General features: G+C 50.9%; 37 protein-coding genes. 24 read left to right on the top strand and 13 right to left on the bottom strand.

The window, feature by feature from the left end; all coding sequences use genetic code 11:
- Positions 1-225 precede the first annotated feature (225 nt).
- Positions 226-426 (top strand): DUF2788 domain-containing protein, encoded by a 201-nt coding sequence (locus ACXAFR_RS26010; RefSeq protein WP_475182763.1) that lies wholly within the window; start codon positions 226-228, stop codon positions 424-426.
- 60 nt (positions 427-486) lie between these two features.
- Positions 487-1,854 (top strand): sensor histidine kinase, encoded by a 1,368-nt coding sequence (locus tag ACXAFR_RS26005; RefSeq protein ID WP_475182760.1) that lies wholly within the window; start codon positions 487-489, stop codon positions 1,852-1,854.
- Positions 1,855-1,894: 40 nt separating this feature from the next.
- Here ACXAFR_RS26005 and xthA read toward each other — a convergent pair whose 3' ends face one another.
- The 3 genes from xthA to ACXAFR_RS25990 form a co-directional block, all read right to left on the bottom strand.
- Positions 1,895-2,710: an exodeoxyribonuclease III gene (xthA, locus tag ACXAFR_RS26000; RefSeq protein ID WP_475182765.1), complete on the bottom strand. Its 816-nt coding sequence runs from the start codon at positions 2,708-2,710 to the stop codon at positions 1,895-1,897.
- A gap of 8 nt (positions 2,711-2,718) precedes the next feature.
- A complete protein-coding gene (locus tag ACXAFR_RS25995) occupies positions 2,719-4,857 on the bottom strand; it encodes a carboxy terminal-processing peptidase (RefSeq protein ID WP_475182757.1) in 2,139 nt (712 codons plus the stop codon).
- 375 nt (positions 4,858-5,232) lie between these two features.
- Entirely contained in the window at positions 5,233-5,709 is a 477-nt protein-coding gene (locus ACXAFR_RS25990; protein ID WP_475182756.1) for a YbhB/YbcL family Raf kinase inhibitor-like protein, read from the bottom strand.
- 192 nt (positions 5,710-5,901) lie between these two features.
- On the opposite strand from ACXAFR_RS25990, the gene ACXAFR_RS25985 reads away from it, so the two are divergent.
- Positions 5,902-6,198 (top strand): FeoA family protein, encoded by a 297-nt coding sequence (locus ACXAFR_RS25985; RefSeq protein ID WP_475182754.1) that lies wholly within the window; start codon positions 5,902-5,904, stop codon positions 6,196-6,198.
- Positions 6,195-8,582 (top strand): Fe(2+) transporter permease subunit FeoB, encoded by a 2,388-nt coding sequence (gene feoB / locus ACXAFR_RS25980; protein ID WP_475182752.1) that lies wholly within the window; start codon positions 6,195-6,197, stop codon positions 8,580-8,582. Before ACXAFR_RS25985 ends, feoB begins: the two co-directional genes overlap by 4 nt.
- 107 nt (positions 8,583-8,689) lie before the next feature.
- On the opposite strand, the gene ACXAFR_RS25975 is transcribed toward feoB, so the two are convergent.
- Positions 8,690-9,859 carry a DUF6607 family protein gene (locus ACXAFR_RS25975; RefSeq protein ID WP_475182750.1) on the bottom strand — a complete coding sequence of 390 codons (1,170 nt, stop codon included), beginning with the start codon at positions 9,857-9,859 and terminating at the stop codon, positions 8,690-8,692.
- Between the two features lie 58 nt (positions 9,860-9,917).
- Positions 9,918-12,266: an ATP-dependent DNA helicase gene (locus tag ACXAFR_RS25970; RefSeq protein WP_475182748.1), complete on the bottom strand. Its 2,349-nt coding sequence runs from the start codon at positions 12,264-12,266 to the stop codon at positions 9,918-9,920.
- 90 nt (positions 12,267-12,356) lie between these two features.
- Here ACXAFR_RS25970 and ACXAFR_RS25965 point away from each other — a divergent pair, with 90 nt between their 5' ends.
- The 16 genes from ACXAFR_RS25965 to ACXAFR_RS25890 all read left to right on the top strand — a co-directional run bounded on the left by ACXAFR_RS25965 (position 12,357) and on the right by ACXAFR_RS25890 (position 29,596).
- Positions 12,357-12,836: a TA system antitoxin ParD family protein gene (locus ACXAFR_RS25965; protein WP_475182746.1), complete on the top strand. Its 480-nt coding sequence runs from the start codon at positions 12,357-12,359 to the stop codon at positions 12,834-12,836.
- Positions 12,833-13,399 (top strand): ATPase, encoded by a 567-nt coding sequence (locus ACXAFR_RS25960; protein ID WP_475182744.1) that lies wholly within the window; start codon positions 12,833-12,835, stop codon positions 13,397-13,399. The genes ACXAFR_RS25965 and ACXAFR_RS25960 overlap by 4 nt, the downstream gene beginning before the upstream one ends.
- 245 nt (positions 13,400-13,644) lie before the next feature.
- Positions 13,645-15,063 carry an aldehyde dehydrogenase family protein gene (locus tag ACXAFR_RS25955; RefSeq protein WP_475182742.1) on the top strand — a complete coding sequence of 473 codons (1,419 nt, stop codon included), beginning with the start codon at positions 13,645-13,647 and terminating at the stop codon, positions 15,061-15,063.
- Positions 15,064-15,867: 804 nt separating this feature from the next.
- Positions 15,868-17,037 carry a thiolase C-terminal domain-containing protein gene (locus ACXAFR_RS25950; protein WP_475182740.1) on the top strand — a complete coding sequence of 390 codons (1,170 nt, stop codon included), beginning with the start codon at positions 15,868-15,870 and terminating at the stop codon, positions 17,035-17,037.
- Positions 17,038-17,455: 418 nt separating this feature from the next.
- Positions 17,456-18,205 (top strand): SDR family oxidoreductase, encoded by a 750-nt coding sequence (locus ACXAFR_RS25945; protein ID WP_475182738.1) that lies wholly within the window; start codon positions 17,456-17,458, stop codon positions 18,203-18,205.
- Between the two features lie 41 nt (positions 18,206-18,246).
- Entirely contained in the window at positions 18,247-18,744 is a 498-nt protein-coding gene (locus ACXAFR_RS25940) for a nuclear transport factor 2 family protein (RefSeq protein WP_475182736.1), read from the top strand.
- Between the two features lie 198 nt (positions 18,745-18,942).
- Positions 18,943-20,520, top strand: a complete 1,578-nt coding sequence (locus ACXAFR_RS25935) for an FAD-binding oxidoreductase (RefSeq protein WP_475182735.1) — start codon at positions 18,943-18,945, stop codon at positions 20,518-20,520.
- 2 nt (positions 20,521-20,522) lie between these two features.
- Complete coding sequence (locus ACXAFR_RS25930; protein WP_475182733.1) at positions 20,523-20,951, top strand: c-type cytochrome; 429 nt, start codon at positions 20,523-20,525, stop codon at positions 20,949-20,951.
- The gene (locus tag ACXAFR_RS25925) at positions 20,948-21,343 is read left to right on the top strand and encodes a hypothetical protein (protein ID WP_475182731.1); all 396 of its coding nucleotides are present in this window, start codon (positions 20,948-20,950) and stop codon (positions 21,341-21,343) included. Before ACXAFR_RS25930 ends, ACXAFR_RS25925 begins: the two co-directional genes overlap by 4 nt.
- A 98-nt stretch (positions 21,344-21,441) precedes the next feature.
- A complete protein-coding gene (locus ACXAFR_RS25920; RefSeq protein WP_475182729.1) occupies positions 21,442-22,011 on the top strand; it encodes a MarR family winged helix-turn-helix transcriptional regulator in 570 nt (189 codons plus the stop codon).
- An 18-nt stretch (positions 22,012-22,029) separates the two neighbouring features.
- A complete protein-coding gene (locus ACXAFR_RS25915) occupies positions 22,030-23,484 on the top strand; it encodes an aldehyde dehydrogenase (protein ID WP_475182727.1) in 1,455 nt (484 codons plus the stop codon).
- Positions 23,485-23,691: 207 nt separating this feature from the next.
- A complete protein-coding gene (locus tag ACXAFR_RS25910) occupies positions 23,692-26,040 on the top strand; it encodes a TonB-dependent receptor (protein WP_475182726.1) in 2,349 nt (782 codons plus the stop codon).
- 18 nt (positions 26,041-26,058) lie between these two features.
- Positions 26,059-26,583, top strand: coding sequence for a DUF3237 domain-containing protein (locus ACXAFR_RS25905; RefSeq protein WP_475182724.1), 525 nt, complete (start codon positions 26,059-26,061; stop codon positions 26,581-26,583).
- 543 nt (positions 26,584-27,126) lie between these two features.
- Positions 27,127-27,840 carry a hypothetical protein gene (locus tag ACXAFR_RS25900; RefSeq protein ID WP_475182722.1) on the top strand — a complete coding sequence of 238 codons (714 nt, stop codon included), beginning with the start codon at positions 27,127-27,129 and terminating at the stop codon, positions 27,838-27,840.
- 444 nt (positions 27,841-28,284) lie between these two features.
- Entirely contained in the window at positions 28,285-28,803 is a 519-nt protein-coding gene (locus ACXAFR_RS25895) for a YiiD C-terminal domain-containing protein (RefSeq protein ID WP_475182721.1), read from the top strand.
- Between the two features lie 232 nt (positions 28,804-29,035).
- Complete coding sequence (locus ACXAFR_RS25890; protein WP_475182719.1) at positions 29,036-29,596, top strand: flavodoxin; 561 nt, start codon at positions 29,036-29,038, stop codon at positions 29,594-29,596.
- Here ACXAFR_RS25890 and ACXAFR_RS25885 read toward each other — a convergent pair whose 3' ends face one another.
- The 4 genes from ACXAFR_RS25885 to ACXAFR_RS25870 all read right to left on the bottom strand — a co-directional run bounded on the left by ACXAFR_RS25885 (position 29,597) and on the right by ACXAFR_RS25870 (position 34,852).
- Complete coding sequence (locus tag ACXAFR_RS25885) at positions 29,597-30,271, bottom strand: hypothetical protein (RefSeq protein ID WP_475182717.1); 675 nt, start codon at positions 30,269-30,271, stop codon at positions 29,597-29,599.
- 328 nt (positions 30,272-30,599) lie between these two features.
- Positions 30,600-32,039 carry an MFS transporter gene (locus tag ACXAFR_RS25880; protein WP_475182714.1) on the bottom strand — a complete coding sequence of 480 codons (1,440 nt, stop codon included), beginning with the start codon at positions 32,037-32,039 and terminating at the stop codon, positions 30,600-30,602.
- Between the two features lie 182 nt (positions 32,040-32,221).
- Complete coding sequence (locus tag ACXAFR_RS25875) at positions 32,222-32,905, bottom strand: glutathione S-transferase family protein (protein WP_475182713.1); 684 nt, start codon at positions 32,903-32,905, stop codon at positions 32,222-32,224.
- Between the two features lie 255 nt (positions 32,906-33,160).
- Entirely contained in the window at positions 33,161-34,852 is a 1,692-nt protein-coding gene (locus ACXAFR_RS25870) for a M28 family metallopeptidase (protein WP_475182711.1), read from the bottom strand.
- Between the two features lie 311 nt (positions 34,853-35,163).
- Between ACXAFR_RS25870 and ACXAFR_RS25865 the strand changes: the two genes are divergently transcribed.
- The 3 genes from ACXAFR_RS25865 (at position 35,164) to ACXAFR_RS25855 (ending at position 38,430) form a co-directional block, all read left to right on the top strand.
- Positions 35,164-36,138, top strand: coding sequence for an endonuclease/exonuclease/phosphatase family protein (locus tag ACXAFR_RS25865; protein ID WP_475182709.1), 975 nt, complete (start codon positions 35,164-35,166; stop codon positions 36,136-36,138).
- Positions 36,139-36,357: 219 nt separating this feature from the next.
- Positions 36,358-37,227 carry an AEC family transporter gene (locus ACXAFR_RS25860; protein ID WP_475182707.1) on the top strand — a complete coding sequence of 290 codons (870 nt, stop codon included), beginning with the start codon at positions 36,358-36,360 and terminating at the stop codon, positions 37,225-37,227.
- 54 nt (positions 37,228-37,281) lie between these two features.
- Positions 37,282-38,430 (top strand): MalY/PatB family protein, encoded by a 1,149-nt coding sequence (locus ACXAFR_RS25855; protein ID WP_475182706.1) that lies wholly within the window; start codon positions 37,282-37,284, stop codon positions 38,428-38,430.
- A 12-nt stretch (positions 38,431-38,442) separates the two neighbouring features.
- Here ACXAFR_RS25855 and ACXAFR_RS25850 read toward each other — a convergent pair whose 3' ends face one another.
- From ACXAFR_RS25850 to ACXAFR_RS25835, 4 genes are all read right to left on the bottom strand, one after another.
- Positions 38,443-39,216: an alpha/beta fold hydrolase gene (locus ACXAFR_RS25850; protein WP_475182703.1), complete on the bottom strand. Its 774-nt coding sequence runs from the start codon at positions 39,214-39,216 to the stop codon at positions 38,443-38,445.
- A 159-nt stretch (positions 39,217-39,375) separates the two neighbouring features.
- Positions 39,376-39,531 carry a hypothetical protein gene (locus ACXAFR_RS25845; RefSeq protein WP_475182702.1) on the bottom strand — a complete coding sequence of 52 codons (156 nt, stop codon included), beginning with the start codon at positions 39,529-39,531 and terminating at the stop codon, positions 39,376-39,378.
- Positions 39,532-39,784: 253 nt separating this feature from the next.
- Entirely contained in the window at positions 39,785-40,537 is a 753-nt protein-coding gene (map, locus tag ACXAFR_RS25840) for a type I methionyl aminopeptidase (protein ID WP_475182698.1), read from the bottom strand.
- A gap of 103 nt (positions 40,538-40,640) precedes the next feature.
- Positions 40,641-41,102: an Lrp/AsnC family transcriptional regulator gene (locus ACXAFR_RS25835; RefSeq protein ID WP_475182695.1), complete on the bottom strand. Its 462-nt coding sequence runs from the start codon at positions 41,100-41,102 to the stop codon at positions 40,641-40,643.
- A 252-nt stretch (positions 41,103-41,354) separates the two neighbouring features.
- Between ACXAFR_RS25835 and leuA the strand changes: the two genes are divergently transcribed.
- Positions 41,355-43,043, top strand: coding sequence for a 2-isopropylmalate synthase (gene leuA / locus ACXAFR_RS25830; RefSeq protein ID WP_475182694.1), 1,689 nt, complete (start codon positions 41,355-41,357; stop codon positions 43,041-43,043).
- Positions 43,044-43,188 lie beyond the last annotated feature (145 nt).

Here is a 43,188-nt window from a genome sequence, read left to right as displayed (position 1 = left end):
ATCCCTGAACTGGAAGGACAGCTGTAAGGACAGTGGTTGCAGTATGGTTAAAGCCGGCAAGTCGCCGGCTTTTTTCATGTCTGGACGTCGGGGGCTGAGTCCCATTGCTGCAGTATTGGTCGAATAAGTGAATGAATAAAGAACCTACGACTAGTATGAATAGTATAAGGCCTGCAGCCGTCGCCAATCTGGAGCGGGGCGGCAGCACCCTGGTTAGAGGTCGCTATGGATATTGATACATTTGAGCATTGGTCATTGATTCTTGGGGTCGGTGGGCTAATTGCCTTTATGGTTTTTATTATGTGGGATTTGGCGAAGCAGTCCAAAGCGGGCAAATTCGGCACATTTATCCTGTTTTTAGCTCTCGGACTGGGCTTGTTGGGGTTTATTATTAAAACCGTGCTGGTTGAAGTTGTTTCAAAATAGCGCGTATATGTAGCAGCAGGTTTCACGACATTCATGTGAAGCTCTGAGCGAGGATTCTCTATGCTGTTTTCTCCCGTCGGTAAGGTACAGAAAGACCGCGTTATCATGCGGGAAACTGACGCGCGCATGGCTAAATACAGCCGACGCGGCCTGGTGGTTAATTTTCTGGCTTATCTTTTATGCCTGTCCCTGGGGGATATGCACCTCGTGGCCCCAACGGCATCGGTGGTGCTTACCGCAGGCTTGATTGTCACAATGTTGATTCGCGCCTATTTTTTATTGCGTTTTGATGCGATCTATTCTGCCGGTCCCGCGCGCTGGCGTCGTTACTTTTTTATTTCCACGATGGCGGGTGCCGCTTGGTGGAGCATCATTCTTACGACATCCACCTTGATTCTGGGAATGGTCAGTGAAACGCCCATTCTCTGGCTCTACACAGTGATTTTTTTCGCGACGACGACGCAGGTTACGGCACCGTTTCGGCGATTTAGCCAGATCTATCAGGCAATAGCTCTTTTTCCTCCAGCAGTCGCGGCGATTTATACCGGTGGTTTCGACGGGTATATGTACGGGTTGATGATGTGTATTTACATGGCGACACTCTATCATCAAGCGGATTTATTATATTCAACTTACTGGAAGCGTCTCGAATCCAACTACGAATTGAAAATTAAAGCCAAGGCTTTGGAGACGGAAAAACGTAAGGTTGATGCCTCAGTCAATTTGAATACGCATTTCCTCAACAGTCTCTGGCAGCAGATGAGCGAGGCGGACCATAAGCTCAGCGGTCTTTTGTCGCTTCTCGGAGAAAAACGGCTCGATGATGATTTATCGGCCAGTTATACCGGAGCTCGTGAAGCGTTGGCGGCCCATCAAAAGCTGTTGCGTAACATCCGTTCCTTTGCGCTGATCAGCAACGGCGATGTGGAATTGAATACCAAGGTGTTTCACCTTCGTTCGACACTGGAGACTTGGGTTGATGACTTTAAAGTCGCCGCCGAGGCGAGAGACGTCGAATTGAGCTTTCGTATTTATCCCGAATGCCCGGACATGGCACAGGGAGATCCGAAGCTGATCGCGCGTATCTTTGAGAGCCTTATGGGAAGTGCTATTTCGACGGCCATCTCCGGAACGATATTCGTGGTGTTTGATTTTCGTGGTGGTAAAGATGAACAAGGGCATTTGGAAATTACCATTGTTGATCGTACCGAAAAAGAAGATATTGCCCGAACATCAAATTTGGAAGAAATGCTACGCCATAGCCACCTGAGTGGTCTCTGGTATCCCATCAGTAAATGTCTTGCGGAAAATCTGGGCGGTAGCGTGGAAATTGACAAGGATGGCAAAGAAGCCCACTACCTTTTCCACATTCCGCTGACGATGGTTGAAAAGGGGATGGAAACTGCCGTGGATTCAGAACCAACCTGACGTTACAGGTTGGTTTTGTTGTTTAACAGAGCGTTTCTGTTTACTTGAATTCCGCCCAAACAGGCGCGTGATCCGAAGGCTTTTCCATACCGCGAATGTCATAGTCTATGCTGCTTGCGACACAGCGTTGCAAAAGTGGTTTGGACGCCAAAATAAGATCAATCCTGAGTCCGCGACGAGGCGTTGCGTCAAAGCCTTTGCTGCGATAATCAAACCAGCTGAACAATTGGCTTTCGTCTGGGTGTAGCGTTCGAAAACAATCGCTCAGGCCCCAATCGAGGAGCTTTTCCAGCCACTCTCGCTCTTCCGGCTGAAAGCTACATTTACCGCTTCGAAGCCAGCGTTTGCGATTATCCTCGCCAATGCCGATATCCAGATCCTGAGGTGAGATATTCATATCCCCAACGATCAGTAGGTCATCCTTTGGATCGCATTGACTGTTGAGATAAGACATCAGATCCCCATAAAAACGCCTTTTATTGGGAAACTTGGTTTCGTGAGCGATATTTTCCCCTTGGGGGAAATAGCCATTAAACACGGTGAGAGCACGGCCATCGATCTGATGTTGAGTCGTTAACGCCCGCCGCTGGGCGTCCTCTTCATCGGTGGTAAAACCCTTGATGGTCGCGGTGAAGGGCGTTTTACTGAGCGTCGCCACACCATAGTGCGTTTTCTGTCCGTGAAACGCGACATGGTACCCAAGAGCTTCAACCGCAGCTTGAGGAAATTCAGGGTCGGAAACCTTGGTTTCCTGTAGGCAGATAACATCTGGTTGGTGGGTATCGATCAACGCCTCCAGTTGATGGAGGCGGGCTCGAATGCTGTTGATGTTGAACGAGACAATTTTCACTGGCAGTGACCCAATCAGAAATTCGCGACGCGATTGGTGTTGCTGTTTTGCTCGTCCATCAGATTGATCATATCGATCAAAATGTAGCCGGCTTCGGTCAGATAGGTATCGTCTTCCGTATTCAATTCGGAATCTGATTCACTGGCTGCTGCATTCGTTGCCTCTTCAGCAACGGTATCTCGTTCTTGTTCCCACTCATCAACAGATGCAAATGGATCCATTCCTTTGGCCATACGACGTTCGTTCTCGATTGCCAGAGACTGCAGTTTGAGTTCTTTCTGTTCCTTCTTGCGCTGCTCTTCGTTCAGAGATAGTAGGTGTTTCTCTTTCCGGGCTTTGACTTGGTCGACCTGTTTATTCAAGAAAACAAAATCCGGATCCGTTTTTTGCCTTGCTTCATGTCGACGGGTGATTTCACCGAGAATGGAATCGAAGTCGTAGTAAAGCTCGTGTGGAACCGGATGAATTTTGTCCCAAGGCAACGCCGTATCGTAGGTGCTTTCGCCGACTTCATCGGTGTCTACCAGAACCGGGAAGGAAACGTCGGGGATGACACCTCGATGCTGGGTGCTTTCACCGGAGACTCTATAGAACTTGGACTCGGTAATTTTTAGCTGCCCGCTATGTACCGGTGTTAGGGACTGCACCGTGCCTTTACCAAAGGATTGCGTTCCCACGATCAGCCCGCGGTGGTAATCCTGAATGGCGCCGGCAAAAATTTCCGAGGCTGAGGCGCTAAGACGGTTGGTTAAGACAACCAAAGGTCCCCGATAAAGCGCTTTACGGCGCGATCGATAGTTGCGAGAAATGGTTTCACTGGTCTGACGAATTTGGACTACCGGTCCTTGATCGATAAACAAATCAGTCAGCGTGGTTGCCTCGGGCAGTGAGCCGCCACCGTTGTTGCGCAGGTCGATAACAAGACCGTCGATATCTTCAAGAGCAAGTTCGTCGATCAGTCGTTTGACATCGCGAGTTGCGCTTTTGTAGTTGCGGTCACGGTTGCGATAGGCCTCAAAATCGATGTAGAAGGCCGGTAGGTTAATCACACCTATTTTGAAGAGATTTTGCCCATCCGTCAGCTCGATGACGGCTTTTTTGGCTGCCTGTTCTTCAAGCTTAACCTGGCCACGATTGATTTTAATTTCCTTGCGTTGGCTGTCGTCTGTCGCTTTGGCAGGAATGACCGCGAGGCGCACGGTTGAGCCTTTCGGCCCGCGAATCAGCTTCACGACTTCGTCCAGACGCCAGCCGACGACATCCACCATTTCACCGTCAGTTCCCTGGCCAACAGCAACGATTTTGTCCGCAGGTTTAAGTTCACCCTGTTTTGACGCCGGCCCGGCGGTCACCAGACGGACAACTTTGGTGAATTCATCTTCTGACTGCAGGACGGCGCCGATGCCCTCAAGTGACAGAGACATGGAGATGTTGAAGTTTTCCTGAGTGCGCGGGGAGAGGTAACTGGTGTGAGGATCGTACAGCTGGGTCAGTGCGTTGACCATAATTTCAAAGACGTCATCGGCATCTTGTTGTTCCAGTCGGGTCAACTGGTTTTTATAGCGCTTGAGCAATGTTTCACGGGCTTCTTTTTCGGTTTTACCCGTCAGCTTGAGACTCAGTACATTGGATTTGATGCGCTTGCGCCACTGTTCTTTGGCATCGTCATCGTTCACCGCCCACTGCAGATCTTCTTCGTCCAATGGAACATATTCATTTTTGGTAAAATCGAACTGAAAACCATCTTCTTTACTGAGGTTGTCGATGACCCAATTCAGGATGTTGTGGGAGCGATTAAAGTAGGTAACAAAAATCTCGTACCCAGGATCCAGGTCGCCTTTGGTAAAAGAATCATCAAGGGTTCTGGCATAGCGGCGATTGAATTCATCGATATCTGATTTCAGAAAAAAAGCCTTGGCTGGATCCAGGCTATCAATATACCGGTCTAGCATTTCTGCAGACAGAGTATCGTCGAAGGGTTGGTTGCGATAGTGGCGAGTAGAAAGCTTGTCGATGATATCGACGGCGGTCTTCTCCTGAATATCACTGAATTTAAAATCGACACTTTTACTCAAGGCTTGTGGCGCGATGGTGGACAAGCTCACGAGCAACAGGGCAGAGGATACGGCAGAAGAAATACAGCGCAAATGCATAGACGGTCTCTTAAAAAACAGCAGCGTTTTGGCGAAAAGGCCAGCTTACCCGCGTTTAGACAAGATTTTCGTCTAAATATATCACAGTCCTTCGAAGCCAAACTAATTCGAGCAAAAAAATCGATCAAATTAGCTTGCTGGCACGCAATTATGCCGATATGGCGGATGAATTAGCTCATTTGGGGCGGTTTTAGCAAGCAATTTACAGTAACCGCCCCAGACAACCGGCTGGAAGAGCACATTCGTGACATCCCCTAGACGATTACCGTTAGGTTTCTGAGGCCGACTTCTGGCGAACAGCAACCACCTTTTCATATGTCGCTATTTTCAAAGTGACTGCTAACGCTGTCAATCACCCTCTGGTATATGAACTTTCTAAGATTGAGCAAAAGTCCCGACGTATCTGTTCATAGCAATTGCCGATGGCTCAATGGCGTCAAGCAGTTCCCACAGGCTAAGCCCTGGCGTTAGCTCTGGTGCATCTTTCAGGGCAATCACGCTAAAAAAGTAGTGATGGGGGCCGTGTCCTGCTGGAGGCTGAGGACCACCGTAGCCGGGATCTCCGAAGTCATTAACACCTTTTATGCCGCCGCTATAGTTCTCATCAATAGACGTCAGGTTTCCGGGCAGCCCGTACAAAACCCAGTGAACAAAGCCATACTTGCCCGGTGTGATGAGAGGGGCGTCTGGGTCGTGACAAATAATCGCGAAGCTGGTGGCATCGGCGGGTGCATTGGACCAGCTCAGTTGTGGTGAAACGTCTCCGCCGTCACGAGTGAACTTTTCAGGGATTTTGCTGCCATTGTCAAACGAAGTGGATGTTACTGTCATTGGGGATGGAATGAATCCCATGGATTTACCTCCGTAGCCAGGTTAAAGATTAGTGGTTCCGTATGTCAACTGACCGGATTTTTACGCAAAACCGGTGTGGTCGGACAGATATTTTGCTCAAACCACTTGATTTACTCCAATTTTTGCAAAAATCTTTCAAAAATTTACGAGATCACTGTCATTTGCAAGATGCATTTCAAAGATTGGGTCTTTATGATAACGATTTCCATCTGCAGTACCTTCCTCTATTTTACTCTGGTAGTCATCATGTCGTCTCCGAAGTTGTTGTTTTCCGAATTGCCCGTGGGTGCAAATGCCCGGGTTGTCAGTTTTGCCAATCTCGATAAAGGTTATTGTCACCGCCTGATGAGTCTGGGGCTGACGCCGGGAACGCAGTTCGAGGTCAAGCAAATTGCACCTCTGGGAGATCCTGTGCAGATTCGGGTGAGGGGTTTTTATCTGAGTTTGCGTTGGCAGGAAGCCGGAGAAATTGAGGTGGTTAAGGTATGAGCGGTTCTGGACAAATACGCCTCGCGGCGGTTGGTAATCCCAACAGTGGTAAGACAACGCTCTTTAACCATTTAACCGGATCACGACAGAAAATTGGCAATTGGCCGGGCGTTACGGTCGAGAAAAAATCCGGGTATTTTGAATATTTTGGCAATCGTTATGAGTTAGTTGATCTGCCCGGGACATACAGCCTAAGCGTATCCCATGACGACGATAGTATTGATCAGCAAATCGCACAAAATTTTATTCTTGATGAGCCTGTCGACTGCCTGATTAACATCATTGACGCTACCAGTCTCGAGCGTGGTCTGTATTTGACCAGCCAATTACTCGACACGGGTATTCCGACGATCGTCGTTTTGAACATGATGGATGTGGCGGACAATCACGGAATAACGATTGATACCGAAGCGCTCTCTCGATTTCTGGGATTGCCGGTTGTGCCGATTGTCGCCAGCAAACAGCGAGGGCTCAGGGATTTGCTTGCGGCGATCCAAAAATACTTGGATCAAGAGCCTCGTCCGGCGCCCCAAGCCGCCAACTTGGGCGAGACGCTAGAAACAGCGATTGCTGATGTGCAGCTTCTGTTGGACCGTAGTGATCAATCAGCCGAGTCAAATAGCCTATTAAATCCGGACGTTTCATCCGGGCGGGCAGCCAGATTACTGGCAACTGCGGCGCTGGCGGAAGATGCGTCGGTTCTGGGACGTCTCGACAGTGATCTACGCCTCGCGATTGAGGCGATCACCCGTCGGCTTGAGAGTGAGAATGACACCGCTGCCAGTGATCAGTTTATCAATGCCCGTTATCACTGGATCGCGGGCGCCTGTTCAGAGAGTATTCGCCGAGACAGTCAGGCAAAGGTGAGTTTCACTGACCGCCTGGACAATCTCTTGCTGAATCGGCTTCTGGCGTTTCCGATGTTTCTCGGTGTTATGTATCTCATGTTTCTGTTCACCATCCATGTTGGCGGCGCCTTCATTGACGTGTTTGACCAAGTGGCCGGTGCGCTGTTGGTTGAGTTACCCCATCGAGCACTCTTCGCCATTGGAACTCCAGCGTGGCTTACCACATTAATCGCCGATGGTATTGGGGGCGGAATCCAATTGGTCGCCAGTTTCATTCCGGTGATCGGCGCCCTGTTTCTGTTTCAGTCCTTTCTGGAAGGCTCAGGTTATATGGCCCGAGCGGCGTTTATTGTCGATCGGTTAATGCGTTCTCTGGGATTGCCGGGAAAATCCTTTGTGCCTTTGATTGTTGGGTTCGGTTGTAATGTGCCCGCGGTGATGTCTGCCCGTGCGTTGGACAGTCACAACGATCGTTTGCTCACAACGCTGATGGCGCCGTTCATGTCTTGTGGTGCTCGATTAACGGTTTACATATTGTTTGCGACCGTCTTTTTCCCCGCTCAGGGGCAGAATGTGGTATTCGGTCTCTATCTGCTGGGCATCGTAATGGCGGTGTTAACCGGCGCCTTGGTCAAGAAACGGTTGATGAATCGAGATCTGTCATTCTTTGTGATGGAGTTGCCAAATTATCACCTACCTACCATGAAGAGCCTGCTGATGACCAGTTGGCACCGTCTGAGGGGCTTCATACTTAGAGCCGGTAAGGCCATCGTTCTGGTCGTCGTGGTGTTGAATTTCGTTAATTCCATCGGTACAGACGGCAGCTTTGGCAATGAAAATTCGGAGAAATCCGTACTGTCGGTGATCGGTATGAAGATCACGCCACTGTTTGAACCTATGGGGGTACAAGAGGATAACTGGCCTGCCACGGTTGGAATTTTCAGCGGTATTTTCGCCAAGGAAGTCGTGGTCGGAACACTCGATTCCTTGTACACGGCGATTGCCAATGCTGACGCACCTGCAGAAGAAGGGGATGCGCCATCAATAGGTTCAATGCTGGCCGATGCGTTTGCGACTGTACCTGAAAATCTTGCCGGTCTCGGTGGCGCACTCCTAGACCCCTTGGGGCTTGGTGTAGGTGACCTGAGTAATCAGGAGTCCAGCGCTGCGGATCAGGAAGTCCATGTGTCGACGTTTGTCGCGATGAGCTCTCTTTACGGCGGTGCACTGGCGGCGTTTTCGTATATTTTGTTTGTGCTTCTCTACATGCCCTGTGTGGCAACATTGGGCGCTATCTATAAGGAAGCCGGCGGATTTTGGGCATTTTTTGCGGCCACGTGGAATACCTTGGTCGCTTACGCCTTGGCCGTTATCTGTTTTCAATCAGGGGCTTTGGTGACTCAAACCGGGGCTGCTCTTGGGTGGATTGTCGGTATGGTAGTCTTGGTCGCACTGGGGGCGGCAGGTTTGTTCTGGATGGCGAGGCGTCATATGAGCAGCAACACCAATCTTATACCGGTGCGTCAAATAGGCTGATGCTTCGCCGTTGGGCAGGGAAACGTTTTTGATTCTTGGTATCGGTGAATTTTAACAAGTAACAGCAGGCTGTCGCTGTGTTCGCCAGCTTGCTGTTTGGTGTTGTTTTAGTTGTCCGTCGTCAAGTGCTTAGCGATGGTTTGTTTTGCGAATTCATAGCCTGCGGCAGAATCGTACGTCGCCTGCTCTTGGACCTTTGATGCATAGTCAAATAGCGTCGCAAATAACGGAACACCATCAATCTCACTTTGCAAATGAACACGATCGGCTGAGGCGAGAGCCTCATCCCACGCCTTGCGGACGTCGCTCCAGAATTGCCCCGCGGTTTCCATATAGTCATCCCCGGGCGCAAAGTCGACACTGCTGGCCGGTTGATAACGCGCGATGCCGATCTCCTTTGCCAGAAACGGCAATTCAGACAAGGGTTTCCCGTTTGCATCGAGGCGCTCTTTAAGATTCTCTTCTTCTTGAATCCAGCCGTGGCGAGTGATGATGTGTTCGTTATAGCCGGTCAGAATTTGGTAGTCATTTCTGACGGAAGATTCCCGCCGAGGAAGAGGTCGTGACGTTTCGTCGCTGTGCCAGCTGGAAAAGCTGTCGTTGTGCTCCCAACGTCCCATGGCTTCGTAACGGGGCGCATCGTCGACCTGGAAAACGGCCTGGCTCCAGCGTCCTTTGCGATCTTTGCGACTAACCTTTTCGTGTTGCCAGCGATCTTCGCCCTGGTAAACCAGTAGTTCTTTGTCTTCATACGTCCAGTCTTGACGCCAGTGTTTCATCACCATGGGTTCGGAGATCTTGCCGTCGGCGTCTTTAAAGTACATGACCATTAGGTGCTGTAGGCTGATAAATTCCGGCTCGTCGGCAACCACATAGACATACTCTGTGCCCCAGGATTGGTAGGGTTTGTCTCGTTGGTAGTCAGATTTATACCCTGCAATTTCGAGGAAGTCGAAAGAGACTCGGTAGGGGCCGGCCATCGCGAGGATCGCGCGGCGATCTTTTTCAAAGGGCGTTAGGCCAGACTCCTGGAGTTTTTGCCAGCCAGGATAGGGGGCGGCATCAATAGTAACGTCGGCGCCGGTGGAGCTGCCACCGCGGGGCGATGGCGCACAGTGTTCCGATAGCGGCCAGCTAAAGGTAAATTGTGGTGGTGTACAGTCCGAAGATGTCGTTTCTGTGTTCCCAAGAGCGCTGCTGGACAGCGTCAATAAGCAAGCCAGCGTGCTGCCAGCCGTCAGGGAAGCTAACGATAAATCCAGTGTTTTTCTGAGCATGTTTAACCTCGTAGTCGCATCGAAAGGGCGCGAGATGGCGTGATTCCAGTTTTTACATCTAGTTTTCTACCGGCTCCTGTTGATTGGGGGACTCGATAAATCGAGGTTGCCACCAATCGGGCAACAGTGCCGTGATCTCTGCCCGGCTAAAACGGTCGTCGATCAATTCTATCGTGCCCGCGTCTTCAGTGGTACGAATGAGTCGCCCAGCGGCTTGAATGACTTTGCGCAGTCCCGGATAAAGGTAGGCGTATTGGTAGCCGTAGCCAAAGCGGGCGTGCAGACGCTGTTTCAGTTTTTCACCGCGAAAATCGGCCGGAGGTAAGCCTAGCGTGGCGACGACGACTCCGATCAGTTGCTGTCCCGGCAGATCAATGCCCTCGGCGAAGGCGCCGCCTAAAACAGCAAACGCAGTCACACCCTGGCGGGTGCGCAGGTTATTGATAAATTCCTCTCTGGCGGGCTCGCTCATGTTTGGCCGTTGACGCAGGCAGGTGAGGTTGGGGTAGTTTTTTTCGACGTGATCGGCCACAGCGTTGAGATAACTAAAGCTGCTCGTATAGATTAAATAGTTTCCCGGCTTTGTGCTCTGCAGTTGAACGATGCGCTCGCCCATCAGGGATACCGAAGCGGCTCGGTCTTGCAGGCGTGTACTGATGTAGGTGATCAGCCGCACATCCGCTTGGCTCGCGGCAAACGGGCTTTGCAGTGATTTCCAAATGACTTTTGCAGGCAGGCCCAGCATATCGCTATAGAATTCTGCTGGCGTCAGAGTCGCGGAAAACAGAATGCTGACGTAGGCGCGGGCAAAGCGTTCTTGCAAATGGTCGGCCGGAATTTGATTTTCAATCAACAGGCTAGATTCTCCGGCAGTATCGGAGATGTCTAACAGCAGTAAAGAATGTTCTCCGAAAACGTCGACAAGTTTGAGAAAACTACTGATGGTGAGCAGGCTCTCTTGCAAGTCACGATCGTCCGGTGTCTCTGCCAGGGCGTCCGCAATACGGGACGAGAGGCGATGCAATCTGGTTAATAAGCCGTCTGGGAAATCGGCAAGTGCGCAAACGGTGCGGGAATCTTCTCGCACACTTGCTTTTGAATCGCGGGCATCCTTTACCATCTCCCTCCATATCTTGAGGACGCTCGATAGGGACGATTTGAGCGTCGCTGGCAGGCGTCGCTGGGCGTTTAAAAACAGCTTTTGCGGCAGCTCGCCGCTGTACATGCCCCGAGCCCGATCAATCAGGTTATGAGCTTCATCGCAGATCACCAAGCTGCGCCACTGATCCTGGCAGGTAAGGCCATAGAGTTGCGCCGTCTGATCAAAATAGAGATTGACGTCAGCGACCACCAGGTCGCTCCAATGGGCCATTTCCTGAGCAAAAAAATAGGGACAAAGTTGGTGTCTCAAGGCGATGGTGCGCAGGTTCGGCTGATCCAGCAACGGTGTTTGTATCGCATCTTCGCGGGCGGCTTCCAGGCGATTGTAAAAGCCATCGGCGAGGGGGCAGTCGTCACCATGACAATTGCGATCCGGGTTCTCGCAGCTTTTTTCCTTCGCGGTCATTTCCAGAATGCGCAGCGGTTGTGCCTCCGCAAGCGCTGTCGATCTGTTGGTCACCAGCAGCTGTCGAATACCATCCAATGCCAGGGTTCTGCCGGTGGTACGCATCGTGAGGAAAAAGGCACGATCCAGCGACCGATACGCCAGCGCTTTCAGACTGGGAAACAAGACACCAAGTGTTTTGCCGCTGCCGGTTGGCGCTTGTAACAGCAAGTGTGTTTGGGTTGCGATGCCTTTATAAACGGTTTCGCTGAGTTCGCGTTGACCGGATCGAAAGGCGGGGTAGGGAAACACCAGGTTACGCAAATAGTCATCGCGCGTCTGTCGATGCTGTTGTTCGTTCTCTGCCCAACGCGCGTAGCCTGCACACAGCGTATCGCGGTAATCGAAGAGGGCTTGACGCTGCCAAAGCTGATCGTGGGGGGACTCGTCTCCGCTGTCGAGATTGTAATACGTCAAGCGCAGCCACACAGACTCTCGGCTCTCGGTGGCGCAGAACAGTGCGCCATATACCTTCAGTTGCGCCCAGTGAAGCGCCTGGCGATCGGCAGAAATGCGCGAGATATCTCCGCGATAGGTTTTGATTTCCTCGAGCGCCGGCTGACCGTCCTTGTAGGTGAAATGGCCATCGGAGCGCCCTTGCACAAGCAGTTGATGCCAGTAGCCCTGCAGTGAATATTCTGGTTGGTAGCCCGGTTCACGACGAGACTGTAGGCGTCGGTGGGCGTCCGCCCCTTCGGTGGCGGATACCGATGGCGTGTAACGGTAATCGAGACTGCCGCGACGAGCGGCGAAATCGCAGAGTGTGGTGACTGACACGGTTAGTGAGGGGCTGTCGCTCATCCGCTTTGGGGATACCGTTTATTACTCAATGAGGCGCCAGTGTAGTGAGCCAGGTGTTCGGCAGCAAGCGCGGCTGGTATAGGGGATTGTATGGATATTGATCAGTTTGTAGCAGACTGCTACAATGACTTGAGGTTTATCCCTTATCGGTTGTTAGAGGTTTGGATTATGGCAAAGGCATCATCGCCAGTCAGGCTGGAAAGTTCTCTTATGGATGCGGCAACCGTTGCCGGCTCAATGTTGCACCGAAGCGCCACAGAGCAAATTGAATACTGGGCAGATCTAGGACGCCGCGTCGCACAGGTCTTGACGCCAGAGACCTTACTTGCCGTCAATGCTGGTCTGGTTCGTATTCGGGTTGAAGACGCGTCGACGGCTGCCGTTAACGCCGATGCTGTATTTGCTGCTCTGGATAAGGGGCGTGTCGAAGGAAGCCTGACGCAGGCAATCAGTCCCGGCCGTATTCGCTATCAGGCTTCAGTATCGCACCCAGGGTGCCTCGAGCAGATCTCGCCTGAAGGTAAGGTCACGGTTGGACGCTTTCACAATGGAGAGTTTGAGCCTCTGTGAAGCAATTGTGGATGCTGGTTGGTGGTAACGGTGCCGGCAAAAGTACGTTTTACCGACTGGCACTCCAACCTTTGGGGATGCCGTTTATAAATGCTGACTTGATCGCTCGCGATGTATTTCCCGACGATCCTGAAGGCAACAGTTATCAGGCGGCGCGTATCGCAGAGAGTCTGCGTCATCAGCAGTTGCATCAGGGGGCGAGTTTCTGTTTTGAAACCGTCTTCTCCCATCCTTCAAAAATAGATTTTCTCGCTCAGGCTCGAGCTTTGTCCTATCAGATTATTCTGGTGTTTATCCACGTCGTATCGCCAGACTTAAACTGCGCGCGCATTGCTCAGCGAGTCGATGAGGGAGGGCACTTTGTTCCAGAAGACAAAGTGCGTACTCGTATTCCTCGCACGTTGGAGCATGTGCGTAGAGCCATTCCGCTGTGTGATGAGTTAAGAGTGCTCGACAATTCCAGCATTGAACAGCCGTTTTTACCGGTGATGACTGTTCGCCAGGAAGCTGTAGAGAAGCATCAAGACCCGCTGCCAGATTGGGTGCAGTATTTACTGACCTGATTCGTCAAACGGCGAACCGCACTCGCTATCATGTTCCATTTTTGACACAAGTCGTTTCACGCTTGAGCCTGGATTTCGCTCGGCTCGCGTTGCCTTTCTTTGAGTCTCTTCAATACACTAGCTTCTGCAATTATTGATCAACAAACGTTGATTTTTCTGCTCTGAACGAGCCGGTCAGGGAGGCGTTGGTGGCCCTGTGCCAGACACACGTTTCACAACAAAACAGATAACCAAAAGAGACTCCTATGTATAACTGTACGCAGCACTATATCAATGGCACCTGGGTAGATAGCGACGCTGGCAAGTTGCACCAAACCATCAATCCTGCAACGGAGGCGCCCTGCAGTGAGGTTGTGCTGGGCACGAAAGGCGATGTCGATAAGGCCGTTGCAGCCGCCAAGGCTGCGTTTGATGCCAACTACGGAGCCAGTAAAGAAGATCGCATCGCGATACTACAGCGCATCATGGAAGAGTATCAAAAGCGAGTGCCTGATATTGCCAAAGCGATTTCAATTGAAATGGGATGTCCGATTTCCATCTCGTCAACAGCACAGGCCGGTTCCGGTATGGGGCATCTTGGTTCAACCATTGAAGCGCTGGCGGGTTTTGAAATGCAGGAAAAAGTAGGCGATAACCGCGTGGTGTTTGAACCCATCGGTGTGGTTGCTTTGATTACCCCGTGGAACTGGCCAATGAACCAAACCGTAGCCAAAGTGGCTCCTGCTCTGGCAGCCGGAAATGCGGTGGTTTTAAAGCCATCGGAAGAAACACCTGCGACCTCGAAAATCTTCGCGGAAATTATTGATGCCGCAGGCGTTCCCGCCGGTCTTTTCAATCTGGTGCAGGGTGATGGACCGACGGCCGGTGAGGCGCTCGCGGCGCACTCAGATGTGGATATGGTCTCATTTACGGGATCCACTCGGGCGGGAACCCTGGTGGCGAAAGCCGCGGCAGATTCAGTAAAGCGCGTGCATCAAGAGCTGGGTGGCAAGTCTCCCGCAATCATTCTTGAGGGAGCGCCATTGGATGTTGCTTTGCCTGCCGTTGTGGGTGGCTTACTATTGAATTCTGGACAGAGTTGTATCGCTCCAACGCGGATGTTGGTACACGAGTCCCAAGTGGATGACGCTTTGGAAATCATCGCGGGCATTATGAATAGCAAACGAGTTGGCGATCCGCTGCAAGAAGGAGATCACCTGGGGCCTGTGGTCAATAAATCCCAATTCGAAAAAATTCAGGGCTTGATTGAACAGGGAATAAAAGAGGGCGCCCGTGTCGTCGCCGGTGGGCCAGGTCTCCCTGAGGGTATGTCTAAAGGCTTTTATATCAAGCCGACGGTATTCGCAGATGTCACCAACGATATGACCATCGCACGGGAAGAAATATTTGGGCCTGTTCTGGTGGTTATCTCTTATAAAGACAATGAGGAAGCCATTCGAATTGCCAACGATACAGAATACGGGCTTGGCGCTTACATTGCTGGCAATCCGGAAGTTGCTGCGACCATGGTGCCGCGTTTACGCGCTGGCACCGTTTATGTGAACTCGGGTGGCTTGGATTTTTCGTGTCCTTTTGGCGGTTATAAAAAATCCGGCAATGGTCGTGAATTTGGCAAGTTTGGACTGGAAGAGTTTATGGAGAAAAAATCGGTTATCGGCGGATAACCAATGAATAACGAGTAATTGCTGAGATCTGTTCGTAAAAGCCTCCAACTGGGGGCTTTTTTCATGAAGCTATTATGTGTTGTCTAAATGTGAAAGCAGGCTGTCATTTAAAACAAAGAGTGATCCGTAATAGTGCGGCGCCTGTTTCTTCACAGAAAAAAATTCGCCCCAGTCATTTTTCAGACCTTTCGTGGTGTCGTTTTTAATTGCATACCCAACCCAAAACTTCACCCAAAATGTCCAAATATCCGTTAAAAAAAGGGAACAGATTTAAACGTCGCCTTATGATCATAAAGGGGCCTGAATTTTAGAAAAATCATGGGTATCTTTTGAAACGACAGCGTTCTTACGATTTCTTATATGTTACGGTTTGTAACATAGCGTTTTGCTATATGGAAAAAAGATATTTTGATTTATACGCCACGTAATTCCTATAAAACTGATCCTTAAGTAAACATTCATGGGGTGTTTGCACCAAATCAAGTCATTAGTTGATGAAACGTCATAGAATTTTTTGACCGAAACAAACAGATGTGTAGAAAAGAAACGCTTCGGTGTGTTACTTATTTTTGCAGTAAAAACAGCAACCTATTTTCCTGTGTCGTCTGAATAGTCTAAAAACACTCTGTTTTCCGAGGTATTTGAGTAATTTTGTAATCTATTCGCCGCATTACGGGTATAGGCTTTGCAAAACAACCAATAGACTATGGTTATGTCGCTTTCCGGTCATTAACTAGCTGTTAGTCACATTGATCTTCAATCCAAACAAACGCTCAAAATACCTGAGAACGAGAGATCCTGACTATGGAAGACGTATACATCATTGGTGCTGGCCAACTGCCTGTCGGTAAGTATCCAGATTCATCGCCTGCAACCCTGGGTAGCAAAGCGGTTACCAAAGCGATTCACGATTCGGGGATCGATCCCGAGGATGTCGGTGCGCTCTACGTTGGTAATATGATGTCTGGCATGATTTGCAATCAGCAGTTGATATCGACGTTGATCGCGAATGAGGCCGGTCTGACCGGTTGCGAGGTAATGACGATCGAAGGCGCCTGCGCCTCCGGCGCAGCCGCCGTCAGAATGGCTGTCATGGCGGTAGCATCTCAACAGTATGGTGCCGTTGTTGCTTGCGGTGCTGAACAGATGACCCACAAGACCCATGCTGAGGTTACAGATGTTCTGCGTACGGGCAGTCACTGGCCGACAGAGGGAAGCAAGGGCAAAACCTTTATCTCTTTGAATGCAGAATTGATGCAGCGTTACATGGATAATTACGGCACCAGTCATGACGACTTTGCGAATTTTTCCATGTCATCACATTCCAATGGTTTAAAAAATCCTAACGCGATGTTGCGTAAGCCATTGGACTTCGAAACGTATAAAACCGGGCGAGAGTTGGTTTCGCCAATTACTTTGTTTGATGCACCACCCATTTGTGATGGTGCGGCAGCAGTCGTCGTTGCTAATAAAGATGTGGCATTGGCAGCCGCTGCGGCTGGCAAGCCAATCGTTAAGGTGTTGGCGAGTAGCGCAGCTTCTGATCGCCTGGCGTTGTCACTGCGTGAATCGTTGTTGGAACTCAAGGCGGCGAAAGACAGTGCAGCGGCGGCCTACCGTCAGGCAGATATGGGGCCTGACGATATTGATATGATCGAGCTGCACGATGCCTACACCATTATGAACGCACTGAGCATGGAAGCGATGGGGTTTGCCGATGCGGGTACCGGCACTGATCTGGCGAAAAATGGGGATATTATGTTGGATGGAAAAATTCCCATTTGTACCTTTGGTGGGCTGAAGTCCCGGGGTCATCCCGTGGGAGCGACAGGTTGCTACCAGGTGGTTGAGTGCTTTTTGCAATTGACCGATCAAGCTGGAGATAATCAGGTTTCCAAAGCGGATGTGGCCATGTCACAGAGCTTCGGGGGCGCGGCGTCTGCTGTTTACACCCACATTTTCAGTCGCGCATAATGTAAATTGCGTCTCTCGCTTTCGGGGATAGAAGCCCCCGAAAGCGCCTTTATATCTTCGATTTTCTCTTAACCCGCTCTATTCCCTACGGTTCTCGATTTCTCTGATCGTGTTTTTGTTCTTTTTCTTTCCCAGGGCCTCACTTTTTGTGCGCCATGGTTTTCACTTTGCCAAATCGTAGCTCAGTTAATTTTCTCTCAGAAGTTAACGGCGCAATCTTGTATGATTTTAGGGTTTTTTGTAACATATGATATCAATATAATTTTCTTGCTGGAAAAAAACGCAGTTTTTCTCTGATTATCATTGGCAGTTGCCTGGCGGTAGTGAAAAATCACGAATTTATAATAACAAACGATAGGTATATCTTTTTAATATTCCATACGAATATCAGCCCGGAAAAACATAATAAAGAGGGTTTATGCGATTCAAAAATAAAGTTGTTGTGATCTTTGGCGGAAACAGCGGTATCGGTTTGGCGTCTGCCCAGTCTTTTTGCAAAGAAGGTGCTAAGGTCGTGATTACGGGGCGTAATTCAGAAACCTTGGCTGCAGCAGTAGAGCAGTTAGGCGGTGATACTCTGGGGTTAACGTCGGATATTTCGAATCTAGCGGATATCGATAGTGTTGTAGCGTCTGTGAAGCAACGATTTGGGCGTATTGATGTTCTCTTTGTGAATGCCGGCATCGGTCACTTTCTACCGGTAGAGAAGACCTTGGAATCCGATTGGGATCGTATGCTGTCGATAAACCTTAAAGGCCCTTTCTTTGCGATTCAAAAATCCTTACCACTGATGTCCGAGGGCGCATCTATCGTAGTGACTTCGTCAATTGGTCATGTGATGGGCCTGCCGGGTAACAGTGCCTATGCGGCGTCAAAAGCCGGGTTGCGAGCACTGGTCAGGAATGTCGGTGTTGAGCTTGTGGGTCGAGGCATTCGTGTCAACTGCTTTAGCCCTGGGCCGGTGGAAACGCCCTTGTTGTACCGTTCGGGCTTGTCGGATGCCGAGGTGGGTCGGTTGCGGGAGCAAATGTGCAGTGCTGTACCTATGGGACGAATGGGTACGCAGGAAGAAGCGGCGAGTGCCGTACTCTTTTTGGCATCCAGTGAGTCATCGTTTATCACCGGTATTGATCTCTTTGTGGATGGTGGTGCGGTCAGTTTTAAATAGTAAATGACCGCTGGTTGATCGGCGGTTTCAACGGAGGGGTGATGATGAACATTTCGGTTGAGGAACGCTTGGGTCTTCAAGATTTAATTGCTAATTACGCATGGGCATTGGATACCGGCGATGTTGACAGTTTGGTGGCTTGCTTTACCGAGCGGGGTGCGGTGATCGAAGAGGTGTTTGAAGATCCTGATGTGTGGGAAGGGCATGAAGGTATCAGGGGTTTAGCGGAGCATTATTTTTCAGCGCCGGGATTTCCCGGGCGTCAGCATCATGTCACGCAAACCCAGTATACCCGGTTGGATGCTCAGCGCGTTGCCATGCGATCTTTTGCCTTTGTGACGGAATGCCATGGCGAGCCTCCTTATACTTTGCGTTTTGCTGGTTGGTATGAGGATGAAGCGGTGGTGGACGAGCGCGGGAAATGGCGCTTCGATTTGCGGCGAATTCGCCTTTGGGACGGTGAGGTTCTGTCTCGATTTCCGGGGCACGGTGAGTGGCGTCCCCGTCGGCGGCCAGAATCACTTCAGCGAAAAATATAGTCACATATGATGCGAAGCATCATTGTTTTACGCGGAGGATTCTTTCGGTAGCCTCCGTAATTAATTGTTTTTTGGGACATACCATCCCATTTTTTGAGCAATCTACACCGATTGCACGCTTGATTTAAGTGTTCTTAATAGTAACATCTGATAATAATATAGCTTGATATAACAATAACCAGGCAAAGAGCTCTGACTATGAAATTAACGTTACCCCCAAACGTGAAAGAGGGCGATTTTAATCGCGCCTTAATGGCCTTTGAAGACGCTGTCGGTAAGCAGTGGGTTTTGGATTCAGATCAGGACCGTTCCACCTATTCCGATTTGTATGCTCCGGGTCCTGAATCTCAGTGGGCGCCGGCAGCGGCTGTGGCGCCAGGCTCTGTAGAAGAAATCCAAGCCGTCGTGCGAATTGCGAACGAATATAGAACACCTTTATGGACGGTTTCCCGAGGGAAAAACCTGGGTTATGGCACCGCGGCGCCGCGAATGGCTGGCAGTATTGTGTTGGATTTGGGGCGCTTAAATCGTGTCCTGCATGCGGATTCAGATTTGTCTTACTGTGTCATTGAGCCAGGTGTCAGTTTTTTTGACCTCTATGAATATCTGGAAAAAAACAATCCTGAATTGATGATGTCTGTCCCCGGCAATGGCTGGGGATCGGTTATGGGAAATGCTCTCGATCACGGTGTCGGCTATACCCCGTACGGATTGCATGCACGCAACATTTGTGGAATGGAGGTTGTGTTGCCAACCGGTGATCTGGTGCGTACCGGTTTGGGCGCCATGGAAGGCAATCATTCAGCTCATCTGTTTCCACTGGGATACGGCCCCACTTGGGATTTGATGTTTACCCAATCCAATTTTGGCATTGTGACCAATATGGGCCTCTGGTTGCAGCCGAAACCTGAGGCGTCCATGCTGATGACGGTTGAAATTCCTAAAGAGGAAGATATTGGTTGGGTGATCGATACCTTGACGCCGCTAAAATCCAGCGGTGTTGTCGATCAATCCATTTTTATTCCCAGTTGGTTGGGAAAAATATGCGTCATGGGGCAACGCCGGGATTTTTGGGATAAGCCAGGGGCGATGCCGGAGTGGCGAGTTCAGGAGCTGCTCAAACAATATCATTTGGGGTACTGGCAGGTCAGTCTACGTTTGTATGGCACGGATGATATCGTTAACGCTAAGGCGGCTGCGGTTAGAAAAGCGTTTGCTAAACATATCAAGACGCCCTTTACCGAAGACTGGTGGCATCAGGGCGATCCCATTTCATCGATGGACGTCAGTCTCGGTGTTCCGTCTGCTGTAGCGTTACAAATGGGAAATTGGGTGGGTGGCCGCGGCGCACATCTTGGTTTCTCGCCGGTTGTGCCGGCAACGTCTCAGCATGTGATGGGACAACTAAAACGCAGCCGCAAACTTATCGCCGAGTATGATCTCGATTTCTATGCAAGTTTTACCATTCATGGACGCTTTGCCAACAACATCAATATGTTGATGTACGACCGGGATGATGCCGAAGGCGTACGCAAAGTGAAGGCTTTGTTTTCAGATCTGATTAAAACCACGGCCGACGCGGGATACGGCGAGTACCGCACTCATTTGGCCTGGATGGATGATGTCATGGATACCTACGATTTTAATGACGGAGCTATGCGTAAACTGAATCGTACGGTCAAAGATGCATTGGATCCGAGGGGTATATTATCGCCCGGTAAACAGGGGATATGGCCTACCGCCTACCGTGAATTTTCAGGTCAGGGGAGGGCATAGCGATGGCCGCAAATAAAACAGTTTGGTGGAGCCTATTGGCGGGGGTTATCTGCGTTTCCCCTTTGGTATCTGGTGAAGATGCGTCTGCGCCTGAACCTCAAGCATTGCCATTTATGGAATATCAAGTTCGCGAGCCGCTGAGCTATAACGACCGTATGGAGCACAGTGCCAACGGCGAAACCCTATATTCTCACACGTGTGGATATTGCCATCTGGAAGGGGGAATGGCGACAAACTTACTAACGCTTCAACGACTTGCTCTTGGCGAGCCGCCCCAAATGGGACTTCTGGTTAATCGTACCGATTTAACCAAAGACTATATCAAGGCGGTAGTACGTAATGGCAAGGGGGCTATGCCTCGTTTGACTGGGGTGGATGTTACGGATCAAGAATTGGCACGCATTGCTAATTTTCTGGAGGTGGCGCAATGAATCCACTGTCGCGGCGAGAATTTTTGTTGTGGACGGGGGCTGTCGTTGTGATCCCACATGCTTCTGCAGAAGGTCAACATACGTCGCCTACGCAGGTCAGCCAGTTACTGATCTGCGATGAGCATCTCGAAGACATTCAGTCTGTGCAACAGCGATTGACGGCTGTTGGGCGTTGGCAGGCATATCGCCCGACTGATAATGCGATCGAGCAATGGCGTGCGTTGCGTGCTTTCTCCGCGGCAAAGGTAGATCGCATTGTTGGCATCACCCGCTGGTCCGATTACGTGATCTTTAAAGGCGCGTTTGAAGAGCAGGGGCGGAGGCTGGTCGCGCCAGAGACCCTGTTGTCTTTAGCTCGGGATAATGACTATGTCTACTGGATGATGGCATGAGCGCAGTGATCAGTAGCATCCTGCCGGATTTTATTGTATCAGCAGAGAGTGTTAGCATCTGCCTGTCACGGTAAATTCAGTCAATCTGCAAGGGCGCTATGAAAATTGTGGTCACCAACGAAGATTACAACGTCAACGACAGTACAGCTGCGGATTCCCAGGTCGGTGAAGATCGCACCTATGTGTATAAACCGCTGGAAACACTCAATCGATTTTTAAAACTTCACCAGTGTATTTTTGCGTCGTTTTCTGAAAATTTAGAGCACCAACACGACATAACGCTGAACGAATTTCGTGGTTTGATGATGGTGGGGCAAATGGGCGTCACCGCATCCCATGAAATTGCTGAAGCAACGGGAATGCGTGTAATGGCGGTTTCCAGAACCATCGTCGCTTTGGAAAAGCGCGGTTTGATTACGGTCAAGATTGACCCTGAAAATCGTCGTCGCAAATTAATTCGGCTGTCGAAGCAAGGCAAAAACCTGTTTGACAAGATGATGCCAACGACCAATCGTGTCGCGTTGTATATGTTTGAGTCTTTGCGGTTGGACGAAATACTATCCTTTGATCATTACCTAAAGGCTCTGATCGAACGGGTCACCGAAGAAGATGAAGACGGTGAGTTGCTGTTCGTAAAAAATACGAGGGCAGCTCTGGATGGACAATAAACTACGTTAGGTCAACTTATGAACGCGCAGTTCTCAATAAAGAATAACGATAAAATATTTATTGATGGCGAATGGGTGGACGCCTCTGGTAAGGGGTTTGAGCTAATCAATCCGCACACGGGAGAAGCCTTTTGTCGTGTAGCCGAGGCGTCGGAACAGGATGTCGATAAGGCGGTGTCGGCAGCCAGAGCTGCCTTTGATCGCGGCGATTGGCGAGAATGGTCCCTAGCGGATCGTGCCAATGCGCTTAGAAAGTTGTCGGCTATGCTGCAAGAGCGTAGCCGTGAACTGGAAGCGGTGTTTACGGCTCAGGTTGGTGGTTTGTCCAGTTTTGCTCCGATGGCAGTCGGTGGGGCCTTGGCAACCTTGGCAAGCTATGGCGACATCGCAGAAAACTACACCTGGGAAACCGGTGGTGACAGCAGTCTGCCAGGTCACTACGCGCGGGTGATACGCGAACCGGTCGGGGTCGTCGCTGCCATTTCTCCCTGGAATATGCCTCTCAGTATCATGGTCCAGAAAATCGCACCGGCGCTTGCGGCGGGTTGTACAGTGATCATGAAGCCGTCACCAGAGACACCGTTGGAAGCATATATTATCGCTGAGGTGGCTGCTGAGGTCTTGCCGCCAGGGGTTTTAAACCTGTTACCAGCCGATCGAGAGGCGTCAGATTATCTGGTACGACATCCTGGTGTCGACAAAATCAGTTTTACTGGATCTACGCTGGCCGGAAAGCGTATCGCCAGCGTCGCTGGCGAGCGCATGGCAAGAGTGACGCTTGAGCTGGGTGGCAAATCTCCCGCGATTGTTACCGATGATTTTCCGATTGATGAGGCGGCCGAGATTTTGGCGAGAGGCAGCACCATTTTGTGTGGACAGGTCTGCGCATTATTGAGCCGGGTGATTGTTTCCGAGTCCCGACACGATGCGTTGGCAGAAGCCATTGCCCGTGTGATGTCGACCGTCAAGATAGGCGATCCCTCTGACCCAACGACAGAGATGGGGCCGATTGCGATGGCACGACAATTAGAGCGGGTGCGAGGTTACGTAGACCTGGGACAACAAGAGGGGGCCAGGCTTGTGTGTGGAGGCAAGTCGCCCACACATATGAAGGAAGGATTTTATTTTGAGCCAACGTTGTTCGCTAACGTCGACAACAAGATGCGTATTGCTCAAGAAGAAATCTTTGGTCCAGTATTGTGCCTCATTCCCGCGCAGGATACCCAGCATGCAATCTCTCTGGCGAATGACACACCCTATGGATTAAATGCATCCGTCTTGAGTCACAATGCCGATAAGGTCTACCGAATCGCACGTCAAATTCGCTCGGGTAACATCGCGCAAAATGGACTGAAGGCTGACTTCACACTGCCGTTTGGTGGCTTTAAGCAATCCGGTATTGGTCGTGAGGGTGGAGCTGAAGGCATTGCGCCCTACACAGAAACGAAAACGCTGATTACCGTAACGCCGTAATTCAATAGGTCTATTTTCAGAGTGCCATAGGATCGTGTGCCGCAGAGATACTGAATGGTGTCTGTGTGGATCTATTGATCGCGTTTTTGTTACACAGAGTATTCATCGAAATTTACACACTATGAGACAGAGGGCGAGTATACAGTGGCGTGATCAGCTCGGTGGTCAATTCTGAGCATTACCAAAATATCTGGAAGGACAATAATAATGTATAACCAGAACACAAACCGATTTTGGGGGGCTTCGCTGATGGCCGGCTCCCTGGTTGCGTTGACAGATGCGGCGGTATCTCAAGTGATAGAGGAGATTGTCGTAACCGCTCAGTATCGAGAGCAATCACTGCAGGATATTCCCATTGCGATTTCGGCGATCTCTGGAGAGGTATTGGAAGACAGAGGCCAAGAATCGGTCGCTGACGTGGGTCGTTACGCTCCTAATGTCGCTCTGTCTCAATCGCCCAGTTTAAACGGCAGCGCGATCGCTGCTTTTATTCGGGGTGTTGGTCAGTCTGACTCCAGCTTTGCGGTTGAACCCGGTGTCGGTATCTACATCGATGACGTCTACTATGGAGTGACCTATGGTGCGGTGATGGATTTAACCGATCTCGATCGCGTGGAAATATTGAGAGGGCCACAGGGAACCCTCGCGGGCAAGAATTCTATTGGTGGTTCGGTAAAGTTGTTTACCCGGAAACCGGACGGTAATGGCGGTGGATTTGTTGAGGTGACAGGCGGCGATTTTGATCGACTTGACGTTCGTGCCAGTGGTGAATTTGCGATTAATGACGCGTTATTTATGCGCCTTTCCGGAGTGACCAAAGAGCGCGACGGACATATGCAATTACTCGATTATGGTTGCCGTTTTCCCGATTCAGCGATCGCCGCGGTAAACCCAAACAGTCGTTCTTGCCGTCTGGGGACTGAGGGAGGACAGGATGTTCAGTCTGGTCGCATCGCCCTTCGTTTTGCACCTGACAATCATGCGCTTGAGATTAATGCCAGTGTCGACGCTGCCAGAGATCGGTCTGAAACCGTCGCGACCAAACTGTTCTATGCGGATTACCCATTGGTGCGGAGTTACGATGCATCAAGTCCTCTCGCAGGAATTCCCTTTGATTCCCGCTTTATTACGCCAGAGGAAAGCTACACCTCTTACGCAACCTATGACAGCAGTGGTAACTACACCAATGTTTTTGGAATCCCGGGAAGTGTTGCGCCTGGCGGCTTCTCGACAAAACCCATTAGCGAGGTGGACAGTTATGGCACTGCCGTCACTCTGGACTATCGACTGACGGACGAGGTAAGTCTTAAATCGATAACAGCATTCCGAAAAGCAGAAGGGCGCTCAGCAATTGACGTCGATGGTTCCCCCTTGGCGATTCTGTTAGAAGTGTTTGAATACGAACACGAACAGCTGACTCAGGAATTACGACTTTCCACACGCTTTGGTGACGCGGTAAATGCGACCTTTGGTGCTTACTACTACGATGCTGATCAGCGTTTCGGTGGCCGTAATTTTATTCCCACCACGCAAATGGATTTTTTATTAAACAGTCCCATCACCAGTAAAAGTCAGTCGCTGTTCGCCCACGGGGAATTCCACCTATCAGCAACCACGAATATCATCGCTGGCGTACGCTACACCGAAGACGAAAAACACTACCAGTACGGCCGTCGTAACAGTGATGGGACTGAGATTTCCGGAATTCCGTTTACCGAAAACTGGTTGGTTGCGGGGCTGGATGGGCTGGTCAATTCTTTCGAAGATGAGCGCGTAGACTATCGGGTAGGCCTTGATCACCGCTGGAACGATCAGCTAATGACGTATTTTCAGGTGACCACGGGCTTTAAAGGTGGTGGCGTCAACCCCCGTCCGTCGGCGCCGGATCAGGTTTATAACTTCGGTCCGGAAGAGGTTGTCAGTGTCGAGGCTGGCTTGAAAGCAGATGTTTTGCAGGAGAGTTTGCGGATCAACGGCGCTGTTTTTTTCAACGATTACACGGACATGCAGCTGGTGCGCTATCAGTGTCCTGAAAGTGTGGTGCTGTCCTGCGCCACGCCAGATAACGCGGGCGACGCTGAAATTCTTGGTGCCGAACTGGAGTTGGAATGGTTGCCGACGGAGCGCTTGAGGCTTGATGCCAATCTTGGCTATCTGGATTTTGACTATACCGAGATCACCAATCCTGCGACCTTGGTAACCGAAGATATGACGGCGCCGTTTATCAGTGAATGGCAGCTGGCTGCCGGTATCGAATACCGGCTACCCATCGGTCCTGGAGAGGTGGCGTCTCGTCTTGATTGGTCTTATCAATCAGAGTTCTATTACAACGCGATTAACAACCCCTATAACAAGATTGACGCGATTGAACTGCTCAATGCTCGCGTAACCTTTGCGTTGAATGACGATACATGGCTTGTCAGTGCCGCAGTCACCAATCTGCTGGATGAATTTTACTACACCGGAGTCGCGGAAAACGTGAATACGTTTGGTAACGCGTCTGGCGTTGTTGGTCGTCCCAGAGAGTGGTCATTGACCCTTCGGCGAAATTTTTAATCAGTAAGGTCTATAACAATGAGTGATTTTATGCCGTCTCCCTTTGACGGATTCTCCACTACGGATGCCCCAAAGTTAGAATACTTGTTTGAGATTGATCTCGACTTTACCCGCGTCCATACCCTCAACGATACGCCGGCAGGATTTACTCGCGGTGCTGTCTATGTGGACGCTGGCAGGGTCGCAGGGCCGTATTTGAATGGGCGTGTTATTCCTGACAGTGGTGGTGATTGGGCGACGTTTCGGCCGGATGGAACAGTCTCATTCGACGCCCGCTATATGATCGAAGCGGATAATGGTGCGCTGATTTTGATACGCAACAGCGGATACCTTTGGGGCCGTTATCCCGACACCATCCAGAAAATAAGAGCCTGGATTTTCGATAACGGACCGGAGGTTCCCGAGCATGATTATTACCTCCGAGCGAATCCAACGTTTGAAGTTGCCTCGGGTGAATTCGATTGGATAACGCGTCATGTCATCGTCGGTGTTGGCAAGCGTAAGCAGCATGGCAATTGCGTTCGGTATTTTGCCGTGTTGTAGCACGACCGTAAAAAACGACAAATGTGGCGATGATCAAGAATGCTAACGGTGGCAATTGGCAAGCCACTGTGATCATTGGGTATTAGGTGGTTAAATGACCGTAAGGCCCCTGTCGTTGCTCGGATTTTTGCCGGGATCAGGAATTTCTACGATCTCCTGCCAGGACGATGGTTTGCGTGCCAAAATGCGTTAAGTCGAGATTTTTTTTCGAGTCGTCCATCGCTAGGCTTTTTACTCGAAAAGTCGATAACCTCATGAAATGCAACGATTCCATGCTGATTTTAACCGACGTGCAGTCTTCCCCAGAGTTTGTCGGCCATTCACACAGAGACAGAATCAGGAGACAATAGCGCCAGTTGCATCACCCATTCCGATGCTGGGAGCTTTTGACGCTAGATGTTCACGCAGTCACCATCATCCTTGAGCAGCGCACCGATAAGCTCGGTGCATAAGATGCAGCTGACAAATAATTGCCACACAACGCTGACATACTCAGCTAATCGGTAATTACTGCAAGCCTCTTCACGGATAGATGATAATAAAATGAAGACACTGCGATTTTTTGCCAAGACCTCATCCTGTCTGCTTTTGGTCGGCTTAATAACCGGTTGCCAGCAGGAGACCAAATCCCTGTCGAAACGGGATACAGTTCTGGTTGAACAACACGGGCTGGTTCTGACCGGAGGGATGATTGAAGATATGATCTACGTCGGTGAAGCGATGGCGGACGTACGCTTTTCTGCGCCGCACCGTATTGCCATCGCCAAGTTACAGCGAGAGGCATTTACGCGGGATCCTCAAAAAGTTCTGGCGTATATGGCGCGATATGGGGCAGAAGCGTATGAGCTAAAACACCAGTTGAGTGAGTCTGACTTTCAGTCCTATGCGCAAACTCTCTATGCTCAATTACTGTCGGAAACCGTGCAGGCGTTTGCCAATTTTCCTGTCCGCGAGGGAGATCCCTTGGACCCGGCAAATAAACAGGTTGGCGTGCGCGAGCAGCTGTCGGAATACACGCTAACCCATGCTGAAGCCGGCTACATGAGGGGAATTGTTCTCAGTTTACGGCCGCCATCCAACGACGAATTGCAGGGTCACTTGTCTGCGATCGAAGTTCAATCTGGGGCGAACAATAACCTATGGTTGGCCGAAGAGGGGGCTCAGGCAGAATACCGAATGGTGTATACAGACACAGGTCGCCCAGTGCAGAGATTGTACGTTAACGGCCGCGAAGTCATTCGCTCCAGCGGTCAGTAGCCTGTCGTAACGCCCGAATAGCCTGTCATCTATTGGGTCGCCTGCCCCAAAGTAGCGCTTTCTTTTCAGCGCCTCCCACTGGAAACGTCAAGGGTAAATTTGGCGGTTCATGCCATCTCTATGCAAATCAACGAGTTAGATAGCCTGTTGGCAGATAAGGCCTCATGGCAGACTAATTGCTGATTCTAAAGATGTGCTCATTCGTGAGCACTAGAAATGCGCTATCCATAATAACTAAGGATCTCTGATTCCTATTGGCGACGCTATTCATCCACGTAAAAATGACTGAAACGCGGAGCCCTCAGTGTGTAAATGGGGCAGTCCAGTTCATGTTTTTGGTGGGCAAAAGCGACGCAGATTGTTGATCAGACGTTCTCTAAGCATTCTCGATTGCAATGTTGCACAAGACCGCTATTGATTGATGCCAACTCACGAGGGTTAGTCATGGAAGCCATCGATATCCGCTACAAATCGCACGAAAGTGCGCTCAATGAATTTTTCGACGATGTTTTTGAACCGGCGACCATGGAGAGGTTCACTCAAATGGTCAAAGAGCGTATTCCCATATTGGATGCCATGGGCGTTTCCTTTTCGGAATATGAGCGTGGAACGCTCCGGGTGGATATGCCGCTCGGTCCAAATATCAATGATAAAGAAACGGCATTTGGTGGCAGTATTGTCACCCTGACCACAATCTGTGGTTGGTCCTTACTTAATTTGCTACTCAACAAAGAAGAAAAGCGCTACGACGTTTTGATCGCCGAAAGTGCCACCAAATACAAGCGGCCAATCGGTGATGACTTCTACGCGAAAGCACGGCTGCACGAAGGGCAGATCCTGAAGATGCTACGGGAATTAATTACCTGCGGCAAAAGCCGCGTCAGTATCGATGTGGTTGTCTGTGGCCCGGATCATCAGGAAGCGGCGTTATTTAACGGACAATACTATGTTCGGCCGGCGTAAGGTCGATATCCAAGGATGCGCGATGGTCTGTTGTTGTCGGATTTCGTTCTAAGACGAACGGCAGGATGCTAACTTACACAGTCCGATTTGGAACATGACTTGCTCTAAAGCTTCTGATCTTTAAGACCCTGTGGCGTTTTCGAACATTTTGTCGATTTCGCCACAGGGGCGCGGGCATTTCGTCGTGTTTCCATCAACATGGCTTTGTCCAAACACCTGGATGGGAGCCACCATGAAACAGATTGGAATCTTCTTTGGTACGGAAACCGGCACGACCCGTTTAATTGCCAAGAAACTCTATAAAATTTTCGGCGCGGATGTTGCCGCCAAGCCGATCAATGTGAATCGCATCAGTGCCGAAGATTTTCTCCAATATGACGCCTTTATTCTTGGCACTCCAAGCTATGGTGTTGGCGACATCCCCGGATTGAGTGCGGGTTGTCTGGAACGAAATTGGGAAGAATTTTTGGCCATTTTGGGGGCGCCGGATCTCTCTGGCAAGCGTATCGCGATGTTTGGGCTTGGTGCACAGGAGCGCTATTCTGAACGCTTTTGCAGTTCACTGATGGCGTTACATCAAGTATTTTCCGGCTTGGGGGCCGAGATGATTGGCGATTGGTCGGCCGAAGGCTACACCTTTGAACATTCTGCGGCGTTAGTGGATTCACGGTTTGTCGGGCTGGTTATTGATCAGCGCACCCAGGGCATGCTAACGGAAGAACGTTTGCAGCAATGGGCGGAGCAAGTGCGTCAGCCGCTGCTGGAGAAATTGTCCTCAACGGCGGTTGCCTGATCATAGCAGTGATGGCCTGTGCATAAATGAGAGATAGCCGATATCGAGTCGGTAGAGTTCCTTGAGTAACTGTTGTCGTGCCGTATCGCCGTGCTGACTGATATGTGACAGTTCTGACTGTGTCAGCAAGGTGGCGGCAATCAGTGATGCAGAGGTTCCGTTTAACGTTAGCTGACTCTTTAATGTCGGTGGTGTGTGTAATAAGACTCCGACTGGGCCGCGGCCATCTTTGATGTGTTCGATGTTAAAATGCAAACTGAGAGATTCTCCGGCGATAAGCTTTTTACACAGACGAGGGTAATTCGCCAGGGTATGGCTGATTTCCGCCATCATGGGAAATAGCCAGGTATCTGCCAGCGCATCCAGCGGAAAATCTTCTTCAAGATCTAAATCTGCACCCACAATAAAAACTTCTAATCCCAAGCCATTCAGGGGACGATCCCGCTCTACCCAGGGATCCGATAAACCATCTGAGACAATTGCAGGCAGGCCGCGATGGCGGGTCGCGAGCCAGGACGAGCCTGCAGGCCATTCCGGGCTGTCAGACATGGGCCCCATTAGCGTCGTTAGTGCCGACAGTTGACTGCCAAGGCAGGCTTGAATGGACTGATGGCGACACTGTGTTGCCAATTGCAATCGATTGGCGTAGCTGAGTCCGATAATTTCTTCGCTCATAATAAACTTCACAGGATTAGGGTGTATTTGATGAGCGGTTTTTGCAAAAAACAGACCCATTCCCGAGTCAGTGATCATGGATCCTGGTGAAACAATCACGTCCTACTTCGGTTATTAGTCGTACATAGCTTAATAAAGACTCGGCTCCGTATCCCTGCTGTATTGAGGTCTGCCACGCCGTTTTTTCATTTCAGCGGGTTTGTAATGAAGATGAACGACCTAGCCAATATATCGGATATTGAAGAACTTGATTGCCCTCTAGAGGGAAAGGAGACGTCAGTGGAAGTGCTTGCACCATGGCAAGCGCTTCCACCATTGGCCGCGCCTGTTAGTGACGATGGATGCTCTGTGCGGCTGCAGCTTCCATACGTTCGATTTCTTCGCGATAGGGTTTAATGCCTCGATACATGCAATAGGTGGCCAACGGCATAAGCACACTGGCGGTGATCACAATGGCTTTCCACAATTCTTGCGGGTCACCAACCACTCGTTGGGCAACGCTGCCAATGACCAGGCTGCCCAAGGCGCCAAAGAAGGTAAACATAAACAGGTAAATGGCGGTAACCTGGCCTCGCATTTTCTGCGGAGCAATACGCTGTATGGCGGCATTTTGGGGAACTGCGCCAGCAACGCCGAACATCGATGCGATACTCATAACGCCCAGGGCCATTTCTCCCGTAGGCATCATGGGAGCAACGATGGAACAGATGGTCACCAGGCCGAAGAGAATTGCAGCGCAACGCACGTTAGCGTCTTTGTAGCGCTTGGCCATCCATTCAACAAAAAAACCTCCGAGTGCGATTCCACATAGGGATGCAACCAACAGCATTGGTGCCATGACTGTTCCAATCTGTTCTTCGCTCCAACCATAGGTACGAATCATAAACGGCGTGCGCCAAAACTGCATGCCGTAGGTTTCCAATGCGCTTAACGCCAGACCAATAAAGAGCGGGTAATACACAGAGCCTTTTACGTGGATCGCTCGGACGGCATCTAAGCCCATAAACGTCAGAATCTTACGGCCGACTCCAGCATTGTCTGACGCTGGTGTGAAAACCGGTTCATTGGATGGTGGCTGTCGACGTTCTGGCTCTCGAATAAACAGGAAGATAGCACCGATCAAAATCCCTGGAAGGCCGATAAAAATTAAAATCCACTGCCAATTAAAAATGGTGAGTCCCATCCACTCCATGGTTGGCCAATCAGCGACATGGGCGATGAGTTTTCCGCCAAAGTAGATCCCGAGCGTCGTTCCACCAATAAAGCCCAGCTGCAAAAGGGCGAATGCGCGTGTGATTTTTTTGGGCGGAAAGGCATCGGCCAGCAATGAATAAGACGCGGGTGCGTGGGCCGATCCGCCCGCGCCCACGAACATCCTCGTGCCGACAAATTGCCAGAAAGTCTGCGCCAGTCCACCGAGGGCTGTCACGATGCCGATGATGCTGATTCCACCGGAGAGCACGTATTTTCTCGGGTAAATATCAGCCAGTCGCGCCAGGGGGATGCCGACAAAAACATAGAAAATAACGTTCGCTGGCCCCCCTAAAAATCCCAGCTGTTCGTCCGTGAGGTCGAAACTGGTTTTGATGCGTTCTGCCAACATGCCAAACACGGTTGCATCGAAAAAGTTGACGAAGGTTGCCAGAATAATTACGGCGAGCGCTGTGTAGCCAACCGTTGCCGACGGCCAGGGTTGACCGCTGTTGGCTTCGCGCAGATCCTCCGGCGAATTCGGTAGCGTGGACGAATGGGGAACGGCTCCAGCCATGGGTAAATTCCTTATTAACGTTATTGTTAGAATTTTTGAGCGCGCTCCGCACCGATTCGACTGACATTGTGAGGTGTCGCGTTCGTGGTTTGCTATTTTGTCGGTAACGCCGATTGGAAGACGCCTCTGTCGCCATTGAGCGTTGCGATGATTGACGTTCAATGGCTGCTTGGGCGCTGTGTTTATGCCGTTTGCAGATTAAACAGTCGCTGTTTGTCTGCCTCGCTCATGGGCTTATTCAAGTCAGCCATATCACTGCCGACCTTGGCGCCTCGTTGAACGGCGGGGCGCTGAGCGACTTCGTCAAACCAGCGGCGAACATTGGGAAAATCATCCAGATTCTGGCCCTGCCAGTCGTGTCGAAATACCCAGGGCCAGGCTGCCATATCGGCGATGGAGTAATCGCCGGCAACAAACGGCTGGTCAGCAAGCTGTTTATCCAATACGCGATAGAGGCGGGCGACTTCCTGCTGAAAGCGGGCCATTCCCTCTTCATTTTTGGTTGATGAGTAATGCAAAAAGTAGTGTGCTTGACCCGCCATCGGCCCGAGTCCGCCCACTTGCCAAAATAGCCACTGTAGAACTGACATGCGTTTGGACAGATCTGTCGGCAGAAACGCTCCGGCTTTTTCAGCCAAGTAGATGAGGATGGCGCCGGACTCGAAAATGGCTAAAGGGCCATCCTTCGCCTCGCGATCAATAATGGCCGGCATTTTGTTGTTGGGCGAAATCTTCAGGAATTCCGGCTGGTGCTGGTCGCCTTTGCCTATGTTGATGGGGTGAATGCGATAGGGAAGGCCGCATTCTTCCAGCATGATGGTGATTTTCTTGCCGTTACCTGTTGGCCAGAAGAAGAGATCGATCATGGCGCTGCTCCGCGTGTTCTTATTTTTTGCAGAGTAAGGCAGCAATCAGACAGGGTAAAGGTAGCGACAACGGGACGTTCAGTTCCATTACCGCAACTCTTATGGATGAATAAGTTGCAATAAACACGCGGTGCATCAAACTCACCGTCAATGCACCCGCTCAAGCGTGATGCTGCATCCTTGCAGCATACGGCCGCAGTACACGGCGTTTTCGTTTATTAGCAAGGGGTTAGTTTGTTGAGAGGACGGTAAGGTTTACCGCTCTCTGATCGAGCGAAACTCCGACTGAGGCGACCACGTGGGGTATTGGGGGTTTTCAGACACCGCCATGCCCACATCATAATAGCGCTCAAGTACCTGCACAGCTCCGCGCAGGTCCCAATCTTCAGATACTTCATCATCGACGGAGTGGTAGTGTTTTTCGGTATAGTCGATTCGCCGAGTTTTCCCTCTGGGGCCGGGTAATTCTGTCATCGTCAGGGCAGTCCCCGCAAACAGCGCAGGCACGCCCTGACGGGCGAAGTTGAACTGATCTGACCGATAATACAGTCCACGTTCAGGTGCCGTATCGGGTACCACATATTGACCTGCGACGGTTGCGCTGGCTTTAAGAATGGATTCCAACGAGTTTTGTCCATAACCAATCACCTCAATACTCGGCGATGGTCCCCACACATTCAGGCTTTCCAAGTTCAAGTTTGCCAGTGTTTTGTTCAGTGGGTAGAGGGGGTTTTCGCCGTAGAAGCGGGATCCTAAAAGCCCTTGCTCTTCGGCTGTCACGGCAAGAAACACAATGCTGCGTGGTGAAGGTGGATTAGCGGAGTGAAAGGCGTGGGCCATTTCCAGTAGCCCGGCAACTCCGGTAGCGTTATCCACGGCACCGTTGTATATCTGATCGCCCTCAAGATCTGTATTGGTCCCCAGGTGGTCCCAGTGGGCGGAATAGACAATGTACTCATCACGCATGTCTGGATCTGCGCCGGGTAGAAGACCGATAACATTATTCGACGTGATTTCGCGCAGGTCGTTTCGGATGGTTGCGTTTAACGTTGCTCGCAATGGCTTGGGTTGAAAGTCCCTGGATAGCGCCAATTGTTTTAAATCCTCAAACAGATACCCGGAATCCCGAAACAGTTTGGTGGCTTGCGCTTTTGTTATCCAGGCTTGTAGCGGGACCCGGTCGCGATTTTGGTTGGCATCGGCGAGTTCAAATGCCTCACCCGTCCACGAGCTTTCAACAACATTCCAGCCGTAGGCGGCAGGTGCTGTCTCGTGGACAATGATCACGGCGTCCGCACCGAGTTTTGCGCCCATTTCGTATTTGTAAGTCCAGCGTCCGTAATAGGTCATTGCCTCACCACCAAACTGAGTCGGATCAAGTTCGTCCGGATTGGCCGGGTCGACAATGGCGGGATCGTTGATCAGCATAACCAGGGTTTTGCCCCGCAGATCCATACCCTTTATGTCATCCCAATTATATTCAGGGGCCTGTACACCGTAGCCGACGAAAACCAGTGGCGAATCTTTTACGGATACGGTTTCTGAGAATCTCGGGCTGGTAGCGACATAGTCCTGTCGCCAAGTGAGATTCATGTCTTCGCCGGTACTGATGATCTGCAGTTCAGGCTGACTGGTAATACCGACTAAGGGGACTTCCTGCAGGTAGCTCCCGTTAGGGTTGCCGGGCGCAAGGCCAATGTCTTTAAACGAGTCTGTGAGAAACTGAGTGGTTTTTGTTTCACCTTCCGTACCGGGAAGTCGTCCACCGAATTCATCAGACGCCAGTGTGCTGATATTTTCCAGCAGACGTTCTGAGGAGATGTGCGATACAGCCGATGAGTTTTTTTGAGGTTCTGAGGTTTTTGCTAGGCAGCCGGCCAGAACGAACCCGATGGCCGATAGTAAGCCCGTTAAAACGCAATATCGAGCGGATAAAAACAAGGGCATAAAAATCCTTAGATTGTTGGTGATAACCGTTGCTGACAATCCGTTGGCAGGACCTACGAATCGATTTGTTTGCCGTATCTTCAACGATCGCGAATGGGAGTGCAAACGACAGTGTGGAGCCGTCTGCGAAGGTTGAGAATTCATTGCCTTGAAAACAAACAGGCACTCTGACGCATTGCTGAGCCCGAGCCACCAACTTTTGGCACTGAACCCCCAAATAGTGGCGCATAAGGCGGTTTAGGGGCTTGCTATGGAGTCGGCTTCACTGACAGGCTTACCAGCAAATAAAAAAACACCACACAGGGAGGCTCATGCAGATTTCCATAGGAACGTTTAACCTGAATAATCTGTTTTCCCGTTTCAATTTCAGTGGCGAGGTCGATGAAATCCCTGACAGTGGGGGCGGGCTTACGCTCGAGTTTGATCGCCCAGATCGAGTTAATGTGAGAAGTTTTCAGGGGCGCTTGGTCAGTGGTAAAGATCCCGAGTCAACCAGAGCCATTGCCGAACGCATTCGGATGATGGATGTGGATGTTTTGGCGCTGCAGGAAGTAGAGCACCTGGCAGTGCTGAAAGAGTTTAACCGTGTCTATCTGGATTCACTCTATCCTTATCAAGTGTTGATTGAAGGCAATGATCCTCGCTTGATTGACGTCGCACTCTTGTCCAAATTTCCGCTTGGCGCAATCACTTCCTGGCAGGCCGCAGAACATCCAAAGGACATGGGGCGTCGAGTGTTTGGCCGTGACTTGTTGTCTGTGCAGATTCTGGATCGCAAACGGCGCACGGTGCTGTTTACGGTCTATAACACACACCTAAAAAGTCATTTTGTGCCATTTTATGAGGATCAGAAAGCAGGGCAAGCAAAGGCGAATTTACAGCGTCAGCGCCAGGCTCAGGTCATTTCCCGCATTCTTACGGAGCAGCAGGGCAAAGGCAGCGCTTTTGTGTTGTTGGGGGACATGAATGATCCGCCGAACTCTCCCTGGTTGGCGCCGATGTTAACGGTGGATAGTGAGTTACTGGTCAATGGCTTGGCGGCAGCTCAGGAAACTCGGCCTGCGAAAGTGGAGCGGGAAGGGCCTGGTCCTAAAACGCCGGTCTGGACCTATCGTCGCAACCCGGCAGGGGATGCGGCTCCCGTATACCAATTGTTGGATCAGATCTGGTTAAGCCCACCGTTGGCTGCCGGTTTGTGTGGTGGATTTATCGACCGGCGCACGCGCTACGGCGGCGATGGCAGTGATCACGATCCTGCATGGATAGAGCTGATCCTGTCTCCCTAGTCGTTCTGCTTCTGGCAAAGAGCGAAAGTCATTGACTGTTAAGCTGCTGTCGGCCAAACCCGCAAAGGTGTAGAATGTCGCTTCGTTGTTGTTCTTCACCTGCTTGGCAGGTGCCGCCGTTAGTGTTTTCCTCTGGTCCCCGTGAATCTATTTGAACTACTCTTTGTTTCTGTAAAAGCCATCTTACCTGCTTTTTTCTGGATTTTTTCCGGCCTCATCGTGCGCCGTCTATGGCCTGCCAGCATCCATTTTTTTCATCGAGGCGAGAAATTTGTCTTCTTTGTTGGGATGCCAGTGGTGCTGTTTTTGGCGGCCACAAATCTGCACCCCGAAGATCTTCATGGTTCTCGTTTTCTGGCGGCGGGCACCCTTGCGATTCTCGCCATGGTGGCGGGTTCTTTTTTACTGACGCGTTTGCGCGGCTATCCTCTTGGCCATCGAGGTATTGTCGCTCAAGCAGCCTATCGTGCCAATCTGGCGATTATTGGGTTGGCGCTTTGTGCCAGCGCCTTTGGTCGGGAGGGGATGGTCATCGCCACCATACCCATTGCTTTGTGGACGCTCCTATTCAATGTGATCGCGGTTGTGTTACTTGATTTAACCCACGGTGGTGGCGCCAGCCCGCTGTCGGTACTGCGCAATATTGGCAAGAATCCGTTGATTCTCGGCATTTTGGCTGGATTGCTGTGGGGCATGTTGGATACGCCATTGCCCACTGTCGTGCACGATGTCGGCGATCATTTTGCTGATTTCGTCATTCCGTTTGCGTTGATTTGTCTCGGTGGAGCAATCAGCTTGAACAGTGCCGGAGAAACGCGTCGAGAATTGATTGATGGCGTTTTATTGCGATTGATCATTTCTCCGGCGCTGGCAGTAACGCTTGCCTATATTCTTGGTGTAAGAGGTACAGAGCTGGGTGTGATCTTTCTGTTGTTGGGTGGTCCTGCAGCCATCGCCTGCCATGTTATGGTTTCGGCGGTGAAGGGCAATGCGCGCTTGGCGGCGAGCATCGTGGTGATGTCGACACTCTTTGCTCCGATCACATTGACCTTGGGACTGTTTACCCTCAGGCTGCTGCAGTTAATTTAACGGAAGAGTGAAAACCATCTCGCAGATGGGAATTCAGAGCTTGGAGAGGCTTGCATGGCGATAGATTTCAATCAAATCTTTGACCGTACACAACACCATTCAATGAAGTGGAACCGTTATCGCGGTAGGGACGTTCTACCGGTATGGGTGGCCGATGCGGATTTTCGTTGCGCGCAGCCCCTGTTAGATGCTGTGCAATCCTGGGTGGATCACGGCGTCCTCGGGTATGTTTTTCCAGACCAGTTTACACCGGGCAAAGAAGCGATCGCTCAGTGGGCGTCCAAGCGTTACCATTGGCCAGTTGATCCGGACTGGATCCTTTGGATGCCAGGGGTTGTGCCAGCTTTTAATATTGCCTGCCGCGCTTTCTGTGAACCGTCTGAGCGGGTATTGGTGCAGACGCCAAATTACCCGCCGATTCTAAAAGCGCCAAGCATTCATCAGCTCGACAGTTGTTTGATTCCCACCGTGAAGCAGGGTGAGCGCTGGGTTCTGGATCGGGAACAACTGCTCAATCTGGCTCAGCAGCAAAAGCCGAGTCTGTTTATTCTCTGTAACCCCATGAATCCCTGCGGCAGTGTTCTGACATCGGAGGAGCTGCGATTTATCGCCGATGTTTGCGAGAAGCACGATATCGTTTTGTGTTCCGATGAAATCCATGGCGATCTGATTCTAGAGCCGGGTGTGTCCCATATTCCGGCGGCAAGCCTTCCTGAATTGAAAGATCGTAGCCTCACCCTGATGTCTGCGGCTAAGACTTTTAATATCCCGGGTTTGAGTGCTGCGTTTGTGATCATTCCCAACCCGAAGCTCAGAGCGCGTTTTCAAGCGGCTTGCAACGGCATTGTGCCCTGGGTGAACTCCGTTGGAATGGTGGCTACAGCGGCGGCATTTACCGAGTGCCACAGTTGGTACGAGGCTCTAATCAATTACTTAAGGGAAAACCGGGATTACCTTTACAGCGCCATCAACAAGATTCCCGGCCTTGCCATGATCAAGCCGGAGGCGACTTATCTCGCTTGGGTGGATGCCAGTGGTCTTGGTGTGGCGGATGTTCAGAGCGCTTTTGAGCGTGCAGGTGTTGGCACCTCACCGGGTAAAGATTTCGGTAGCCCGGAATTCGCCCGTATTAACTTTGCCTGCCCACGCTCAACCTTAGAAGACGTGGTGAGCCGACTTGAACAGGCCTTCGGCAATCGCTGACGCAAACCGGTCTCAGTCGGGCTGGCTGCGGAATTCTGAAATCACCCGTGCAACGTCGCTGGCTTCTGTCACGGGGAACAGGTGTCCTGATTCAAAATTTACGGTCTGAACCCGTGGCAAGCAGGTTTTCATAAAGGTCGTATTGACGGTGGGAATCAGCGGATCGCGAGCGCCGGAAAGCAGCAGCACCGGTTGATCGAGGCGCATGATGCGGGGGAAGCTGGTCCAATGACTGGTCGCCAGTATTTGATAGTAATGGCCCGCGGCGGCGCGTCCCTTTGATGCGTGGCGTGGCGGTACCAAAACGCCGGGATTGTTCACGTGTCCGCCATTGAGAAGGTTGGCAACCTTCATCATTTTTTTCTTACTGTTGGCTGCAAAAGGGTTGCTGATGATCATTGGCACCACCGGGTTGCCGGGGATAGCAACCATGCCCATGGTGGTCGCAGCAAGAATGACTTTGCGCACCAGACGTGGATGCCGCAGAGCAAGCTCCTGGGCGAGCATGCCGCCCCAGGAGTATCCAAAGACGTCAACCCGTGTATACCCAAGAGTGTGAATACGCCAGGCGACATAGTCGGCGAGAGACTTGAACGTGTAGGGTAAGGTGGGTAGGCGAGACCGCCCGAGACCGGGAGGGTCGACGCTGATCAACGTGGGCCCCGTCAATTTGCTCAACAGTGGCGAAAGGGTTTCGGCGGTGAGGCCGAGCCCAGGAAAAAGCACTAGAGGTACAGCATCCCCTTTGCTGGGGCTAACATCGAAGTGAAGCTGAAAATCGCGCATAACACCCGCTATTACTGCCTGTTATTAACAAAGCCAGCTGTTAAATCACAACAGGCTACTTCTCAACTGTAGCGGCAGAATAGCAGACATCATTAAGTAACGCGCGCCAATATTGCGCGACGTCGACTCATTGTGACTGCGAAGTGTTGTTTTCGTGGATCAGCCGCCGAAGGTGATCAGCGCAAAGCCCAGCACACCCATCATGATGGCCATAAGAGCCATGCCACCTTGGGCGTCAATGCCAGAGCCGCGATATTGGCGTTCATTGGCAACATCTGCGTTAACGGCGGAATTCAGCATATTTCTGTCTGTCATGGTGCTTGCCTCGGTTTTTTAGTTTTATTCTCGAGCTTGCCAAGGTTGGCGTGCGGGCGGGTAACCCGCTCTGTTTTTGTCGTAACGTCTAGTTATTATAGTTGGTTTGCTGGCGCACGATCCGCTATCGACTTGGCGCGTCAGATCTTATTCCCATATTTAGCTTAACAGAAATTGACGTGCAACCGTTTTTATCAATTGCTGGTAAAAACGGTGGGTTTTAGTGAGTTAAGGTAACGGCGGTATTCAGTCCTCAAGATGGCGACAAGGTCGCCACAATTGGGGCGCCACGAGTGACGATGAGAGTGTGTTCAAATTGGGCCGACAGATTGGCTGGATGGCCGATCAGTGTCCAGCCATCATCGGCTTCGGTCACTAGGGTGGTTTTGGTGGATAAGAAGGGTTCTATGGCGATCACCTGTCCTTCTTTAAGGCGTCTTTTATCCCGTCGATCGCAATAGCTGACAATGCCTTCAGGTTCTTCGTGCAGGCCGCGCCCAACCCCGTGCCCGGCGAGATTGCGAATGATTTTAAAGCCATGGCTTTTGGCGGTGTGCTGAATTGCCTTGCCGATGCCATTAATGGGCGCGCCGGCTCGGGCAGCCGACATCGCGTGTTTAAGAGCCAGTTGTGTGGCATGACAGAGTCGGTTTTTAAGATCGTTAGAAGGCGGTACGACGGTGGTGCCTCCAGTGTCGGCAAAGTAGCCATTCATTTCTGCAGATACATCAATGTTAACGATATCACCCGCTTGAATAAGGCGATCACCCGGGATGCCATGGGCGGCTTCTTCATTAATGCTGATACAGGTTGCGCCGGGAAAATCGTATACGCTGCGCGGTGCTGAGATGGCACCCAGTTGATCCAGCATATCGGCGCCGAAATTATCCAATTCTAAGGTGGTCATACCCGGTTCGACCGCGGCGAGCATCGCATCGCGGACCCGGGCAACGATCTGACCGATGGCAAGAACGCCGTCGATATCTTTTTGATTTTCAATGGTCATAAAGACACCGTAAGCAGTGTACTGTAATGGTTTTGGTTGTCAGATTTCGGTTCTAGGTTACGCTGTTATTTGCTGACTGAACACGACAGGTTGTGGTGTTTTCCTAAACGGGCAGGGTGGTCGTCGTTCGTGGTGATTTGAGTACGAAGGACGATTGCACGCCGGTCACGCCTTCGATCCGAGTGATCTTTCCCAGCAAAAATTGCTGGTAGTCGTCCATATCTCTGACCATGACTTTCAACAAATAATCCGCGTCTTGGCCCGTAATCAGGTGGCATTCCAGAATTTCGGGAAATTCGCTGATCGCCTGCTCAAAATGTTCGAAGCGTTCCGGAGTGTGGCGATCCATGCTGATATGAAGTAGGGCTGTTAGATTGAGCCCGAGCTTGCGGGCGTTAAGTCGCGCGACATATTCCTCAATATAACCTTCCTCTTCCAGCCGTTTGACCCGCCGTAAACAGGGCGACGGTGAAAGGCTGACAGCCTCTGCCAAATCCTGGTTGGAGATGCGCCCACTGCGTTGCAGCTGCTTTAGGATTGCTCTGTCGTAGCGATCTAGTTCCATATAATTTCAATTAATGTCCATCGTTTGGAATAATATAGCTTATATTAGTTTTTTGTGGGCATAAATGGCAATTTAATTTCCCGTAAACTCACCTAAACTTGTCGTCAATTTAGGTCATCTTGTGTTCGAGGCGCTTTAGGTCCAAGCGGAACGCGTGATTGACCCGCTAAGGAACCCCTGAATAATGTCGGCAATGGCAACGCAGGTCATTAATCACAGGTTCCCTAACCGACTGACGTTAGGAGTTTCATCATGCTCGACAACCCCGCCCGTAAATACCGCCCGGTTCCCACTGTCGCCTTGGACGATCGCCAGTGGCCGGGTCGTACCATTTCTCAGCCGCCCATCTGGATGAGTACCGATCTGCGCGATGGCAATCAGTCATTGATCGATCCGATGTCGGTTGAGACCAAGCTGCGTTATTTCGAGATGTTGGTAGAGATTGGTTTTAAAGAAATCGAAGTGGCATTCCCCGCAGCGTCAGACACGGATTTCAATTTCGTTCGTCGGTTGATCGAAGAAGATCGGATTCCCTCCGATGTGACCATCGAGGTTTTGACGCAGGCGCGAGAAGATTTAATCAAGCGCACCGTTGAGTCTTTGGTGGGAGCTCGTCGTGCCATTGTGCATTTATACAATCCCACCGCGCCAGAATTTCGGCGTCTGGTCTATAACACCGATGTTGCCGGCGTGCAGGCGATTGCCGAGCAGGGCACCCGTTGGGTACAACAGTATACGTCCGCCTATCCGGAAACCGAGTGGGTCTATCAGTATTCCCCGGAAGTGTTTACCGGAACGGAGCTCGACGTTGCCAAACAGGTTTGCGATGCCGTATCGGCCATTTGGCAGCCGACGCCCGAGCGAAAAATGATTATCAACTTGCCTGCTACTGTGGAGATGACCACGCCGAATGTCTATGCCGATCAGATTGAATGGATGCACCGACATTTGGCGCGACGCGACAGTATTCTTCTCAGTGTGCACCCGCACAATGATCGAGGTACAGCGGTTGCAGCGGCGGAATTGGCGATGATGGCCGGAGCTGATCGGGTCGAGGGTTGCCTGTTTGGCAATGGCGAGCGTACCGGTAATGTGGATTTGGTGACCTTGGCGTTAAACCTCTATACCCAGGGGATTCATCCCCAATTGGACTTGTCGCACATTGAGTCTATTCGTCGCACCGTGGAGGAGTGTAACCAAATCCCGGTTCATCCCCGTCACCCCTATGCTGGTGAATTGGTCTTTACCGCGTTTTCGGGCTCCCATCAAGATGCGATCAAGAAAGGCTTCGCTCAGTTGCAACCTGAAGGGCTTTGGGAGGTTCCCTATCTGCCGATTGATCCAGCCGATCTCAATCGTGGCTATGACGCGGTGGTTCGGGTCAACAGTCAATCCGGTAAGGGCGGCGTTGCCTTTGTTTTGCAGCAGAGCTACGGACTTGAATTGCCAAGACGTTTACAAATTGAGTTCAGTCGGGTCATCAAACGATTCACCGATGACGTCGGTCGTGAGGCGACCAGCGAAGATATTCGTTCGTTGTTTGATGACGCCTATGTGCAAGTTAACGGCCCCTACGATTTTGAAAAGGCCGATATCCTGAGCCATACGCGAGGGGATGATGGCGCGACGGAAGTACAGATTCAATTACCTTATGCCGGTCAACTGAGATCTTTCAATGGCATTGGTAAAGGCACACTGGATGCCGCACTCAATGCGATCGGTGGTGATATTAAGATTGTCGATTATCATGAACATGCGATAGGAACCGGTTCTTCGGTTGAAGCGGCTTGTTACATTGAAATGCAAATAGACGGCAGCACAGCGATTTTTGGTGTGGGGATTCATGAGAATATTGTGAGTGCCGCGATTCGAGCCGTCTTCAGTGGGCTCAACCGCCATTTGTCGCAACAGGACGATCGTGTTGCTGCTAATGCGGGTTAGGCAAGGCATGGCCAGTTGGTGAGACTGATATTCTAAGTCCGCAGTAACCTAGCTAAATAAAAAGCCCGGACAACACTGAGTGCAGTCCGGGAAGATAGAGGTTCTTTGTCGTTGTTGTCAGCGGCGGTGTTACAGAGCCGCCAGC

The organism is Pseudomaricurvus sp. ABR4_320 (assembly GCF_056159445.1).
Note: the sequence above shows the minus strand (reverse complement) of the source record. Positions and strands in the feature narration are given on the sequence as shown.

Excerpts from the sequence above, each read along its gene's own strand:
- ACXAFR_RS26010 (WP_475182763.1), top strand. The coding sequence starts at position 226 with ATGGATATTGATACATTTGAGCATTGGTCATTGATTCTTGGGGTCGGT.
- ACXAFR_RS26005 (WP_475182760.1), top strand. The coding sequence starts at position 487 with ATGCTGTTTTCTCCCGTCGGTAAGGTACAGAAAGACCGCGTTATCATG.
- ACXAFR_RS25995 (WP_475182757.1), bottom strand. The coding sequence starts at position 4,857 with ATGCATTTGCGCTGTATTTCTTCTGCCGTATCCTCTGCCCTGTTGCTC.
- ACXAFR_RS25990 (WP_475182756.1), bottom strand. The coding sequence starts at position 5,709 with ATGGGATTCATTCCATCCCCAATGACAGTAACATCCACTTCGTTTGAC.
- ACXAFR_RS25985 (WP_475182754.1), top strand. The coding sequence starts at position 5,902 with ATGATAACGATTTCCATCTGCAGTACCTTCCTCTATTTTACTCTGGTA.
- feoB (WP_475182752.1), top strand. The coding sequence starts at position 6,195 with ATGAGCGGTTCTGGACAAATACGCCTCGCGGCGGTTGGTAATCCCAAC.
- ACXAFR_RS25975 (WP_475182750.1), bottom strand. The coding sequence starts at position 9,859 with ATGCTCAGAAAAACACTGGATTTATCGTTAGCTTCCCTGACGGCTGGC.
- ACXAFR_RS25970 (WP_475182748.1), bottom strand. The coding sequence starts at position 12,266 with ATGAGCGACAGCCCCTCACTAACCGTGTCAGTCACCACACTCTGCGAT.
- ACXAFR_RS25965 (WP_475182746.1), top strand. The coding sequence starts at position 12,357 with ATGGATATTGATCAGTTTGTAGCAGACTGCTACAATGACTTGAGGTTT.
- ACXAFR_RS25955 (WP_475182742.1), top strand. The coding sequence starts at position 13,645 with ATGTATAACTGTACGCAGCACTATATCAATGGCACCTGGGTAGATAGC.
- ACXAFR_RS25950 (WP_475182740.1), top strand. The coding sequence starts at position 15,868 with ATGGAAGACGTATACATCATTGGTGCTGGCCAACTGCCTGTCGGTAAG.
- ACXAFR_RS25945 (WP_475182738.1), top strand. The coding sequence starts at position 17,456 with ATGCGATTCAAAAATAAAGTTGTTGTGATCTTTGGCGGAAACAGCGGT.
- ACXAFR_RS25940 (WP_475182736.1), top strand. The coding sequence starts at position 18,247 with ATGATGAACATTTCGGTTGAGGAACGCTTGGGTCTTCAAGATTTAATT.
- ACXAFR_RS25935 (WP_475182735.1), top strand. The coding sequence starts at position 18,943 with ATGAAATTAACGTTACCCCCAAACGTGAAAGAGGGCGATTTTAATCGC.
- ACXAFR_RS25930 (WP_475182733.1), top strand. The coding sequence starts at position 20,523 with ATGGCCGCAAATAAAACAGTTTGGTGGAGCCTATTGGCGGGGGTTATC.
- ACXAFR_RS25925 (WP_475182731.1), top strand. The coding sequence starts at position 20,948 with ATGAATCCACTGTCGCGGCGAGAATTTTTGTTGTGGACGGGGGCTGTC.
- ACXAFR_RS25920 (WP_475182729.1), top strand. The coding sequence starts at position 21,442 with ATGAAAATTGTGGTCACCAACGAAGATTACAACGTCAACGACAGTACA.
- ACXAFR_RS25915 (WP_475182727.1), top strand. The coding sequence starts at position 22,030 with ATGAACGCGCAGTTCTCAATAAAGAATAACGATAAAATATTTATTGAT.
- ACXAFR_RS25910 (WP_475182726.1), top strand. The coding sequence starts at position 23,692 with ATGTATAACCAGAACACAAACCGATTTTGGGGGGCTTCGCTGATGGCC.
- ACXAFR_RS25905 (WP_475182724.1), top strand. The coding sequence starts at position 26,059 with ATGAGTGATTTTATGCCGTCTCCCTTTGACGGATTCTCCACTACGGAT.
- ACXAFR_RS25900 (WP_475182722.1), top strand. The coding sequence starts at position 27,127 with ATGAAGACACTGCGATTTTTTGCCAAGACCTCATCCTGTCTGCTTTTG.
- ACXAFR_RS25895 (WP_475182721.1), top strand. The coding sequence starts at position 28,285 with ATGGAAGCCATCGATATCCGCTACAAATCGCACGAAAGTGCGCTCAAT.
- ACXAFR_RS25890 (WP_475182719.1), top strand. The coding sequence starts at position 29,036 with ATGAAACAGATTGGAATCTTCTTTGGTACGGAAACCGGCACGACCCGT.
- ACXAFR_RS25885 (WP_475182717.1), bottom strand. The coding sequence starts at position 30,271 with ATGAGCGAAGAAATTATCGGACTCAGCTACGCCAATCGATTGCAATTG.
- ACXAFR_RS25880 (WP_475182714.1), bottom strand. The coding sequence starts at position 32,039 with ATGGCTGGAGCCGTTCCCCATTCGTCCACGCTACCGAATTCGCCGGAG.
- ACXAFR_RS25875 (WP_475182713.1), bottom strand. The coding sequence starts at position 32,905 with ATGATCGATCTCTTCTTCTGGCCAACAGGTAACGGCAAGAAAATCACC.
- ACXAFR_RS25870 (WP_475182711.1), bottom strand. The coding sequence starts at position 34,852 with ATGCCCTTGTTTTTATCCGCTCGATATTGCGTTTTAACGGGCTTACTA.
- ACXAFR_RS25865 (WP_475182709.1), top strand. The coding sequence starts at position 35,164 with ATGCAGATTTCCATAGGAACGTTTAACCTGAATAATCTGTTTTCCCGT.
- ACXAFR_RS25855 (WP_475182706.1), top strand. The coding sequence starts at position 37,282 with ATGGCGATAGATTTCAATCAAATCTTTGACCGTACACAACACCATTCA.
- ACXAFR_RS25850 (WP_475182703.1), bottom strand. The coding sequence starts at position 39,216 with ATGCGCGATTTTCAGCTTCACTTCGATGTTAGCCCCAGCAAAGGGGAT.
- ACXAFR_RS25845 (WP_475182702.1), bottom strand. The coding sequence starts at position 39,531 with ATGACAGACAGAAATATGCTGAATTCCGCCGTTAACGCAGATGTTGCC.
- map (WP_475182698.1), bottom strand. The coding sequence starts at position 40,537 with ATGACCATTGAAAATCAAAAAGATATCGACGGCGTTCTTGCCATCGGT.
- ACXAFR_RS25835 (WP_475182695.1), bottom strand. The coding sequence starts at position 41,102 with ATGGAACTAGATCGCTACGACAGAGCAATCCTAAAGCAGCTGCAACGC.
- leuA (WP_475182694.1), top strand. The coding sequence starts at position 41,355 with ATGCTCGACAACCCCGCCCGTAAATACCGCCCGGTTCCCACTGTCGCC.